At 58.8% G+C, this 57,671-nt stretch carries 49 protein-coding genes and 1 pseudogene (2 of these 50 cut by a window edge); 29 read left to right on the top strand and 21 right to left on the bottom strand.

From position 1 onward, the window contains the following. The 4 genes from pgm to QYH43_RS17200 all read right to left on the bottom strand — a co-directional run. Positions 1-1,118: the 5' portion of a phosphoglucomutase (alpha-D-glucose-1,6-bisphosphate-dependent) gene (gene pgm, locus QYH43_RS17185; protein ID WP_301157555.1), read on the bottom strand. It extends 529 nt beyond the left edge of the window; 1,118 of the gene's 1,647 nt are visible here — the first part of the coding sequence; its start codon is at positions 1,116-1,118; its stop codon lies off the left edge, out of view. Positions 1,119-1,229: 111 nt separating this feature from the next. After that, on the bottom strand, positions 1,230-2,630 hold the full coding sequence (locus tag QYH43_RS17190; RefSeq protein WP_301157557.1) for a PLP-dependent aminotransferase family protein: 1,401 nt from the start codon (positions 2,628-2,630) through the stop codon (positions 1,230-1,232). A 40-nt stretch (positions 2,631-2,670) separates the two neighbouring features. Then, positions 2,671-4,137, bottom strand: coding sequence for a hypothetical protein (locus tag QYH43_RS17195; protein ID WP_301157559.1), 1,467 nt, complete (start codon positions 4,135-4,137; stop codon positions 2,671-2,673). Between the two features lie 569 nt (positions 4,138-4,706). Next, the gene (locus QYH43_RS17200; protein ID WP_095056145.1) at positions 4,707-5,729 is read right to left on the bottom strand and encodes a zinc-dependent alcohol dehydrogenase family protein; all 1,023 of its coding nucleotides are present in this window, start codon (positions 5,727-5,729) and stop codon (positions 4,707-4,709) included. 269 nt (positions 5,730-5,998) lie between these two features. Here QYH43_RS17200 and QYH43_RS17205 point away from each other — a divergent pair, with 269 nt between their 5' ends. The 4 genes from QYH43_RS17205 (at position 5,999) to QYH43_RS17220 (ending at position 13,016) form a co-directional block, all read left to right on the top strand. Continuing rightward, complete coding sequence (locus tag QYH43_RS17205) at positions 5,999-6,916, top strand: LysR family transcriptional regulator (protein WP_095056144.1); 918 nt, start codon at positions 5,999-6,001, stop codon at positions 6,914-6,916. Positions 6,917-7,152: 236 nt separating this feature from the next. After that, positions 7,153-8,406 carry a multidrug efflux RND transporter periplasmic adaptor subunit MexE gene (mexE, locus tag QYH43_RS17210; RefSeq protein WP_095056143.1) on the top strand — a complete coding sequence of 418 codons (1,254 nt, stop codon included), beginning with the start codon at positions 7,153-7,155 and terminating at the stop codon, positions 8,404-8,406. 12 nt (positions 8,407-8,418) lie between these two features. Continuing rightward, the gene (locus tag QYH43_RS17215) at positions 8,419-11,598 is read left to right on the top strand and encodes an efflux RND transporter permease subunit (RefSeq protein ID WP_301157561.1); all 3,180 of its coding nucleotides are present in this window, start codon (positions 8,419-8,421) and stop codon (positions 11,596-11,598) included. Beyond that, on the top strand, positions 11,595-13,016 hold the full coding sequence (locus QYH43_RS17220; RefSeq protein ID WP_301157562.1) for an efflux transporter outer membrane subunit: 1,422 nt from the start codon (positions 11,595-11,597) through the stop codon (positions 13,014-13,016). Before QYH43_RS17215 ends, QYH43_RS17220 begins: the two co-directional genes overlap by 4 nt. A gap of 195 nt (positions 13,017-13,211) precedes the next feature. On the opposite strand, the gene QYH43_RS17225 is transcribed toward QYH43_RS17220, so the two are convergent. The 3 genes from QYH43_RS17225 to QYH43_RS17235 are packed head-to-tail and all read right to left on the bottom strand — an operon-like array spanning position 13,212 to position 16,504. Continuing rightward, on the bottom strand, positions 13,212-14,162 hold the full coding sequence (locus QYH43_RS17225; protein WP_301157564.1) for an HlyD family secretion protein: 951 nt from the start codon (positions 14,160-14,162) through the stop codon (positions 13,212-13,214). A gap of 4 nt (positions 14,163-14,166) precedes the next feature. After that, positions 14,167-14,367 (bottom strand): DUF1656 domain-containing protein, encoded by a 201-nt coding sequence (locus tag QYH43_RS17230; RefSeq protein WP_095056139.1) that lies wholly within the window; start codon positions 14,365-14,367, stop codon positions 14,167-14,169. Further along, positions 14,357-16,504 carry an FUSC family protein gene (locus tag QYH43_RS17235; protein ID WP_301157566.1) on the bottom strand — a complete coding sequence of 716 codons (2,148 nt, stop codon included), beginning with the start codon at positions 16,502-16,504 and terminating at the stop codon, positions 14,357-14,359. Before QYH43_RS17235 ends, QYH43_RS17230 begins: the two co-directional genes overlap by 11 nt. A 202-nt stretch (positions 16,505-16,706) precedes the next feature. On the opposite strand from QYH43_RS17235, the gene QYH43_RS17240 reads away from it, so the two are divergent. From QYH43_RS17240 to QYH43_RS17250, 3 genes are all read left to right on the top strand, one after another. Beyond that, a complete protein-coding gene (locus QYH43_RS17240) occupies positions 16,707-17,762 on the top strand; it encodes a lipopolysaccharide assembly protein LapB (protein ID WP_301157567.1) in 1,056 nt (351 codons plus the stop codon). A gap of 113 nt (positions 17,763-17,875) precedes the next feature. Then, positions 17,876-19,378 (top strand): ATPase domain-containing protein, encoded by a 1,503-nt coding sequence (locus QYH43_RS17245; RefSeq protein ID WP_301157569.1) that lies wholly within the window; start codon positions 17,876-17,878, stop codon positions 19,376-19,378. Then, positions 19,375-21,045, top strand: a complete 1,671-nt coding sequence (locus tag QYH43_RS17250) for a response regulator (protein ID WP_095056135.1) — start codon at positions 19,375-19,377, stop codon at positions 21,043-21,045. The genes QYH43_RS17245 and QYH43_RS17250 overlap by 4 nt, the downstream gene beginning before the upstream one ends. Before the next feature lie 3 nt (positions 21,046-21,048). Here QYH43_RS17250 and QYH43_RS17255 read toward each other — a convergent pair whose 3' ends face one another. The 5 genes from QYH43_RS17255 to QYH43_RS17275 form a co-directional block, all read right to left on the bottom strand. Next, complete coding sequence (locus tag QYH43_RS17255) at positions 21,049-21,426, bottom strand: response regulator (protein ID WP_007970583.1); 378 nt, start codon at positions 21,424-21,426, stop codon at positions 21,049-21,051. Positions 21,427-21,503: 77 nt separating this feature from the next. After that, positions 21,504-22,685 (bottom strand): hybrid sensor histidine kinase/response regulator, encoded by a 1,182-nt coding sequence (locus tag QYH43_RS17260; protein WP_095056133.1) that lies wholly within the window; start codon positions 22,683-22,685, stop codon positions 21,504-21,506. Continuing rightward, positions 22,679-23,272 carry a chemotaxis protein CheB gene (locus tag QYH43_RS17265; protein ID WP_301157577.1) on the bottom strand — a complete coding sequence of 198 codons (594 nt, stop codon included), beginning with the start codon at positions 23,270-23,272 and terminating at the stop codon, positions 22,679-22,681. Before QYH43_RS17265 ends, QYH43_RS17260 begins: the two co-directional genes overlap by 7 nt. Next, positions 23,269-24,084: a protein-glutamate O-methyltransferase CheR gene (locus QYH43_RS17270; protein ID WP_095056131.1), complete on the bottom strand. Its 816-nt coding sequence runs from the start codon at positions 24,082-24,084 to the stop codon at positions 23,269-23,271. Before QYH43_RS17270 ends, QYH43_RS17265 begins: the two co-directional genes overlap by 4 nt. Continuing rightward, positions 24,085-27,576, bottom strand: a complete 3,492-nt coding sequence (locus QYH43_RS17275) for a response regulator (protein ID WP_301157579.1) — start codon at positions 27,574-27,576, stop codon at positions 24,085-24,087. Between the two features lie 257 nt (positions 27,577-27,833). Here QYH43_RS17275 and QYH43_RS17280 point away from each other — a divergent pair, with 257 nt between their 5' ends. The 12 genes from QYH43_RS17280 to QYH43_RS17335 all read left to right on the top strand — a co-directional run bounded on the left by QYH43_RS17280 (position 27,834) and on the right by QYH43_RS17335 (position 40,755). Further along, positions 27,834-28,196 (top strand): response regulator, encoded by a 363-nt coding sequence (locus QYH43_RS17280; protein ID WP_095056129.1) that lies wholly within the window; start codon positions 27,834-27,836, stop codon positions 28,194-28,196. 70 nt (positions 28,197-28,266) lie between these two features. Then, positions 28,267-29,559, top strand: coding sequence for a glycosyltransferase (locus QYH43_RS17285; protein ID WP_301157582.1), 1,293 nt, complete (start codon positions 28,267-28,269; stop codon positions 29,557-29,559). 119 nt (positions 29,560-29,678) lie between these two features. Next, the gene (locus QYH43_RS17290; protein WP_301157583.1) at positions 29,679-30,545 is read left to right on the top strand and encodes a phospholipase; all 867 of its coding nucleotides are present in this window, start codon (positions 29,679-29,681) and stop codon (positions 30,543-30,545) included. 73 nt (positions 30,546-30,618) lie between these two features. Beyond that, positions 30,619-31,524, top strand: a complete 906-nt coding sequence (locus tag QYH43_RS17295) for an AraC family transcriptional regulator (protein ID WP_301157676.1) — start codon at positions 30,619-30,621, stop codon at positions 31,522-31,524. Between the two features lie 255 nt (positions 31,525-31,779). Then, positions 31,780-33,090, top strand: coding sequence for a sugar ABC transporter substrate-binding protein (locus QYH43_RS17300; RefSeq protein WP_301157584.1), 1,311 nt, complete (start codon positions 31,780-31,782; stop codon positions 33,088-33,090). 169 nt (positions 33,091-33,259) lie between these two features. After that, positions 33,260-34,159: a carbohydrate ABC transporter permease gene (locus QYH43_RS17305; RefSeq protein ID WP_256580284.1), complete on the top strand. Its 900-nt coding sequence runs from the start codon at positions 33,260-33,262 to the stop codon at positions 34,157-34,159. Positions 34,160-34,167: 8 nt separating this feature from the next. Then, on the top strand, positions 34,168-34,998 hold the full coding sequence (locus QYH43_RS17310) for a carbohydrate ABC transporter permease (protein WP_095056124.1): 831 nt from the start codon (positions 34,168-34,170) through the stop codon (positions 34,996-34,998). Between the two features lie 167 nt (positions 34,999-35,165). Continuing rightward, positions 35,166-36,269, top strand: coding sequence for an ABC transporter ATP-binding protein (locus QYH43_RS17315; RefSeq protein WP_095152239.1), 1,104 nt, complete (start codon positions 35,166-35,168; stop codon positions 36,267-36,269). Positions 36,270-36,285: 16 nt separating this feature from the next. Next, positions 36,286-37,758 carry a mannitol dehydrogenase family protein gene (locus QYH43_RS17320; RefSeq protein WP_301157586.1) on the top strand — a complete coding sequence of 491 codons (1,473 nt, stop codon included), beginning with the start codon at positions 36,286-36,288 and terminating at the stop codon, positions 37,756-37,758. Between the two features lie 75 nt (positions 37,759-37,833). Further along, a complete protein-coding gene (gene xylB, locus QYH43_RS17325; protein WP_301157587.1) occupies positions 37,834-39,330 on the top strand; it encodes a xylulokinase in 1,497 nt (498 codons plus the stop codon). A 13-nt stretch (positions 39,331-39,343) separates the two neighbouring features. Beyond that, positions 39,344-40,288: a carbohydrate kinase gene (locus QYH43_RS17330; RefSeq protein ID WP_301157589.1), complete on the top strand. Its 945-nt coding sequence runs from the start codon at positions 39,344-39,346 to the stop codon at positions 40,286-40,288. 200 nt (positions 40,289-40,488) lie between these two features. Then, on the top strand, positions 40,489-40,755 hold the full coding sequence (locus QYH43_RS17335) for a DUF2790 domain-containing protein (protein ID WP_095152243.1): 267 nt from the start codon (positions 40,489-40,491) through the stop codon (positions 40,753-40,755). A gap of 26 nt (positions 40,756-40,781) precedes the next feature. On the opposite strand, the gene QYH43_RS17340 is transcribed toward QYH43_RS17335, so the two are convergent. Continuing rightward, the gene (locus QYH43_RS17340) at positions 40,782-41,048 is read right to left on the bottom strand and encodes a DUF1652 domain-containing protein (RefSeq protein ID WP_095056118.1); all 267 of its coding nucleotides are present in this window, start codon (positions 41,046-41,048) and stop codon (positions 40,782-40,784) included. A 277-nt stretch (positions 41,049-41,325) separates the two neighbouring features. Here QYH43_RS17340 and eco point away from each other — a divergent pair, with 277 nt between their 5' ends. Then, positions 41,326-41,808 carry a serine protease inhibitor ecotin gene (eco, locus tag QYH43_RS17345; RefSeq protein ID WP_301157591.1) on the top strand — a complete coding sequence of 161 codons (483 nt, stop codon included), beginning with the start codon at positions 41,326-41,328 and terminating at the stop codon, positions 41,806-41,808. Between the two features lie 20 nt (positions 41,809-41,828). On the opposite strand, the gene ilvA is transcribed toward eco, so the two are convergent. Next, a complete protein-coding gene (gene ilvA / locus QYH43_RS17350) occupies positions 41,829-42,842 on the bottom strand; it encodes a threonine ammonia-lyase, biosynthetic (protein WP_301157593.1) in 1,014 nt (337 codons plus the stop codon). 246 nt (positions 42,843-43,088) lie between these two features. Between ilvA and QYH43_RS17355 the strand changes: the two genes are divergently transcribed. After that, positions 43,089-43,424: a DUF2834 domain-containing protein gene (locus QYH43_RS17355; RefSeq protein ID WP_095152244.1), complete on the top strand. Its 336-nt coding sequence runs from the start codon at positions 43,089-43,091 to the stop codon at positions 43,422-43,424. Between the two features lie 27 nt (positions 43,425-43,451). Here QYH43_RS17355 and QYH43_RS17360 read toward each other — a convergent pair whose 3' ends face one another. After that, positions 43,452-44,606, bottom strand: a complete 1,155-nt coding sequence (locus QYH43_RS17360; RefSeq protein ID WP_301157595.1) for a PQQ-dependent sugar dehydrogenase — start codon at positions 44,604-44,606, stop codon at positions 43,452-43,454. A 51-nt stretch (positions 44,607-44,657) separates the two neighbouring features. After that, the gene (locus QYH43_RS17365) at positions 44,658-45,005 is read right to left on the bottom strand and encodes a hypothetical protein (RefSeq protein WP_301157597.1); all 348 of its coding nucleotides are present in this window, start codon (positions 45,003-45,005) and stop codon (positions 44,658-44,660) included. A gap of 192 nt (positions 45,006-45,197) precedes the next feature. Here QYH43_RS17365 and QYH43_RS17370 point away from each other — a divergent pair, with 192 nt between their 5' ends. Further along, a complete protein-coding gene (locus QYH43_RS17370) occupies positions 45,198-46,046 on the top strand; it encodes a Ku protein (protein ID WP_095056112.1) in 849 nt (282 codons plus the stop codon). A gap of 24 nt (positions 46,047-46,070) precedes the next feature. On the opposite strand, the gene lpxO is transcribed toward QYH43_RS17370, so the two are convergent. Then, the gene (gene lpxO / locus QYH43_RS17375) at positions 46,071-46,970 is read right to left on the bottom strand and encodes a lipid A hydroxylase LpxO (protein ID WP_095056111.1); all 900 of its coding nucleotides are present in this window, start codon (positions 46,968-46,970) and stop codon (positions 46,071-46,073) included. Positions 46,971-47,462: 492 nt separating this feature from the next. Between lpxO and phaC the strand changes: the two genes are divergently transcribed. The 5 genes and pseudogenes from phaC to QYH43_RS17400 all read left to right on the top strand — a co-directional run bounded on the left by phaC (position 47,463) and on the right by QYH43_RS17400 (position 53,075). Continuing rightward, positions 47,463-49,139: a class II poly(R)-hydroxyalkanoic acid synthase gene (phaC, locus tag QYH43_RS17380; RefSeq protein ID WP_095056110.1), complete on the top strand. Its 1,677-nt coding sequence runs from the start codon at positions 47,463-47,465 to the stop codon at positions 49,137-49,139. Positions 49,140-49,451: 312 nt separating this feature from the next. After that, positions 49,452-49,691, top strand: a complete 240-nt coding sequence (locus QYH43_RS17385; protein ID WP_095056109.1) for a hypothetical protein — start codon at positions 49,452-49,454, stop codon at positions 49,689-49,691. Between the two features lie 152 nt (positions 49,692-49,843). After that, positions 49,844-50,122: pseudogene (locus tag QYH43_RS17390) on the top strand (site-specific integrase); the annotation flags it as partial. A 12-nt stretch (positions 50,123-50,134) separates the two neighbouring features. Continuing rightward, positions 50,135-51,721, top strand: coding sequence for an ABC-F family ATPase (locus QYH43_RS17395; protein ID WP_008053703.1), 1,587 nt, complete (start codon positions 50,135-50,137; stop codon positions 51,719-51,721). 166 nt (positions 51,722-51,887) lie between these two features. Then, positions 51,888-53,075, top strand: coding sequence for an MFS transporter (locus tag QYH43_RS17400; protein WP_095056108.1), 1,188 nt, complete (start codon positions 51,888-51,890; stop codon positions 53,073-53,075). 122 nt (positions 53,076-53,197) lie between these two features. Here QYH43_RS17400 and QYH43_RS17405 read toward each other — a convergent pair whose 3' ends face one another. Next, entirely contained in the window at positions 53,198-54,235 is a 1,038-nt protein-coding gene (locus QYH43_RS17405) for a dienelactone hydrolase (RefSeq protein WP_095056245.1), read from the bottom strand. A 168-nt stretch (positions 54,236-54,403) separates the two neighbouring features. Continuing rightward, a complete protein-coding gene (locus tag QYH43_RS17410) occupies positions 54,404-55,015 on the bottom strand; it encodes an FMN-dependent NADH-azoreductase (RefSeq protein ID WP_095056107.1) in 612 nt (203 codons plus the stop codon). Between the two features lie 129 nt (positions 55,016-55,144). On the opposite strand from QYH43_RS17410, the gene QYH43_RS17415 reads away from it, so the two are divergent. Both QYH43_RS17415 and QYH43_RS17420 read left to right on the top strand, forming a co-directional pair. After that, positions 55,145-56,053 carry a LysR substrate-binding domain-containing protein gene (locus tag QYH43_RS17415; RefSeq protein ID WP_301157602.1) on the top strand — a complete coding sequence of 303 codons (909 nt, stop codon included), beginning with the start codon at positions 55,145-55,147 and terminating at the stop codon, positions 56,051-56,053. After that, positions 56,050-56,409 carry an MmcQ/YjbR family DNA-binding protein gene (locus tag QYH43_RS17420; protein WP_095056105.1) on the top strand — a complete coding sequence of 120 codons (360 nt, stop codon included), beginning with the start codon at positions 56,050-56,052 and terminating at the stop codon, positions 56,407-56,409. The genes QYH43_RS17415 and QYH43_RS17420 overlap by 4 nt, the downstream gene beginning before the upstream one ends. Positions 56,410-56,420: 11 nt before the next feature. Here the strand turns inward: QYH43_RS17420 and QYH43_RS17425 are convergent, their stop codons facing one another. Continuing rightward, a complete protein-coding gene (locus QYH43_RS17425) occupies positions 56,421-56,849 on the bottom strand; it encodes a DUF1294 domain-containing protein (RefSeq protein ID WP_301157604.1) in 429 nt (142 codons plus the stop codon). Beyond that, positions 56,846-57,671 carry the 3' portion of an undecaprenyl-diphosphate phosphatase gene (locus tag QYH43_RS17430; RefSeq protein WP_095056103.1) on the bottom strand. Its footprint extends 5 nt past the window's final position, so 826 of the gene's 831 nt are visible here — the last part of the coding sequence; the start codon falls outside the window, past its right edge; it ends in the stop codon at positions 56,846-56,848. Before QYH43_RS17430 ends, QYH43_RS17425 begins: the two co-directional genes overlap by 4 nt.

Below are 57,671 nucleotides of genomic sequence, written 5' to 3' on the forward strand. Positions count from 1 at the left end.
ACCGGCACTTCGTACAGGCGACGCCCTAGGCGCTTGGCCACACGATCGATCAAGCCGCTGCTGACTACGGTTTTACCCACGGCAGCGTCAGCACGCCATTGCGGGCGATTCTGGAACAGGTAATCGATGCACACAGCGAGGTAGTTGTTCGGTGCCAGCAAGCCACCGGACGGGGTGACGATGCCGTGGCGATCGTGATCCGGATCGCAGGCAAATGCCACGTCGAAGCGTGATTTGAGGCCGATCAAACCTTGCATGGCATGGCTGGACGATGGGTCCATGCGGATCTGGCCATCCCAGTCGACGGTCATGAAGCGGAACGTCGCATCGACTTCCTTGTTCACGACATCCAGGTCCAGGCGGTAGTGTTCGGCAATCGCCGACCAGTAGCGAACCCCTGCGCCACCCAGCGGATCGACACCCAGACGCAGCTTGGCGTCACGGATGGCATCGAAGTCGATCACATTGATCAGATCGGCCACATAGGTGTTCACGTAGTCGTGGCGATGCGTCGTGCTCGCCTTCAGTGCCTGTTCGTAGCTGATGCGTTTGACACCGGCCAGCTTGTTGGCCAGCAGTTCGTTGGCCTTGGCTTCGATCCACTTGGTGATGTGGGTATCGGCCGGGCCACCGTTGGTTGGGTTGTACTTGTAGCCACCGCTTTGCGGAGGGTTGTGGGACGGCGTGATGACAACGCCGTCGGCCAGGCCAGTTGTGCGTCCACGGTTGTAGCAAAGGATCGCGTGGGAGACTGCCGGCGTCGGCGTGTACTCGTCACCTTCGGCGATCATCACGGTCACGCCGTTGGCCGCCAGGACTTCAAGGGCACTGGCCCCGGCTGGAGTGGACAGCGCATGGGTGTCGATACCGACGAACAGCGGGCCATCAATGCCTTGAGCCTCGCGGTACAGGCAAATTGCCTGGCTGATGGCCAGAACGTGCCATTCGTTGAAACTCAGGTCGAACGAGCTGCCTCGGTGCCCGGACGTGCCAAAGGCAACGCGCTGGGTCGAAATGGCGGCATCAGGTTGGCCGGTGTAATAGGCCGTTACCAGTCGCGGGATGTCGACCAACAATTCTGCCGGTGCCGGTTTGCCCGCAAAAGGACTGAGTGTCATGCAAAACCTCTGGGATCGAGTGGTTCAGGAATTGGGACGGAGTTTACTGGCAGTTTGACCGTAACGCGACGGGATCGATCCAGGACGTTAGAAGATGTCATTGCCCCCTCCTCAGTCGATGGCCTCCAGACGCAGCGCATCCGCCAGAAAACCCAGGGCCAGAGCGAGGTCGTGCTCACTGCCCAAGGTATGACTCAAGCGCAGATGCTGTGCGTGCAAGCCCTGAAGGCTGAACAATTCACCCGGGGCAATGACCACCTCGTGCGCCAACAAACGCTGGAACACGCGACGCACATTCACCTGCCGCAAGGAGCGAACCCATATAGTCGCGCCGCCCTGAGGCTCGACAACCTGCAAGGCATCACCCAGCCGTTCCTGCAACAGTTGGGTCATCTGACTCTTGCGTTCTTTGAGCAGCCGTCGCAGCACGTGCAGGTGCTGATCGATGCGGCCATTGCCGTACAACCGTGCGATGGCTTTCTGCCGAATCGGTGACAGGCGGAACGAACGCAACAGAAAATGCCGTTGCAGGTCGGCGCTGAAATGCTTCGACAGCAAATAGCCGTAGGGCGCTTCCGGACCGATGATTTTCTCGAACGTGGAAAACACCATCAGTCGTTCGGGATCCAGCAGATCGCGGAATCGCAGCCGCCCTACCTCGAAGCAAAGCTCCCCATAACAGTCGTTCTCCAGCACCCAACTGTGGTGTTGGGCCAACAGCTGCGCGATGGCCCGGCGATTGTCATCAGGCGCCAGACTGCCTCGCGGCATGTTCAAGGCCGAGGAAACCATAACCAGCCGCACCGATTCGGTTTCCAGCAACGCCTTGAGCCGATCGAAATCCAGGCAACCGTTCGCCAGCACTGGCAACTCGATCACCCGCACGCAAGCGGCCTGGAGCAAACGCAATATCGCCCAGTCGCACGGCGATTCAACCACCACTGTCGCGTCGTTCAAGCCCAGTACGATGATCAGTATTTCCAGCACACCCCGTAGATCGGCGCCGATAAAAACCTCTTCGGCATGCCAGCAGCGAACCGGCGAAGAGGTGTAGCGCGCCGCCAGGGCTGTGCGCAGTTCCAGCTCACCAAACGGTTGCGACGTTGGCAACGGCTGGCGCGGATACTGACGCAGCAACTCCCGCTCCATCAGTAACAAAGGACTGTCGAGCGGCTGCAATAACGCTGGCTCATCGGCACTCAGGACAAACATTCCCGGGCGCCGGGCATTGACGTACACGGTTTCGAGCAAGTCGTTGCCAATCTGAATCAGATCGGTCGAGGACACTGGCACCGCGAAGTAGCCAGACTTGGCCACCGAATAGACCCGCCCTTCTTTTTCCAGCAATGAGTACGCGTACTGGATAGTCGAAATCGACACATTGAGACGATCCGCGAGGTGCCTCAAGGAGGGCAGGCGCAAATGCCCATGACCAATAGACTCATTGATCAGCGTGGTGAGATATCGGTACACCGCCTGATAGGCGAAGTCCGTTTCTCGTAGACCTTTCATGGACCAAGTCCAATTGCACAGCCCCGCAAACCGCGCACGGTCAACGCCCCGTAGACCATTCATCCGCCACAGCAAGACCGGCTGCATCCGCGCTGGCGACTGCAATTTCAGGTGCCATGCATGGCGTTTCGGACACCGACACCATTTGATAAAGCCGGCCAATCAGCCTCACCGACAGTCCGCTGACATCAATCATCCACTGCATGATTTGTTCGGCCACGGGCTGCCCCTGCATGGCCCGGTGCAGATCGGGCAGCGCCACCAGCATGCCCGGATGGCATAGACGAAGAAAACGCTCAAGGCGGGCCCCGTTGTCGATAAAAGGCGCAAAGAGCAGACATACCAGCTGTGCGTCACTCAGACCGAGGGCCTTTTGTGCTTCAGACGCTGCCCGTGCCCGCAGCTCACCCTGCGTTGCCGGATCGCAAAAGGCTTCGATGACTTGTTCGCACAGCTGATCGGGCAACTGCTTGCGACGCATCATGATCAAGGTTCGTTGCAGGTGTTCGGCGACTCCCGCCTCGTAACTGCGCCCTTGCAGGCAACAGGCTTGCAGCCCCCGCAGGTGCGCCGAGATCGGCAGGCTCACGTATTCGTTGTCGCCGGTTTGCGCACCCGGTTCGTCAGGCTGGTATCCAAGAAACTCGTTCAGCAACGGCCAGCGCTCTTCCGGGGGGCTGACCAACATGTCGTGAATATCAATGCAGGTCGCGCGACGGCACGTTTCAAAGCGATCTGCCGGACGCCATTGTGCGTGGCCTTGATCACCATAGAACTCTCGATAACAGTCGCTGCCCAGTTCATCGAGCAATGCGAACAACCCGGTGTAAGCGGATTCACCGATGTTCGACGACCATAACCCCGCCTTTGCGGCAGCGCGCAACAAACCGTCGGTAAACTGTTTTTGCTGACGCGGCGATTCGCTGCTGAGCAACGCATCGACGCCACCGTCCCAACGCGCGATTTGCCCATAGAATTCGCCAGTGGCCAGGTAACCGCTGTCCCATGGACTCAGCAGCTCATTGCGGATAGGGCAATGGCCGATCAACAGCATTTGAGTCCGATTCGATTCGCGGCCGGCGCTGGACACGGGCGCCTGATGATCAAAGAGTAGAACCTCACGGTCATCCACCATCAACACCTCGACCCGCGGATCGTCATAGATGAACAAAGCACTGTTGGTGCGATGCATGTTTTCCAAAGCCACCACGCTGGCCCCATTCATTCGCAATGAGGCGATGCGCAACTGAAACGTCGCAGGTGACCGGGTTGCAATCGTCAATTGGGCAGCCCGCAGCAGCGCCAGGGTGTAGCAGTTGTCGCGGGTGCCGGTCTGAATCAACAGCACCTTGAAATCGCCGATGTGGGCCATCCCCCCCGCCGCTACCACCAGACGCTGGATCAACAACTGCAAGGCCGTACGTTCGGCCCGCGAAAAAAATCCGAGCAATCGCTGCAGCACTTGTTGATAGACATAGTTCATCGCTTGATCATGAATGCTGGTCATTTAAATTTACCTGATACTTGTAAGTTCTATATCGCACCAACAGTCAAGCGCAACGAGCGGACTGCACGGCGGTAGTGATGGAATTTACTGTCAAATACTAACACTGGAATGGAATGAGGTTGCTTTCAACAAATTAGTGGAGCGGCCACACGAAAGCACCGACCGCAACCATCTATTCCATTGATTTTTATGAATTTTACCAAACCAATTATCGATCCTAGGAAGTGTCCGACAACGTCCCACAGACGTTTAATACAAGAAATAAAGAAAGAAGTTATCGTCGCGCCTTCTATAACTACGAAACAACTTGCGCTTTTTGAAAGATGCAATGGGCATTGACAAGTATCAGCCTGACACACAGACATGACTCATTCCTTGAGATGAAAGTAATCATTCAATTATCAGGGCTGAGTGGCTGATTAGAAGCTACAGATCAAGAGTAAAAACCAGTTCAGTTGCCGAACTGGCCCAAGGCTCCGCCATCAGGGCAATGGGTATTTAGGTGGGGCTGAACGCAAAAGAGTCCGTGGGGACACGGACTCTTTGAGGATGTACGACAGAAGTGATCGTTACGCCGGTTCGACCTGAAGGGCAACCCGTTCACGACACGGACACTCGTCCATGTAGCGGTGTGCTTCGACAAACTCGGCAAACGGGAAGACCCGGGTCTTGAGCGGCAACAGCACGCGATCAGCCGTCAACTGGTTGATGTCGCGCAAGGCGCGCTGCAGTGCGACCTGGTCCTGGGTAATGCCCAGTTCCGGCTTCCCGGTGAAGTTGCCGATGCAGTGCACGAAGAACTGAATGTTTTTCTGGAACGCTGCGCATGCCGGGAATGGCGTCTGGTTGCCGCCCTGCAACCCGTAGAGCACCAGGCTGCCACGCGGTGCGAGCACGTCACCCAGCAACGACATTTGCGGACCGCCCAAACCATCGAACACCACGTCCACGCCGCGGTTGTCGGTGATTTTGTTGATGCGTATCAGCAGATCTTCTTCCTCGGTGACGATGACTTTATCGGCACCGAGCGACAGCAGGTATTCACGTTCTTCCGCCGTTTTGGTCGCGGCAATCACTCGCACACCCAGGGCTTTGCCCAGTTGTACGAAGGAAGGGCCGGCGCAGTGGCTGGCGTCGGTCACCAGGACAAACTGCCCCGGCTTGACCCGTGCCAGGTCGGCATACGCGAAATAGGCGATCAACAGCGGCGTGTAATGCACGCTCGCTTCAATCGGGCTGAGTACGTCCGGGTAACGGGTCAAGGCTGTGCGCGGCAGAACAATTTGCTCGCCGTAGACCGGGTAGTCGTTCGGGCTTTCGGCCGGAAAACTGGCGACTTTGTCGCCGATAGCCAGGTCTTCAACGCCCTCACCCAGGGCCGTGACGATACCGGCCATTTCCTGGCCAATGCCAGAAGGCAGGCGAGCATGGGAAGGTGCCAGGTTCTGGCGCCAGAGTGTGTCATACCAGCTGATGCCAATCGCCTCGACGCGCACCTGCACTTCGCCTGGTGCAGGCTGAGCGGCCGCATGCTCTTCGCATTTGAGCACCTCGGCTGGACCAAACTTGTGAAAACGGATCGTGCGGGACATCGCAAACCTCGCCAAATGAACCTCTAATGCCTTGAACTCTAGCCGGGCTTTTAACCCAAGACTATCTGTGGCTATTAATAGTCGACATGCCTGTCATTGATTCCGTCGTCTCGGAAACATCACTAGATACAGTATGAATCCGACGCAGCCTTTGTAGGAAATCTGAATTTCTCGGTGCAGAGTACCAGCCTTTCCCCGTAAGATTCCTGCGGGCCATTGTTCTCATATGGCCGCCCACGTCAAGTTTGCTGACTCTGCCAGGACTCCAGATGAATCGTAATGACCTGCGTCGTGTCGACCTGAACCTGTTGATCGTTTTCGAAACATTGATGCACGAACGCAGCGTGACCCGCGCGGCGGAAAAACTTTTCCTCGGCCAGCCTGCCATCAGTGCGGCGCTTTCGCGCCTGCGCGGGCTGTTCGATGATCCATTGTTCGTGCGCACCGGCCGCAGCATGGAGCCGTCTGCACGGGCGATCGAAATCTTCGCCCTGCTCTCCCCGGCGCTGGATTCGATTTCCACAGCGGTCAGCCGTGCGGCCGAGTTCGATCCTGCCACAAGTACCGCCGTGTTCCGCATCGGCCTTTCGGACGACGTCGAGTTCGCCTTGTTACCGATGCTGCTCAAGCGCCTGCGCGCCGAGTCGCCGGGGATCGTGCTGGTCGTGCGTCGCGTGAACTACATCCTCATGCCGGGGTTGCTGGCTTCCGGGGAGATCTCCATCGGTGTCAGCTACACCACCGACCTGCCGGCCAATGCCAAGCGCAAGGTGCTGCGCCGCAGCAAGCCGAAGCTATTGCGCGCCGACACCGTACCGGGACCGTTGAGCCTGGATGATTACTGCGCCCGCCCCCATGCTCTTGTGTCGTTCGCCGGTGACCTCAGTGGCTTTATAGATGAAGAACTGGAAAAGCTTGGGCGCAAACGCCATGTCGTGCTCGCCGTGCCGCAGTTCAACGGGCTGAGCACCTTGCTCGCCGGAACCGACATTGTCGCCACGGTGCCGGACTACACCGCCGATGCGCTGACCGCCGCAGGCGGCGTGCGGGCGGAAGATCCGCCGTTGCCGGTGCCCAGTTTCGAACTGCACATGGCCTGGCGCGGGTCGCAGGATAACGATCCGGCTGAGCGCTGGTTGCGCTCGCGGATTCAGATGTTCTTCGGGGATCCGGACAGCCTGGCCTGATCCGGATTGTTCTCCGAACTAATGGCCGCAACACGGCCCCAAGCAACTATTGCATCCAATGCAACACACAATTGTCATCAATCCCGTTGATGACAATCGAATGCAAACCGCAGGCTAGAGGGCTTGGTCGAGTCTTATATCATTCCGAATGATAGTTACCTTCGCCCCATTCGATTCGTGACATACCACCCCGCCGCGCATCATTCGCCAATCTCAACACATTGGCGGATGCATCCATGGAACAGTCACTCAAACATTTGCGCTTCCCGTTGGCCTTGTTGGCCGTACTGGTGATGAGCGCCTGCGGCAAGGCGCCGGAAAGTGCCGCCACGATGCCGGCCGCCAAGGTCAGCGTGGCCAAGGTGCTGGAACAACCGGTCAACGAGTGGGATGAATTCACCGGACGCCTCGAAGCCCCGGAAACCGTCGAGATCCGTCCACGGGTTTCCGGCCAGATCGATGAAGTGGCGTTCACTGAAGGCGCCCTGGTCAAGAAAGGTGACCTGCTGTTCCAGATCGACCCCCGCCCATTCCAGGCTGAGGTCCGCCGCCTCGAAGCACTGGTCGCACAGTCTCGTGCCAATGCCACTCGCAGCGAAAACGAAGCCCAGCGCGGCGAGCGCCTGCGCACCAGCAACGCGATTTCTGCCGAACTCGCCGATTCGCGGACCAGTGCCGCACAAGAAGCCCGCGCCGCCGTCGGCGCGCTTCAAGCGCAACTGGACCTGGCCAAGCTGAACCTGAGTTTCACCCGTGTGACCGCCCCCATCAGCGGCCGCGTCAGCCGTGCGGAAATCACCGCCGGCAACCTGGTGACCGCCGACACCACGCCGCTGACCAGCGTCGTTTCCACCGACAAGGTCTATGCCTACTTCGACGCCGACGAGCGCGTGTTCCTCAAGTACACGCAGCTCGCTCGCCAGGGCAAACGCGGCGCCACCACCCCGGTTTACATGGGCCTGTCCAACGAAGACGGCAACCCGCACCAGGGTGTCATGAATTTCATCGACAACCAGGTCAACCCGAAAACCGGGACCATCCGCGGTCGCGCCGTGTTCGACAACAGCGACGGCAGTTACACCCCAGGCCTGTACGCACGCTTGAAGCTGGTCGGCAGCGGCACCTACAGCGCCACATTGATCAACGACGAAGCGGTCGGCACTGACCTGGGCAAAAAGTTCGTGCTGGTGATGGATGCCGACAACAAGACCGCCTACCGCGCGGTAGAGCTGGGTCCGAAGATCGAAGGCTTGCGCATCGTGCGCAGCGGCCTGAACAAGGACGACACGATCATCGTCAAGGGTCTGCAACGGGTGCGTCCGGGATCGCCGGTCACACCTGAAGTGATTCCGATGGCCAACGAACAAACGTTGGCGGCTCTCGCACAACAACGCCAGGCGCTGGAAGCCAGCAACCTGCCCCAAGTCGCACCTGCCAAGGTAGCGCCGGGGACGGCTGTGAAGCTGGCTGCCACGACTCCACGCGACTAAGGGCTCTCTACGATGAATTTTTCCCAGTTCTTCATTTCGCGGCCGATCTTCGCGGCAGTGCTGTCGCTGCTGATCCTGATCGCCGGGGCGATCTCGCTGTTCCAGTTGCCGATCAGCGAATACCCGGAAGTCGTGCCACCCACCGTTGTGGTCCGCGCCAACTTCCCGGGCGCCAACCCGAAAGTCATCGGCGAAACCGTGGCCGCGCCGCTGGAGCAAGCCATCACCGGCGTCGAGAACATGCTGTACATGTCCTCGCAGTCCACCGCTGACGGCAAGATCACCCTGACCATAACTTTCGCGCTGGGCACTGACCTGGACAACGCCCAAGTGCAGGTGCAGAACCGCGTGACCCGGACCGAGCCAAAACTGCCCGAGGAAGTGACGCGCATCGGTATCACCGTGGACAAGGCGTCGCCCGATCTGACCATGGTTGTGCACTTGACCTCGCCGGACAAACGCTACGACATGCTGTACCTGTCCAACTACGCCCTGCTCAACATCAAGGATGAGCTGGCGCGCCTGGGCGGTGTCGGTGATGTGCAGCTGTTCGGCATGGGCGATTACTCGCTGCGGGTATGGCTCGATCCGAACAAGACCGCTTCGCGCAATCTGACCGCGACCGATGTGGTGACCGCCATTCGTGAGCAGAACCGTCAAGTGGCGGCCGGTGCGTTGGGTGCACCGCCAGCGCCGAATGCCACGGCGTTCCAGCTGTCGGTCAACACTCAGGGCCGGCTGGTGTCCGAGGAAGAGTTCGAGAACATCATCATTCGCTCTGGCGACAACGGTGAAATCACTCGCCTCAAGGACATCGCCCGCGTTGAACTGGGTTCCAGTCAGTACGCCTTGCGCTCCCTGCTGAACAACCAGCCGGCGGTGGCGATCCCGATCTTCCAGCGTCCGGGTTCCAACGCCATCGAGATCTCCAACGAGGTTCGGGCAAAAATGGCCGAGCTGAAGAAGAACTTCCCCGAAGGCATGGACTTCAGCATCGTCTATGACCCGACGATCTTCGTGCGCGGCTCCATCGAGGCGGTGGTTCACACCCTCTTCGAAGCGCTGATCCTCGTGGTGCTGGTGGTGATCCTGTTCCTGCAAACCTGGCGCGCCTCGATCATTCCATTAGTCGCTGTGCCGGTGTCGCTGATCGGTACGTTTGCGGTGATGCACCTGTTTGGCTTCTCGCTCAACGCCTTGTCGCTGTTCGGCCTGGTATTGGCGATTGGTATCGTGGTGGACGATGCGATCGTGGTGGTGGAAAACGTCGAACGGAACATCGAACTCGGACTCACTCCCGTCGAAGCCACCAAGCGCGCCATGCGTGAAGTGACCGGCCCGATCATTGCCACGGCGCTGGTGCTGTGTGCGGTGTTTATTCCGGCGGCGTTCATCTCCGGGTTGACCGGGCAGTTCTACAAGCAGTTCGCCCTGACCATTGCGATTTCGACGGTGATCTCGGCCTTCAACTCGCTGACCCTGTCGCCGGCACTGGCTGCGGTATTGCTCAAGGGCCATGACGCACCGAAAGACCGTTTCTCCAAGGTGCTGGACAAGATTTTCGGTGGCTGGTTGTTCCGTCCGTTCAACCGCTTCTTTGAAAAAGCCAGCCATGGTTACGTCGGCACCGTTGCCCGCGTGATCCGCTCCAGCGGTATCGCCCTGCTGCTGTACGCCGGCTTGATGGTGCTGACGTTCTTCGGTTTCTCCAGCACCCCGACCGGTTTCGTACCCGGTCAGGACAAGCAATACCTGGTGGCCTTCGCGCAACTGCCGGATGCCTCGAGCCTGGACCGCACTGAAGACGTGATCAAGCGCATGTCCGAGATGGCGCTGAAGCAACCCGGCGTGGAAAGTGCCGTGGCCTTCCCGGGCCTGTCGATCAACGGTTTCACCAACAGCCCGAACGCCGGCATCGTGTTCGTGACCCTCAAACCATTCGACGAACGTAAAGACCCGAGCATGTCCGCCGGTGCGATTGCCGGTGCCTTGAACGGCCAATTCGCGGACATCCAGGAAGCGTACATGGCGATCTTCCCGCCGCCGCCGGTACAAGGCCTGGGCACCATCGGTGGTTTCCGCCTGCAAATCGAAGACCGGGGCAACCTGGGCTACGAAGAGCTGTACAAAGAAACCATGAACATCATCAACAAAAGCCACAACGTGCCCGAACTGGCTGGGCTGTTCACCAGTTACACCGTGAACGTGCCGCAGGTCGATGCCGCCATCGACCGAGAAAAAGCCAAGACCCACGGCGTGGCCGTCAGCGACATCTTCGACACCCTGCAGATCTACCTGGGTTCGCTGTATGCCAACGACTTCAACCGCTTCGGTCGCACCTATCAGGTCAACGTTCAGGCCGAGCAACAGTTCCGACTCGAATCCGACCAGATCGGCCAGCTGAAAGTGCGTAACAACAAGGGCGAGATGATCCCGCTGGCGACCTTCATCAAGGTCACCGACACCTCGGGGCCGGACCGCGTGATGCACTACAACGGCTTCATCACCGCTGAAATCAACGGCGCGGCCGCACCCGGCTACAGCTCCGGCCAGGCCGAAAAAGCCATCGAGAAACTGCTCAAGGAAGAACTGCCGAACGGCATGACCTACGAATGGACCGACCTGACCTACCAGCAGATTCTGTCCGGCAACACCGCACTGTTCGTGTTCCCGCTCTGCGTACTGCTGGCGTTCCTGGTACTGGCGGCTCAATACGAAAGCTGGAGCCTGCCACTGGCGGTGATCCTGATCGTACCGATGACCCTGCTGTCGGCCATCACCGGGGTGATCGCTTCCGGTGGCGACAACAACATCTTCACCCAGATCGGCCTGATCGTTCTGGTGGGGCTTGCCTGTAAGAACGCGATCCTGATCGTCGAGTTTGCCAAGGACAAACAAGAGGAAGGCATGAGCCCGCTGGCGGCGGTACTCGAAGCGTGCCGTCTGCGTCTGCGGCCGATCCTGATGACCTCCTTCGCGTTCATCATGGGTGTGGTGCCTCTGGTGTTCTCCAGTGGTGCCGGTGCGGAAATGCGTCATGCCATGGGTGTGGCGGTGTTCTCCGGGATGCTCGGGGTGACCTTCTTCGGTCTGTTGCTGACGCCGGTGTTCTACGTATTGATCCGTAACTTTGTCGAGCGCGGTCAAGCGCGCAAGGCCGCCCGGGCGCTGAAACTGGAGTCGCAACAATGAGTCTGAAAGCCTTCCTGCCGAGCCTGCTGGTACTGGCGCTGAGCGCCTGTGCCGTCGGCCCGGACTACAAGACACCAGCCACGGAACCGGCCAATATCACCACCGCCACCGATGGCGCCGCCGGCCAGAAAAACTTCGACCGCTCGCGTTTCGAAGGCATCTGGTGGCAGCAGTTCGAGGACCCGACCCTTGACCAGTTGGTGCTCGAGTCGCTCAAGGGCAACCGTGATTTGCGCGTCGCTTTCGCTCGCTGGAAAGCGGCCCGGGCGATCCGTGATGACGTCAGCAACGACGCCATGCCGACCATCACCAGCCGGGCCAGCAGCGATCTGGGCAAAGGCCAGATTCCGGGACAGACCACCAACCGGGTCAATAGCGAACGCTACGACCTCGGGTTGGACATGGCCTGGGAGATTGACCTGTTTGGCCGCATCCAGCGCAATCTGGAATCGGCCAACGCCGAACAGCAGGCCATCGAGGCTGACCTGTATCAGCTGCAAGTCACCATGATTGCTGAGCTGGTGGACGCTTACGGTCAACTGCGCGGTGCACAACTGCGGGAAAAGATCGCATTGGCCAACCTGCAGAACCAGCAGGAGTCACGCAAGATCACCATCAGTCTGCGTGATGCCGGGGTGGGTGATCAGCTCGACGTCGAACGCGCCGATGCGCGTCTGGCCTCGGTTGAAGCCAGCGTGCCGCAATTGCAGGCCGAACAGGTTCGGCAGAAAAACCGTATCGCTACCCTGCTGGGTGAGCGTCCGGACAAGCTCACCGTGGACCTGAGCCCGAAAGACCTGCCGGCGATTGCCAAGGCCCTGCCGATTGGTGATCCGGGCGAACTGCTGCAACGCCGTCCGGACATCCTCAGCGCTGAACGCAAACTGGCCTCGGCCACGGCGCGCATCGGTGTGGCCAAGGCTGATTTATTCCCTCGGGTCAGCCTCAGCGGTTTCCTTGGGTTCACCGCCGGGCGCGGTTCGCAGATTGGTTCCTCGGCGGCCAACGCCTGGGCGCTTGGCCCGAGCATCACCTGGGCAGCGTTCGACCTTGGCAGTGTGCGCGCCCGTTTGCGCGGTGCCGATGCCGATGCCGAAGGCGCCCTGGCGACCTACGAGCAACAAGTATTGCTGGCCCTCGAAGAATCGGAAAACGCATTCAGCGACTACGGCAAACGCCAACAACGGCTGATTTCGTTGATTCGTCAGAGCGAGTCCAGTCGTTCGGCCGCCGATCTGGCGGAGATCCGCTATCGCGAAGGCACCGCCGATTTCCTGGTGTTACTCGACGCCCAGCGCGAACGCCTGGCCGCCGAAGACACCCAAGCCCAGGCCGAAGTTGACCTGTATCGCGGCATCGTGGCGATCTACAAGGCACTCGGCGGCGGCTGGCAACCGGAGACGGTCGCCAGCAAGTAACTCGGTTTTAAAGCGCTCCTTTGGTTGGCCGCAACCAACCAATTTCTTAGCCCTGCGTCTCATTCGGTCGCGGGGCTTTTTTTGTCTTCTCAAAAACACCACCTGCCCTCTTGCGGGAGATTCTATGTTGCCCGGCAAACCTGATTCACCTCGTCGTCATCGAATTTTTCGCGAGCAGGCTCGCTCCTACAGGGGTTAGCGGTGATTTTCTTCGACCGTCACCGTAGCCGTTGTCCCGGCCCTCAGTTTGTCTTTACCGGCATAGTCAGCATCAATCTCAATCCGCACCGGCACCCGCTGTGCCAGTTTCACCCACGTATAGCTGGGATTGATATTCGCCAGCAGGCGCCCGCCCGGCAGGTTTTCCCGGTCGGCGATGGCGTAGGCAATGCTTTGCACGGAGCCATAGAAGGTCTCGCCGCTCATCAACTCGATTTTCACCCGGTCGCCCTGCCCGATCCGGGGCAGCTTGGTTTCTTCAAAATAGCCGCTGACATAAAACGAACTGCTGTCCACCAGCGCCAGCAAAGGCCCGCCGGTGGAAGCGTAATCACCCTCTCGGGTCAACAGGTTGGTGACAAAGCCCGTGACCGGCGAAATCACCCGCGTGCGCTGCAAATTGAGCTCGGACTGGGTCAATGCGGCGATGGCCAATTGCACATTGGCCATCGCCAACACCAGATTGGCCTGATTTCGCAGCAAGTCCGCCTGGGCGACGGCGGCGTCCGTATTGGCTTTCTCCCATTCTTCGCCGGAAATCGCCGAACGATCCTTGAGTGTGCGTCGACGTAGTTCCTCGCTCTGACGTTGTTTGAGCAGTGCTTCACTGGCCGTAATCGATGCCTGGGCCTGCCCGAGGGAAGCTTTCGCCACTTCCACTCCGCGCTTGGCATGTTCCACCGCCAGGTTGTACCGCGCCGGGTCGATTTCCAGCAGCAGCTGGCCCTTGTCCACGTGCTGGTTGTCCTGCACGGCCAAGCTGACAATCCGCCCCGACACATCGGCGGACAGGGTCACCACATCCGCACGCACTCGTGCGTCCCGGGTCCAGGGCGCGCGGGTGTAATGCTCCCAGGCAAACCAGCCCAGGACCAATGCCAGCACCACCACTGCGACGGTCGTGAGTCGAGAAAAAAGGGTCTTCAATGGCTCAAACTCCCATCAACAAAATCAAGGTTGCACAGACACAGACATACAACGCGCCTTCGAACAGCGCCTCATGCCAGACGAACTGCAACACGCCAAGGCGCCGCAAGACCCAGTCCAGCAGCAGGAAAACCGGGAGCCCCAGAATCAACGCCTGGGCTATCGGGGGTAGATAAACACCTCCTATTTCCAGATCAATGGGCAAGTGCGGGTTCTCCTTGGTCAGGTGCGGGTTCAAAATAGTGGCGATAGCGTTCAACGAACGACACCACGATCAACAGCGCGACGCGCATCCGGAAGACCGACCACAGATGTTCGTGAACGCTTGAGTGCAAGCCATCCAGCTCATCACCCAAGGTACGCAGGTCTGCAAGGACCGCTTCCGGCTCAACTCCGGGGCGCCCCGCAACCAGGCGCCCGGTTTGCCGGACCGCTGCGAACAGGCGACCTTGAATGTCCGGGCTCAGCAAGTCGTTGTTTTGTCCCTGCTGCCTGAGCTGATTCAAGGCAATGCCCAGTGCCATGCTGCCCAGGCTGACCTGAAACAGTTCCCGCGACTGCGGGTCCTGTGTCGCCGGCAGCAGTCCCAGCATCATGGTCAAGCGGTCGACCATCCGGCTTTCGAAGGCAAATTGCTGCTCATCGGTGGCTGACGTCTTGAGCAAGGCGTACACCTGCTCGCCGTTCTCCTGATGCAGGCGACGCAGACGCAGGTCAGGCCGGAACGGGAAGATCAACGAATAAACACTCAGCGCCAGTACCGTGGCGCAGGTATAGGCCCCGGCAAATTCGAACCACTGGATAGCGGTGTTTTGACCGAGCCCGATGTTTTGCGGGCCGAACATCAGAAACGTCGTGAGACCCAGCCCAATGCCGGTCCCGGTGGTGGGCGGACTGGAAAGCCCCACCGCGACGGCGTAAAGCAAGGGCACCAGCAACAATGCCAGCAACTCGAAGTTGCTGATCATGGGCACAAGCATGAACTGAAGCAGCGCTGAAACCACCAGCGCCAGTCCGAATCCTCGCGCGTAGCTCTGAACAGCCAGCAAGGGCCTTGGAAATGTGGCCATCAGCGAGCAGAGAATCCCCACCAGCACCATCCCGCCCCGCGCTCCGTCCCAGCCGGTTTCGATCCAGATCAGGCCGGCCACCAGTAACGCGGAGAATGCACGAACAGCGTTCATGGTCGCCAAGGTGAAATCCAGGTGCAGCGGGTTTTCCTGACCTCGATACATGCTGCTGGCTGCACGTCCGCTCTGGATCGCATCGCTCAATTCGAGAATCTGTTCAAGCTGCTGCAACATGCGCGCCTGTTCCCAGCGCAGTGACCAGGCGAGGGAGCGCAAGGTCGCCGGCATGGTCTCGGTGAGTTGTTCGGCGCGGTAGGCCAGTTCATCGAAACGCTGTTGCAGCGTCGTGAAGTGGTGGCGTTTCTCGGCTGACAGCGAACGCCCCTGCTGCGCCAGTTCATCGAGAAAGGCCAGCTCTTCGGCACGCAAGCGCTGAATCTCTTCCGGCAACTCGCCCTCCCAGCGCTCGGTCAGCAGCAGGCGCTGGTGGCGCAATGCGGTGAGTCGCGCCGTCAACAACACCAACTGATTGCCCAGCAATTGCACCAGGCCATTGGCGCTGCGCAAGCGTGGCGCGTCGAAATACAGATGCCGGCGCACACCTTCCAGCGCGCTGATTTCGCCCAAGAGCTGCATTTGCCGACGATGAAAATCCTCTTCGGTTTCTTCGGTACGGATGACGGCGCTTGCATGGGTGGCCAGTAACTTGGTGATTTGATCGATTTTCGCAAAGTAGTCCCGGGCGACGGACTCCGGTCTGGCCGTCAGCAGGCTGACCACACACACGCACGCGACGGCCAGCAGCGTCTCGGTCACACGGGTCACGGCCAGTAAAAAAATGCCGTCCTGATCCGGTACAGCCAGTAATGCCACCACTACAGCGGTGTAGCCACTGAGCACGAACGCCTGGGAACTGGTGTAACGCAACAGCGTGCCGCCGGCGGTGCACAGCGCCAGCCACAAGGCCAGCGTGGTAATGAACGGTAAAGGCGCCTGGGGAAAAATGCCCATGATCACCACCGCGACGACCGCCCCCAGCGTTGTGCCGATCACCTGGCCAAAACTGCGGGCCAGCACCATCCCGCCCAGCGGCTGACTGATGATGACCACGGCCATGATCGACCATTTGGGTTGCTCCAGGTCGAACAGAAAGGCCAGGTACAGTGTCAGCAGCCCCGCGGCGATGGTTCGCAGGGCGAACAGCAACACCCCGCGCTCGGGATTGATCATCATTTTGAAATACTGCAACAACGCTTGCATGGGAGTGCTCATCGAGTCATCTCCAGCAAGCGTAGTCACTGCTTCGCTGCCTCGACAGGTTTGACTGTCGACAGCGCATGCAGGGCTATTCATCGGCCGCTGAAGGCCCGTTCGTACCGATGAAGTGCGATTCACCCACCCAAGGGTTTGACTCACAGCCCGGCCTGACCGAAGCTGGCGCCTTTGCAAAAGCTTGCCAGCTCCCGGATTCTGCATGCCCACGTCCCGCCGCTATCTGCTCATCAGCCTCTGCGCCCTGTTTGTCATCGGCCTTGCGTGGGTTTCCCTGCGCAGCACCGCCCCGGTCATTCCCGAGGCGATCAAGAACGGTTACAGCGAAGCGTTGGCCAAAGCCAAAGCAGGCCAACCTGGCGCCGCGCGAGTGCTTTACCAGCAACTGGCGCGCCCGGACCTCAAGCCCAAGCGTCGGGTCTGGCTGCATGCCGAACTGCCCAACTACCCAAGCTCGGTCGCCCTGAAACTGGCGGATGCCGACTTGCAGCACGAGTCGCCCGAGGTTCGCATCGCGGCGATCAAGAGCATCAGTGGCCTGGTGCCCAATGGCCAGCGCAGCCTGTTGATCGGGCCATTGCTCGACGACAGCGAGCAAAGCGTGCGCCTGGCGGCGATCAACGCGTTGCTGGGTTTGTCGCCCGATGACCTGGGTTTGTATTTCGGGCCCTTGCAGCAGGCCATCGATGCGTGGGAGCAAGTACTCAAAAACGCACCGCAAAGTGCCGAAAACCAGTATCAGCTGGCCCGATTGCACCTGCACAACGCCGAATTGAAAGAAGCGCAGCAGGCTCTGGACAATACGTTGCGACTGGATCCCGCCAATCTGCCCGCACTGGTGATGCAGATTGACGTACTGGATAAGCAAGGCCAGAACGACGCCGCCGGGCAATTATTGGCCAAGCAACTCCAGGCCCAACCCAACTCAGCCTATTTGCAACATGCTCTGGGGCTTTGGTTGCTGCATCACGGGCAAAGCGAGTTCGCCCTGCTCGGCCTGTCCAAAGCCGTCGAGCTTGAGCCGAACAACAAGGACTACCGCTACGACCTGGCCACCACGTTGTATGCTGAACACGAGCTGGAAGCCGCGCAAAAGCAACTGCAGGAAATCGTTCAGCGCTACCCCAATGATCGCAAGGCACGGGTCTTGCTGATCAATTACTGGAAGGAAAGCGGTCAACTGCAAAACGTGCAGATTCTCCTGGCGCAACTCGAACAGCTCAATCCCGACGATCCGGCCCTTCAGCAAGGGCTTTGACCCCGTGAAAATTTCGTTGAACCGTCGTCTCGGCCAACGGTCAAGTGAACAGGCAGCCCATTACGGCACTTCGCACGGCAGCCTCGTTTCCCCTGATCATGAGAGGGCATTTTTTGTCTACATCCAACGAGTTCACGCGTGAAAAAGCGGCCACTGGTATCGAAGGCCTGGACGATATCCTTGATGGCGGGCTGTCCCGCAGTCATCTGTTTTTACTGGAAGGCGAGCCGGGCACCGGCAAGACCACTGTCGCGCTGCACTTCCTGTTAGCGGGTGCGCAAGCCGGCGAGCGGTCGTTGTACATCACCTTGTCCGAGACCGAGCGCGAGTTACGCCAGGGCGCCCGGTCCCATGGCTGGGAGCTGGACGAAAACGTCCACATTTTCGAACTGACGCCTCCGGAAAGCCTGCTCAACGCCGAGCAGCAGCAAACCTTGCTGTACTCCTCCGACCTGGAACTGGGTGAAGCCACACGTCAGATCTTCGAAGTGGTCGAACGGGTCAAGCCGACGCGCGTCGTCCTCGACAGCCTTTCCGAAATCCGCCTGCTGGCCCAGAGCTCATTGCGCTATCGCCGGCAGATTCTGGCGATCAAACACTATTTTGTGCGCTATGACGCCACGGTGCTGCTGCTGGATGACCTGACCGCCGAATCGTTGGACAAGACCGTACACAGCGTCGCCCACGGGGTCATTCGCCTGGAAGAACTGACGCCGAATTACGGCGCTGAGCGGCGCCGTATTCGTGTGGTGAAGTACCGGGGCCAGAAATACCGCGGCGGCTATCATGACTTCACCATCATGAGCGACGGCGTACACGTGTTCCCGCGCCTGGTCGCGGCCGAGCACCGCGGGACTTACACGCGTCAACAGTTGACCAGCGGCATCCGCGAGATGGATGCCCTGCTCGGCGGCGGCATCGAAACCGGCTCCAGCACGCTGATCCTCGGCCCTGCCGGCACCGGTAAATCATTGATCTCGATGGTCTTCGCGGCGGCGGCCGTGGCCCGTGGCGAAAAAGCCGCGCTGTTTATCTTCGATGAAGAGCTGGGGTTGCTGTTCGAGCGCATGAAAAACATCGGCATCGACCTCAAGGCACTGCAAGACACCGGCAACCTGCTGATTGAGCAAGTGGATGCTGCGGAGCTGTCACCCGGCGAGTTTTCCCATCGGGTCCGGCGCTGCGTGGATGAAGGCAATATCAAGACCGTGGTGATCGACAGCATCAACGGCTATCAGGCTGCGATGCCGGAAGAAAATGCCCTGGTGCTGCACATGCACGAGTTGTTGCTGTACCTCAATCGTCAAGGCGCGGCGACGTTCATGACCGTTGCCCAGCACGGATTGGTCGGCGACATGCAGGCGCCAGTGGATATCACGTACCTGGCCGACACGGTGATTCTGCTGCGTTATTTTGAGGCTCTGGGCAAGGTGCGACGGGCGATTTCGATCATCAAGAAACGCACCGGCAGCCATGAATCTACCATTCGCGAATACCGCATCAGCGCGCAAGGCATGACCATCGGCGAACCGTTGGAAGCGTTCCAGGGCGTCTTGCGTGGCGTGCCCACGTACCTGGGCGCCAGCAATCCATTGCTAGCGGATGAAATCCGGTGACGAATGTGCAAGCAACGTCCGAGCGCGCCATCATCCTCGCGCCGCTCGGGCGTGACAGCCAGATCGCCTTGATGATGCTCAATGAGGCCGGTGTCGACGGGGTCATCTGTCGCGACCTGTTCGGGTTGTGCGCCGAATTGAAGCACGGTGCAGGCCTGTTGCTTGTTTCGTCTGAAGCCTTGCTGGGCAGTGATCTTGAACCGCTGCTGCGCCTGATCGAACAACAACCGGCCTGGTCGGACCTGCCGATTGTCCTGATGACCCACCATGGAGGTCCGGAAAACAACCCCGCGTCACGCCTTGGCTCGCAATTGGGCAACGTCACCTTTCTGGAGCGCCCTTTTCATCCCGCTACCCTGATCAGCCTGATCACCACGGCGCTGCGCGGACGCCGAAGACAGTACGAAGCCAGGGATCGGCTGATCGACTTGAGCCAAAGTGAACTGCGCCTGCAAAACACGCTTGAAACCCTTGAGCAACAGGTGGAAGAGCGTACGGCACAGTTGCGGCACAACGAAGAGGCGCTGCGCCAGTCGCAGAAGATGGAAGCGGTCGGACAGCTCACCGGCGGGATCGCCCACGACTTCAACAACATGCTGACCGGCATCATCGGCAGCCTGGAGCTGCTGCGTCGGCGTCTGGCCCGTGGTCGTACCGAAGATCTGGACAGCCTCATCGATCTGGGCGTGACGTCGGCCAACCGCGCCGCCGGCCTGACCCATCGCCTGTTAGCGTTTTCCCGACGCCAATCGCTTGATTCCAAACCGGTGGAAATGAATACGCTGGTGATTTCCATGGACGAACTGCTGCAACGCAGCATCAACGAAAGCATTCGCCTGGACATGCAGCTCCACGAGCAACTGTGGGTCGCCGAAGCCGACCCCAATCAACTGGAAAGCGCCCTGCTCAACCTCGTGATCAATGCCCGGGATGCCATGCCCGATGGCGGGAGCTTGCTGGTCAAAACCTGGAATGAGCATCTGGACATGGGTTTCACCGAAGCCCATAACAATCTCGAGCCCGGTGACTATGTGGTGCTCAGCGTCACGGACACCGGCTGCGGCATGCCGCAAAGCATTATCAACCGGGCTTTCGATCCGTTCTTCACCACCAAGCCGATTGGCCAGGGCACCGGCCTTGGGTTATCGATGATTTATGGCTTCAGCAAACAATCGGGCGGTCACGTCGCCATTCAAAGCGAAGTCGGTAAAGGCACCACGGTGAACCTGTATTTGCCGCGCTTCGGTGGCGAGTTGCCACAGGACAGTCCGATCAATATCCAGCATGCGCCTTACGCGCAAAAAGGCGAGACCGTGTTGATTGTCGAAGACGATCCGGCAGTACGGGTACTGGTCAGTACCGTGTTGAGTGATCTGGGGTATGCCTTCGTCGAGGCCCGTGATGCCGACAGCGCGGTGCCGATTCTGGATTCGCTCCAGCGCATCGACCTGCTGATCAGCGACGTCGGCCTGCCCGGCATGAATGGCCGGCAACTGGCGGAAATCGGCCGACAGCTGCGGCCTGACCTGCGGGTCTTGTTCATCACCGGTTACGCCGAACATGCGGCGGTGCGCGGGGGCTTCCTCGATCCGGGCATGCAGATGATCACCAAGCCGTTCACCTTCGATCTGTTGACGGCGAAGGTGCGGGAGATGATCAGGGTTTGATGCCTACGAAAGCATGTCCTGCATCAGCTCTTGCAGCTTGTCCAGATCAAACGGCTTGTCGAGAATCGGCGCCTTGCGCGTGATCGGGCTGTCCGTCTCGCGGATTTCCTGGGCGTAGCCGCTGATGAAAATCACCTTGAGTTCCGGTCGCAGCTTCACGGCAGGCTCGGCGATCTGCACGCCGGAAATGCCACCCGGCAGACGGAAGTCGGTGATCATCATGTCCAGGTGCGGTTTGCTGGCGAGAATCTCAAACGCCTGCTCACCGTTTTCGGCCTGCAAGACGCGGTAGCCCTCGCCCGATAGATAGGCCGACAACACCATCAGAATCGACGGATCATCCTCGACGACGAGTACTACATCTTGCGCATCTTCACTCATGGGAAGCCTTTGTTCAGTCAATTGCTGCTGATACGACCTTGGAGTCGCTCAGAGGTTGCGTTTTTTGGGCTGTTTTCCTACAGCGGCAGACAAACGCGAAACAAGGCGCCTTCGCCAATCCTGCTCTGGACGGTAATAGTACCGCCATGGGCGGCCACAATCTGTTCTGAAATAAACAATCCCAGGCCCAGCCCGGCGACGGCTTCTTTGACCGACACCCGTTCGAACTGCTGGAAAATTCGCTTCTGGTTGTCTTCGCTGATGCCGATGCCCTGATCCTGCACCTCCACCAGCGCCTGATCGCCGTCACTGTACACCTTCACCGTGATCGGGCTCTTGGCGCCGTACCGAAGGGCGTTGGTCAACAGATTGGAAATCACCTGCTCAATCCGGAATTCATCCCAGCTGCCGTTCACCGGCTGCTCGGCATCAAGGCTGACGCTGGCCTCGGCGGCTTCGAACTGCTGGGCAAAATTTTGCAACAAACCACGAACCAGCGCTGCCAGATCAAAGTGTGTGGGCCGAATCGACAACTTGCCGGTGCGAATGCGCGACACGTCGAGCATGTCCTCGATCAGGCGGATCAGGCTGTTGATCTGCCGCTCGTCGCGGTCGACCATGGCGTGCATTTTATCCGGGGTGAACGCGGCGGCATTGTTCCGGGCCAGGTGCATCTTGCGCAGCTGGGTTTCGAGGATCAGGCCATTGAGCGGCGTGCGCACTTCGTGGGCGACGATGGACATGAAGTCATCGCGCATACGCACCGCCTGCTCCAGTTCCAACTGAGTGCTTTGCAACTGTTGCAACAGCGCTTCCTGCTCGCGGCGGCTCTGCTCCAGGGCCAGGACCTGTTCTTTCATCGCCTTGCTCTGTCGGTACAGCTCGACGAACACGTTGACCTTGCTCTTGACCGCCTGGATATCCAGCGGCTTGTGCAGAAAGTCCACGGCGCCGCTTTCATAACCCTTGAAGGCGTAGTTCAACTCACGGCCGGCCGCACTGACGAACACAATCGGGATGTTTCTGGTCTTTTCAGTGCCGCGCATCAATTCGGCGAGCTCGAAGCCGTTCATGCCCGGCATCTGCACGTCGAGAATGGCCATGGCAAATTCGTGCTGCAACAGCAGCGACAAGGCTTCATCGGCAGAGAGCGCCTTGAACACCAAACGGTCTTCACGCTTGATCAGCGCTTCGAGCGCCAGAAGATTCTCCGGCAGATCGTCGACGATCAGCAGTTTGGCCTGGACAGTACTTAACATGCGATTCGTTCCAGCTCGACAAGCAGACGGCCAATGCCGCGTATAGGGAGGATGTGGTCTGGCTCGTGCATTGCCAGTGCCGCCTGCGGCATGGTGGCGACTTGTGCTTCTTGCGGGTCTTGCACGATGGTCAGGCCACCCTGCTGTTTGACATGAGTCAGTCCGCGCGCGCCGTCGCGATTGGCTCCGGTCAGCAGTACGGCGGCCAGGTGGGCTCCGTAGGCATCGGAGGCCGATTCGAACAAGTAATCGATGGCCGGGCGCGAGTGGTGCAACCGGGGCTCCAGGCTCAGGGAAAAACTTCGATCCTGCTCCACCGACAAGTGATAACCCGGCGCCGCGAAATACAAGGTGCCAGCGTCGACCGGTGTTTTGTCGCACGCCTCAATCACCGGCAAGGCTACCCGCCTGGCAAACACTTCGGCCAAATGACTGCAGCGCTGGTCGGGCAAGTGCAGCACCACGATAATCGGTAATGTGAAGCCTTCGCGCAGCGTGCCGAGAATGCTCAACAGCGCCTCGACGCCCCCGGCGGAGGCACCGATCACGATTGCTTCGATAGCAGGTAAATCCGTTGCGCTGCTCATGATTTACGGTAGATCCGCTCCTGTTTGACCAACGGCTCGAACTGATCGCCGAACGCCGAAAAATCCGGGGTTTCCTTGCTCCCCAACACCAGAAATCCACGATGGCAAAGGGATTCGTGAAACAATCCAAATGCTCGATCCTGAAGTCTTTTATTAAAGTAAATCAGTACGTTACGGCACGATATCAATTGCGTTTCCGAGAAAACACTGTCCGTTGCCAGGCTGTGATCGGCGAAGGTTACGTTCTCACACAATGACTTGTCGAAAATGGCGTAGCCATACGCTGCCGTGTAGTAGTCGGCAAACGAATGCTGGCCACCGGCCTGCTGATAGTTAGCAGTGTAGGCGCGTACGTTCTCCATCGAGAAAATCCCTTGCTTGGCTTTTTCCAGCGAGCGCGGGTTGATGTCGGTGGCATAGATGATGGTACGGTCCAGCAAGCCCTCCTCGCGCAGCAAAATGGCCATCGAATAGACCTCTTCACCGGTACTGCAACCGGCGATCCAGATCTTGATCGAAGGATAGGTCCGCAGCAGCGGCACCACTTCCTTGCGAATCGCCAGGAAGTGCGAAGGGTCGCGGAACATTTCGCTGACCGGGATCGTCAACAATTGCAGCAGCTGCATGAACGCCTTCGGATCGTGCAGGATCTTTTCCTGCAAGGCCGAGATGGTATTGCACTCGAACTGGCTCAACGCATGAGTCACCCGGCGCTTGATCGAAGCGCCGGCGTAATCGCGAAAGTCGTAGCTGTACTTGAGGTAGATCGCTTCGATCAACAACCGCAATTCAATCTCGGTATTACGCTCCACTTAGATACGTTCCATTTTCGGTAACCACACACGAATCAGTGAAAACAGGCGATCCAGGTCAATGGGCTTGGCCAGGTAATCGTTGGCACCGGCCTGCAGGCATCGTTCCTGATCGTCCTTCATGGCCTTGGCCGTCACCGCAATAATCGGCAGCTTGCGCCAGCGCGGGTCCTTACGGATCTCGATAGTGGCCTCAAAGCCATCCATCTCCGGCATCATCACGTCCATCAACACCAGATCGATGTCGTCGACTTCATTCAATCGTTCGATCGCTTCCCGGCCGTTGCGCCCGATGAGCACCACCGCACCCTTTTGCTCCAGCGCACTGGTCAGGGCAAAAATATTGCGGACATCGTCGTCAACCAACAGCACCTTGCGTCCCTCGAACACTTTATCGCGACTGCGGGCGACCTTGAGCATTTGCTGCCGCTCATGGGACAGCCGCGATTCGACTTTGTGCAGAAACAGCGTCACCTCGTCGAGCAGGCGTTCGGGCGAGCGTGCGCCCTTGATGATGATCGACCGCGAATACTTGCGCAGTTCGGCCTCTTCATCCCGGGTCAGGTTGCGACCGGTGTAGACGATGACCGGCGGAAACGAGCAGATGTCTTCCGTGGACATGCGCTTGAGCAAGTCGTTGCCCAGCATGTCCGGCAACTTGAGGTCGATGATCATGCAATCGAAAACCGATGTACGCAGCAAGTCCAGCGCCTCTTGCGCCAGGCCAACGGCGGTGATTTCGATGTCATCGTCGCCGATCAGGCGGGCAATGCTGTCGCGCTGCAAATCATCGTCTTCGACCAGCAACACCCGTTTGACCTTCTGGGTCAGCTTGGCCTCAAGGCGGGTAAACACGTCCTTGAGCTCTTCGCGAGTGGTCGGTTTAACGGCATAACCTACCGCGCCCATGTGCATCGCGGCTTCAACACGATCTTCGACCGAAATCACATGCACCGGGATATGCCGGGTTTGCGCGTGTGCCTTCAGTCGTTGCAGCACGGTCAAGCCGGAATAGTCGGGCAAGCGCATGTCCAGCAGGATGGCGTCCGGGATGAAGGTCTTGGCCAAGTCGTAGCCCTCGTCGGCACCATGGGCCACCAGGCAGTGATAGCCCAACTCATGAGCCAGGTCATAGAGGATGTGCGCGAAGTTCGGTTCATCTTCCACCACCAGGATGCAGCGACTGGAAAACGGCCCTTTGTGGCGGTCATCGTCGAAGCGCGGAATGTCGACCTCGGCAATCAACGACGACAGCGCCTCGGGTTCTACGCGGGCGGGCGCCATGGCAGGCGCCATCCTCATCGGCTCGACCGGATTTTCGCCCGGTTCCACATAATGTAGCGGCAACACCAGCGTAAACACGCTGCCCTGCCCCGGCGCACTGCTGACGCTGATGGAGCCGCCCAGCAACGTTGCCAGATCACGGGAGATCGACAGGCCCAGCCCGGTGCCGCCGTAACGGCGGTTGGTGGTGCCATCGGCCTGACGGAACGCTTCGAAAATGCTTTCCTGCTGGTTCCCGGCGATGCCGATACCGGAATCTTGAATGATGAATGCAATACCATCGTTTGGCGCCGTATCGACCCGCAGGCTGACGCTGCCGCTCTCGGTAAATTTCACCGCGTTGGATAACAGATTCTTGAGGACTTGTTCCAGGCGTTGACGGTCAGTGAACACCATCCCGGGCGCGCCGTCCTGCAGCGTTATCTGGAACTCCAGCTGCTTGTCCGCAGCCAACGGCTGGAACATCCCGCGCAAGCCATCCACCAGGCGTGCCACGCTGGTGTTCTCGGGACGGATCTCCAGCTTGCCGGCCTCGACCTTGGAAATGTCGAGAATGTCGTTGATCAGGTTGAGCAGGTCATTACCGGCGGAGTAGATCGACTCGGCGAACTTGACCTGTTCGGCGCTGAGATTTTCCTGAGCGTTTTCTGCCAGCAGCTTGGCCAGGATCAACGAGCTGTTAAGCGGCGTGCGCAGCTCGTGGGACATGTTGGCGAGGAATTCGGACTTGTACTGGCTCGAACGCTGCAACTCGTCAGCACGCTCTTCGAGCTGGAGCTGGGCCAGATTGAGTTCGGTGTTCTTCAGGTCCATGGCGTCGCGTTGCTCGGCCAGCACCTCGGCTTGCTCGGCAAGTTGTTCGTTGGTTTGCTCGAGCTCCACTTGCTGAGTTTCAAGATGCGCCTGGGATTCCTTGAGGATGCGCGACTGCTCCTCGAGCTCTTCGTTGGCGGTCTTGAGTTCTTCCTGTTGCACTTGCAACTCTTCGTTGAGTCGCTGGGTCTGGGCCAGTACTTCCTGCAAGCGATGACGATAACGCGCAGCCTCGATGGACGTTCCGATGTTGCTGGCGATCAACTCCAGCAACTCGATGTCACGGTCGTTCAACGGGCGCAGAAAACCCAGTTCGATGACACCGTTGACCCGGTCGTCGTCGCTGGTCGGCACCACCAGCACACTGCGCGGCAAACCTTCGCCAAGCCCGGAACTGACCTTGAAGTAATCGGCCGGAACCTCGTCGAGGCGGACCAGCCGTGCCCGTTGCACCACTTGGCCGATTATGCCTTCGTCACTGTCAATCTGTTGGTCGAGGGCCTCCTGTTCACGGGAAAAACCGTAGGACGCCATGCGTTTGAGGCCGCCGTGCTCTTCGCGAACATAAATCGCCCCCACAGCCATGCCAAGGTACTGCGCGCAAAATAGCAGGATGTTGCGACCCAGCATGTTCAGGCTCAGTTGCCCCAGCACTTGCTCGGCCAGCTCGGTCTGCCCGTTGCGCAGCCAGGCCTGTTGCTCCAGACGCGAAGCGCTGGCTTTTTGCGCAGCCAGCGTAGCGCTGTAACTTTGCGAAAGCTTGAGCAAATCCCGGCGACCGATGTAGGACAACAAGCCACTGACCCCGGCGATAAACAGCAGATAAAAGCTGATGCTCATGATGGTCGTGCGACGGACTTCTTCGTTGCGAGAGATCCGCAACTGCTGCTCGGTGTCGATAACGGCTTCAAACTGTTTGCGGATTTCATCGGTCAGCCGCTTGCCGCGCCCCGAGCGGACCGCACCACGGTAATCCCCACTGACACGCTGCAAATCGATCAGTGATTGCGCGTAGTTGGTCCATTCCAGCTGCAATGCCTGCAATCGGCGCAAACGGTCGGTCTGCACCGGGTTGTCAGCCGTCAGTTCGAACAAGGTGTTGAGGGCGACGTTTATACGCGGCTTGCCGGTCTCGTAAGGATCGAGGAAGTGTTCGTCGCCACTGAGCAGAAAGCCGCGCATGCCGGTTTCCAGGTCAACCGTCAGCTTGACCGCTTCATTGGCGTTATTGATCACCCGGTCGGAGTGCTCCACCCATTGGATCGTCGATAACAGATAGGTAATCAGCGAAACGAAGAACACCGCACTGATAACGCCCAGCCCCAACGGCAGGCTGATGTTGCGGCTCAGGAGTTTACGAAATCGTTGCTCATCAACCAAAGAACCGGGGGTCATGGGGCAGGCCTTGTCGAACCGTCAGAATGCAACGAGTTTGCCCCAAAAACGGCGAAGGGATCCAATTTTCTGACATGTTTTCGCGCAAAGTCCTACGTTCCAGTGCTACCACACGAGGGCACGGGTTATCCTAGCCCGCGCTGTACCGCTATTCTTTTTTACGGCACGGGGAACTTGTCGGGATCCGCCACTTACTGATGCAAGAGGCCGGTGATTTCGACCGAACCGAGTCATCCATTTTTTCAGGAATGCCCACTATGTCCCACGCCGATGTGCATACCATCCTTGTTGTCGAAGACGATGCCATCGTGCGCATGTTGATTGTCGATGTGCTGGAGGAATTGGAGTTCAAGGTGCTTGAGGCCGATGGCAGCGAACAGGCGCTGGAAACGCTCAAGGATACGAGCCAACACATCGACTTGATGATGACGGATGTCGGGTTGCCCGTTATGGACGGTCGCGAACTGGCCACAGAAGCACGCACATTGCGTCCTGCCCTGCCCGTTCTGTTTGCCAGCGGTTATGCCGACAGCATTGAGGTGCCCGCTGACATGCACGTCATTGGCAAGCCGTTTTCGATTGATCAGTTGCGGGACAAGGTCAAAAGCATCCTTGGCTGATCCTCCTGCACGTTGTGGTTAAATGACGCCCTTTTCAGCCTGCCCCGTGCCCGCGTCAAGGAACCCTTTCATGAGTCAACCCCGCGCCACCCAAGTTTTGGTCATTGGTTACGTCTGGCCTGAACCCCGCTCCTCGGCCGCCGGCGGGCACATGATGCAAATCCTGCAAACCTTCCTGCAGCAAGGCTGGGACATTACGTTCAGCAGCCCCGCCAGCGACGGTGAGCACCCGGCCGACCTGACCGCGCTGGGCATTCGCCAAGTGCCGATCGAGCTCAATAACAGCAGCTTCGATGCCTTTGTCAGCGAACTTGCACCGGACATCGTGCTGTTCGACCGTTTCATGATGGAGGAGCAATTCGGCTGGCGCGTTGAAAAACACTGCCCGAATGCGCTGCGGGTGCTTGAGACGTCCGACCTGCAAAGCTTGCGCGATGCGCGGCAGCAACGACTCAAGGATCGATTGAAGGCCAGCGACGACACCAACGACTTCAACGACCTTTTTGCACCGGCGTTACGCGAAGAGTTTCAGCTCATGGCCGATACCGATGTGGCCAAACGGGAAATCGCGGCGATTTATCGTTGCGACTTGAACCTGATGGTCTCCGAAGTGGAAATCGAACTGCTCGTCGAACAGTTTCAGGTGCCCCGCAGCCTGCTGCATTGGTGCCCGTTGATGGTGGATCCACCAACCGAGCCACCGAGAACCTTTGAGGAACGGGCGCACTTTCTGCACATAGGCAACTTCCGCCATGCGCCTAACTGGGATGCCGTGCTGTGGTTGAAAACGGCGATTTGGCCATTGATCCGCGAGCAGATCCCCGGAGCGCAGTTGCATATCTACGGCGCCTATACGCCGCCCAAAGCCACGGCGCTGCACAATGCATCCCAAGGGTTCCACGTGAAGAACTGGGCCGAGGATGCATTGGAGGTCATGTCGGCGGCACGGATCTGCATGGCCCCGCTGCGTTTTGGTGCTGGCATCAAAGGTAAAATCGTCGACGCCATGCTGTGCGGCACCCCGGTTGTCACGACACCGATGGGGGCCGAAGCCATGCATGACCAGGAGCCATGGCCCGGCGCTGTGGCGCTGACCGCCCAGGAGTTTGCCGACTGTGCCGTTCGGCTGCATGACGATAAAACAAGCTGGAACGCGGCCCAGGATAACGGGCGTGCGTTGTTGGTCGAACGTTATCAGCAGTCCGTTCACGGTAATGCATTGATCAAAAAGATAATCGAGAGCCAACAGCAATTAGCGCAACTTAGAAGAGACAACTTCACCGGTAGCATGTTGCGCCACCACCAGCACAAGAGCACCCAATACATGTCGCAATGGATAGAGGTTAAAAACAAAGTCCAATAACAACATCCTGAAACCACCACGCCCTTGCGCAGCCTATAAATTACAACCAAAAATAAAGAACTCGATAACCGTTACTACGTCGAGAGTTCTTTCATTTTCATTCAGCAAAGGATTGCGCAATGACAAATAACCACCCCCATAAAAACTGGATGGCGGCGTCACCCGCTATTGATAACTTGACCCTGATGGAATTGGTCTGGCCTGGGGCCCATAACGCGGGTATGGATTATGACTTCCCTTATCTTCCGCACCTTCAACCGTTCCAAGGCTGGTTTGTCTGCCAGGAGGGTCCCTTTATCCAGCAACTCAATGAGGGCGTGCGGGCACTTGATTTACGATTCCTTTCAGACGAGCACTGGTTGGGCATAAGAAAATTTCATACCTTTCACGGCTATGAAATGCTCACTGGCCGATCGTTGGCTGAATTATTCAAAAGCCTGAGCTTTTTCCTCAATGAAAACCCCGATGAATTCGTCATTCTGGACATACATGAACTCCAGGGCCGTGATGAGCGACAATTCGACTACCAAGGATTTCACGATGCCATCATTAGCGAACTGGGTACCCGGCTTATTCCGAAGAAAAACCGTTATTTGACGTTGGGCGAACTTAAGAAAACGAGTAGTTTGCAAAGAGTTGTATTGGCCTGCGATTGGCATCCAGATTTGGATTCCCCCCTCTATTGGCCAAAAATAAATCATCGCTGGAGTCGTAGCGACGTCACATCACCCGAAGCGCTAAGACACTTCATTCAACACACGCTCACCAGCCCTCCTGACGAAGACTTGCTTTGGTCGTTATCCGCCACCAGTTATACCAAGTCGATAGGTGTCATGCGATTGACCCAAGAGCTGAACGATTGGTTTGGTCCGAACTCCGGGTGGGCACCAAAATGCAGCATCATCAATGCCGACTATATTGGAGACACACAATTGGTCGCCTATTGCAGGGAAATCAACTTTTCCAGGGGACTGCAAAAGACATAAGGGAAGCGAACTGGAACTGTCTTGGGCGGGGGTGCATGATTGGCGCCTGGAAAACAAGAAGACCACACCGGACATGACACGCACCGCCAGAGTCACCGACCCTTCCTACGAATTGATGGACGACCACAACGGCCTGTCCATCATCTACCGTCAGCATGGTTTTCCCTGCCCTTTGGTGCGCTGGCATTTTCACAAGGAATACGAGTTGCACCTGATCGTCGCCAGTTCCGGGAAGGTGTTCATCGGCGACTACATCGGCAACTTCTATCCCCAAACCCTGTTCCTGACCGGCCCCAACCTGCCACATAACTGGATCAGCCAGGTGGCCGAAGATGAAGTGGTGCCCAAGCGCGACATGCTGGTGAATTTCACCGACGAGTTGTTCGACAGCGGCACCCAGGTATTCGCCGAATTGAAGACCCTGGTGCCGCTGCTGGAGCGTGCGAAGTACGGTATCGAGTTTCGTTCCCAAGACACCATTCGACAGGCGATGAGCTTGATGCAACGCATTGCCGACACCACGGGCATGACGCGGCTCGGGCATTTTTTCATCCTGCTGGAATTGCTCGCCGCCACAGACGACTACCAATTGCTGTCCGGTGCAACGACGCCGCAGCTGACCGACGAGCACAACATCGATCGCACCAACCGCGCGGTGGACTACATCTTCACTCACTATGCGCGCGAGCTTCCGCTGGAAGAAGTCGCCGACCATTTGGGCATGAAGCCCACGTACTTCAGCCGGGTGTTCAAGCAGGCTACCGGGCGTTGCTTCATCGAGTTCGTCAATCGCCTGCGTATCAGCAAGTCCTGCGAATTGTTGGCAGACGGCAACAAATCGGTGACCGATGTTTGCTTCGAGTCGGGGTTCAATAATATTTCCAATTTCAATCGGCGTTTTCAGCAGCTCAGAGGCATGACCCCGTCGCATTATCGACGCCTGGCCGTGCAGCGACTGACCGAGCAAAACTTGGGTTAAAAGATCAAAAGATCGCGTTCCAACGGTAGGAGCTGCCGGAGGCTGCGATCTTTTTTGCGTTCCATCGATGTAACCCCTCCCCGTGCGTCTACCGCTCCAGATGCCAGTGCAAAATAGTATCGATGAAAGTGCGACGGACGATTTGTCTCGCCCTCGATAGAACGTTGTAATCAGCGCACTTCTTCCTGCCCTCGGAAGACACAAAAACAATAACTGTCCTTCTGCAACCTACCGGGTGCAGAACAGGAGTGCACGATGCGACCTTCCGTAAAAGCTGTGCTTGCCCTCACCTGCCTGACCGTCAGCAGCGTCAGCCTCGGCGCCCAGACACTGACCATCGCCACCGTCAATAACAGCGACATGATCCGCATGCAAAAGCTCTCGAAAACCTTCGAAGCCGAGCACCCGGACATCAAGCTCAATTGGGTGGTGCTGGAGGAAAACGTCCTGCGCCAACGCCTGACCACCGACATCGCCACCCGGGGCGGGCAGTTCGACGTGCTCACCATCGGCATGTACGAAGCCGCACTCTGGGGAGCCAAGGGTTGGCTGGAACCGATGACCGACCTGCCGGCCAGTTATGCGCTCGATGACGTGTTTCCATCAGTTCGTGAAGGCCTGTCGGTAAAGGGTTCGCTGTATGCCCTGCCGTTCTACGCGGAGAGTTCCATCACCTATTACCGCACCGACCTGTTCAAGGACGTCGGCCTGACCATGCCCGAACACCCGACCTGGGAACAGATCGGCGAGTTCGCCAGCAAACTCACTCACAAAGACAAAGAGCAGTACGGAATCTGCCTGCGAGGCAAGGCCGGTTGGGGCGAGAACATGGCGTTGATCAGTACCGTCGCCAATGCCTATGGCGCACGTTGGTTTGATGAACAGTGGAAACCGGAATTCAGCGGACCAGAGTGGAAAAACGCGCTGAACTTCTACGTCGACACCATGAAGGCATCCGGCCCGCCGGGGGCGTCGAGCAATGGTTTCAACGAAAATCTGGCGCTGTTCAACAGCGGCAAATGCGCGATCTGGGTCGATGCCAGCGTCGCCGGCTCGTTCGTTACCGACAAGACCCAGAGCAAGGTCGCCGATCACGTCGGTTTCACCTATGCGCCGCATCAGGTCACCGACAAGGGCTCGGCCTGGTTGTACTCCTGGGCACTGGCCATTCCCACCAGTTCCAAAGCCAAGGACGCGGCAAAAATTTTCAGCGCTTGGGCCACATCCAAGGAATACGGGGCCCTGGTCGCGGAAAAAGACGGCATCGTCAACGTACCACCGGGCACGCGGGCCTCGACCTACAGCGAGGCGTACATGAGCGCCGCGCCGTTCGCCCAGGTCACCCTGGAGTCGCTCAAAGCCGCCGACCCGAGCAAGCCGGGCGCCAGGCCGGTGCCTTACATCGGGATTCAGTTGGTGACCATTCCCGAGTTCCAGGGCATTGGCACCCAGGTCGGCAAATCCTTCTCGGCGGCACTGATCGGCCAGACCACAGTCGACCAGGCCCTGGCGGCGGCCCAGCAAACCACTGAACGCGAAATGAAGCGCGCAGGTTATCCCAAGTAACCCCGCCTCCTGTAGGAGCCGGCTTGCCGGCGATGAACGATAACGCGGTACGTCTATAGATCGGCGTCGCATCCATCGCTGGCAAGCCAGCTCCTACAGGTCTTGCGCCAAGCATCCTCTCGTTCCCAATCGGTTTAACACCATGAATACTTTAACTGCCAAAGCTCATATGGATATTGCCCAGCCCCAGCGCAAAAGCCGCGTGGCCAACCCCGGCTGGTTCCTGGTCAGCCCTTCGGTAGCGCTGCTGCTGTTGTGGATGATCGTGCCTCTGGGCATGACCCTCTACTTCTCGATGATCCGCTACAACCTGCTTGATCCGGGTGAAAACGAATTTGTCGGGCTGGAGAACTTCTCTTATTTCCTGACGGACTCGGGCTTCCTGCCCGGCGCCACCAATACGTTGTTGCTGGTGGGCAGCGTGCTGCTGATCAGCGTGGTGTTCGGCGTGTTGATCAGTGCGTTGCTGGAGGCCAGTGAGTTTCTCGGTCGCGGCATCGTGCGGGTGCTGCTGATCTCGCCGTTCTTCATCATGCCCACGGTGGGTGCACTGATCTGGAAGAACCTGATTTTCCATCCGGTGTCGGGGATTCTCGCCTACGTCTGGAAACTGTTCGGCGCGCAACCGGTGGACTGGCTGGCGCACTACCCGCTGCTGTCGATCATCATCATTGTCTCGTGGCAATGGCTGCCGTTCGCCATCCTGATTTTGATGACCGCCATGCAGTCCCTCGACCAGGAACAGAAAGAAGCCGCACGCCTGGACGGTGCCGGCCCCATCGCGATCTTCTGGCACTTGACCCTGCCGCACCTGGCACGGCCGATTGCGGTGGTGGTGATGATCGAAACCATCTTCCTGCTCTCGGTGTTCGCCGAAATCTTCACCACCACCAACGGCGGCCCCGGCTATGCCTCGACCAACCTCGCCTACCTCATCTACAACCAGGCGCTGGTGCAGTTCGACGTCGGCATGGCGTCCGCTGGCGGCTTGATTGCGGTGGTCATCGCCAATGTCGCGGCCATCGTGCTGGTGCGGATGATCGGTAAAAACCTGACAGACAAAGCCTGAGGCCTGCCATGACCCTTCAACAATCCCGTCGTTTGCAAAGCCTGTTGCTCGGCACGCTGGCCTGGGCTATCGCGATCCTGGTTTTTTTCCCGATTTTCTGGATGGTGCTGACCAGTTTCAAAACCGAGATCGACGCCTTCGCCACACCGCCGCAGTTCTTCTTCATGCCGACCCTGGAGAATTACCTGCACATCAACGAGCGCAGCGATTACTTCAGTTTCGCCTGGAACTCGGTGGTGATTTCCTTCAGCGCCACGGCCCTGAGCCTGCTGATCGCGGTGCCGGCGGCCTACTCGATGGCGTTCTACGAAACCCAACGCACCAAAGGCACCCTGTTGTGGATGCTCTCGACCAAGATGCTGCCGCCGGTGGGCGTGCTGATGCCGATCTACCTGCTGGCCAAGAGCTTCGGCCTGCTCGACACGCGCATTGCGCTGATCGTGATCTACACGCTGATCAACCTGCCGATTGTGGTCTGGATGATTTACACCTACTTCAAGGACATCCCCAAAGACATCCTCGAAGCCGCTCGTCTCGATGGCGCCACGTTGTGGCAGGAAATGGTCCGGGTGCTGCTGCCGATCGCCAAGGGCGGACTGGCCTCCACAGTGTTGTTGTCGCTGATCCTGTGTTGGAACGAGGCGTTCTGGTCCTTGAACCTGACCTCGTCGAAAGCCGCGCCACTGACCGCGCTGATCGCATCGTACTCAAGCCCCGAAGGGTTGTTCTGGGCCAAGTTATCGGCGGTCTCGACGCTGGCCTGCGCACCGATCCTGATCTTCGGCTGGATCAGCCAGAAACAACTGGTACGCGGGTTGTCGTTCGGCGCCGTGAAATGAATCGACCCGGATTGCTGCCCCAACGCAATCCCTTGCAGGAGCCGGCTTGCTGGCGATGCGGCCCTCGAAATTTGCATCGCGCTTGCGGTCGTCATCGCCAGCAAGCCGGCTCCTACAAAAAGCCTGATCGGCTCAATCTGAATAAAAACAAACGGAGGCTCATCGTCATGGCCAACCTGAAAATCAAGAATCTGCAAAAAGGCTTCGAAGGCTTTTCCATCATCAAGGGCATTGACCTTGAAGTGAACGACAAAGAGTTCGTGGTCTTCGTCGGTCCCTCGGGTTGCGGTAAATCCACCCTGCTGCGCCTGATCGCTGGCCTGGAAGAAGTCAGCGGCGGCGCCATCGAGCTCGATGGCCGCGACATCACCGAAGTCAGCCCGGCCAAGCGTGACCTGGCGATGGTGTTCCAGACCTACGCCTTGTACCCACACATGAGCGTGCGCAAGAACATGTCGTTCGCCCTCGATCTGGCCGGAGTCCCCAAGGCCGAAGTGGAAAAGAAAGTCGGCGAAGCAGCGCGCATTCTCGAACTGGGGCCGATGCTGGAACGCAAGCCCAAGCAACTGTCTGGCGGCCAGCGTCAACGGGTGGCGATCGGCCGGGCGATTGTGCGCAACCCGAAAATCTTCCTGTTCGACGAACCGCTGTCCAACCTTGATGCGGCCCTGCGGGTGCAAATGCGTCTGGAACTGCTGCGCCTGCACAAAGAGCTGCAAGCGACGATGATCTACGTGACGCACGACCAGGTCGAAGCCATGACCATGGCCGACAAAGTCGTCGTGCTCAATGGCGGCAGGATCGAGCAGGTCGGTTCGCCGCTGGACCTGTACCACCAACCGGCCAACCTGTTTGTCGCAGGTTTTCTCGGCACACCGAAAATGGGTTTCCTCAAGGGCAAGCTCACCCGCGTCGACAGTCAGTGTTGTGAAGTGCAACTGGACGCCGGCACCCGCATCAGCCTGCCCTTGAGCGGCGCAACGCTTAGCGTCGGCGGCGCGGTGACACTGGGCATTCGCCCGGAACATCTGGCGTTGGCCGAATCGGACGACTGCACGTTGCAAGTCACCGCCGATGTCAGCGAACGTCTGGGCAGCGACACCTTCTGCCATGTGCGCACCGCCTCCGGCGAAGCCTTGACCATGCGCGTGCGCGGCGACCTCGCGAGTCGTTACGGCGAGACCTTGAGCCTGCACCTGGACGCCCGGCACTGCCATTTATTCGATGCAGACGGCGTGGCGCTGACCCGTCCCTTGCGCGTTGCCGCCTGATCTCAGAGAGCCTGCGATGAAACTCAACCAACAGAATCTCTACCGCCTTGCTCCTGAGGTCGCCCTGCCCGCCTATACCTTGAGCGACACGCGCCAAGGCATCGCCCACATCGGCGTCGGCGGCTTCCATCGAGCGCATCAGGCGTATTACACCGATGCCTTGATGAACACCGGCGAAGGCCTCGACTGGGCGATTTGCGGCATCGGGCTGCGCCGTGAAGACCGGCGTGCCCGCGACGATCTTCAAGAACAGGATTATCTGTTCACCCTGTTTGAATTGGGTGATAGCGGCGAAACCGAAGTCCGGGTCGTCGGCGCCATTCGCGACATGTTGCTGGCCGAGGACAGTGCTCAAGCGCTGATCGACAAGCTCGCCAGCCCTGAGATCCGCATCGTCTCGCTGACCATCACCGAAGGTGGTTACTGCATCGACGACAGCAACGGCGAATTCATGGCGCACCTGCCGCAAATCCAGCACGATCTGGCGAACCCGGCTACTCCGCTCACCGTGTTCGGGTTTCTCTGCGCCGCGCTGGCCAAACGCCGCGCGGCAGGCACGCCGGCATTTACCTTGATGTCCTGCGATAACCTGCCGCACAACGGCGCAGTGACCCGCAAGGCCCTGTTGGCCTTCGCCGCGTTGCGCGGTGACGATTTGCCGGAGTGGATCGAACATCATGTGAGCTTCCCCAATGCCATGGTCGACCGCATCACCCCGATGACCAGCATCGAACATCGCCTGCAATTGGCCGACAAGCATGGCGTCGACGATGCGTGGCCGGTGGTCTGCGAACCGTTTGCGCAGTGGGTGCTGGAAGACAAGTTTGTTAGCGGTCGTCCCGCCTGGGAAAAAGTTGGCGTGCAGTTCACCGACGACGTCACGCCCTACGAGGACATGAAGATCAAACTGCTCAACGGCAGTCATCTGGCCCTGACTTACCTCGGTTTCCTCAAGGGTTACCGTTTCGTCAACGAAACCATGAACGACCCACTGTTGGTGCGTTACATGCGCGCCTACATGGACCTGGACGTCACCCCGCAACTGTCGCCGGTGCCGGGCATTGAATTGACCGCGTACAAAAACACGCTGGTCACGCGTTTCTCCAATCAGGCGATTGCCGATCAACTGGAACGCGTGTGTTCGGACGGTTCGTCGAAATTTCCCAAGTTCATTGTGCCAACGATCAATCGCTTGATTGCTGACGGGCGAGACACAAAACGCGCAGCGCTGGTGGTGGCGGCTTGGGCGTTGTATTTGAAGGGGGTGGATGAAAATGGCGACACCTACGCCATTGCGGATCCGCGAGCGGCGTTCTGCCAGGCCTTGGTGCTCGACGATGCGTTGATGGCCCAGCGGCTGTTGGGTGTCGAAGAGATTTTCGGGACAGTGATTCCCCGTTCGCCCGAGTTTGTCGAGGCGTTCGAATGGTGCTGCGACAGTTTGCGGGAGGTCGGGGTTTCGCGGACGTTGGAATGGGTTTTGGTGTGAGTTTTGGGGTGTAACAACTGGCGCCTGCTCGCGAATGGCATCACAAAAAACGACCTGACACACCAAGGACCTGCCATGCCAACCCAACCATTGTTCCTCGGCATCGACTGCGGCACCCAAGGCACTAAAGCCATCATTCTCGATGCCGTCAGCGGCGAGGTGCTGGGGTTGGGCGCCGCCGCTCACACGCTGATCAGCGGCGTCAATGGCCGTCGCGAGCAGGACACGGGCCAGTGGCTGGAAGCCTTCGCCCTCGCCACCCGTCGCGCCTTGCTGGCGGCCGATGTCGATGGCCAGGACATCCTTGGCATCGGCGTCTCGGGCCAGCAACACGGCCTGGTGTTGCTCGATGAACAAGGCCAGGTCCTGCGCCCGGCCAAGCTCTGGTGCGACACCGAAACCACGGCGGAAAATGACCGTCTGCTCGAACATCTGGGCGGCGAAAAAGGCTCGCTGGAGCGCCTCGGCGTGGTCATCGCGCCGGGCTACACCGTTTCAAAACTACTCTGGACTCGGGAGCAGTATCCCGAGGTGTTTTCGCGCATCGCCCACATCCTGCTGCCCCATGATTACCTGAATTTCTGGCTCACCGGCCGCTGTTGCAGCGAGTACGGTGACGCATCAGGCACCGGTTACTTCAACGTGCGCAACCGTCAGTGGGATGTGCCACTGCTGCGCGATATCGACCCAAGCGGGCGCCTGGAACATGCATTGCCGGAACTGATCGACGCTCACGAGGCGGTGGGCACGATTTTGCCGGATATCGCCCAACACTTGGGCATCAACCCGCAGGCGCTGGTATCCAGCGGTGGCGGTGACAACATGATGGGCGCGATCGGCACCGGCAACATCCAGCCCGGCGCGATTACCATGAGCCTCGGGTCCTCCGGCACGGTCTATGCCTGTACCGATCAACCGCAGGTCTTCCCGGAGGCGGCAGTCGCGACATTCTGTTCATCCAGCGGCGGTTGGTTGCCGTTGACCTGCACCATGAACCTGACCAACGCCACCGGGCTGATTCGCGAACTGCTGGACCTCGACATCGAGCAGTTCAATAAAATGGTAGGGCACGCGCCGATCGGTGCCGAGGGCGTGCGCATGCTGCCGTTTCTCAATGGAGAACGCGTCCCCGCCCTACCCCACGCCAGCGGCAGCCTTTTGGGGCTGACCATGACCAACCTGACCAAAGCCAATCTGTGCCGTGCGGTGGTCGAAGGCACGACCTTCGGGCTGCGATACGGACTGGACCTGCTACGGCACAATGGCATACAAAGCCTGCGCATTTGCCTGATCGGCGGTGGCTCGAAAAGCCCGGTGTGGCGCCAGATCGTCGCCGACACCATGAATACACCGGTGATTTGTACCGAACAAAGCGAAGCCGCTGCCCTAGGGGCGGCGATTCAAGCGGCGTGGTGTACGTCCCTGGCGAATGGGCACGAGGTCAGCCTGGCAGAACTGTGCGCACGTTGCGTGAAACTCGATCCAACCAGCGAAACGCTACCGATCGCCGAAAACGTGGCGGCCTCTCAGCAGGCCTATGAACGCTATCAACAGCATGTCGCAACCCTTTAAAGAGTGAACAACTATGTATCTGGTGTGTGGCGAAGCGCTGTTCGACTTCTTCAGTCAGAACGACGCCAGCGGTCTGGCTTCAACAGTGAATTTCAAGGCCATTGCCGGCGGGTCGCCCTTCAACGTGGCCGTGGGCTTACGTCGTTTGGGGGTAGATGCCGGACTGCTGTCTGGCCTGTCTACCGACTATCTCGGCCGCCGCTTGCTGCAAGTGCTGCAGGACGAAGGCGTATGCACCGATTATCTGCTGGACTTCGATGCGCCGAGCACGCTGGCGATGGTCGCTGTCGGGGCCAATGGTTCGCCGCAGTACAGCTTTCGGGGCGAAGGCTGCGCCGACCGACAACTGAAACCGGAACACCTGCCGACACTCGGGCCAGAGGTGCATGGTTTGCACATCGGATCATTTTCGCTGGTGGTGCAGCCGATTGCCGACACACTGCTGGCATTGGTGCGCCGGGAAAGCGGCAAGCGCCTGATCAGCCTCGACCCGAACGTTCGACTCAACCCGGAGCCGAACATCGAGCTGTGGCGTGAACGCATTGCGACGCTGGTGGAAATGGCCGACCTGATCAAAGTCAGCGACGAGGATCTGCATTTGTTGTATCCCGGACAGGACCCGGCGCGGGTGATCGACGGCTGGTTGCAGCACCGCTGTCAGCTGGTATTCCTGACCCGGGGCGGTGAAGGCGCGAGCGTGTTCAGCCGCGTCCACGGTTCGTGGTCGATCCCGGCCCTTGCGGTGAAGATCGCCGACACGGTGGGTGCCGGCGATACCTTTCAGGCGGCGTTGATTGGCTGGCTGACCGAGCACCAGCTGGACTCGGTGGAAGAGTTGGCACGGCTCCGTCGCGATCAGATCGATGCCATGGTTCGGTTTGCTGTGCAAGCAGCTGCGCTGACATGCAGCAAGACCGGGCCGGATCTGCCTTATCGGCATCAGATAGGCATGGACTGAATCTGAGGGCTTCATCGCGAGCAAGCTCGCTCCTACAGAGATCGTGTGAGCCGACAAGCGGCGTTCAGTCGGGTTAACGATCGCTTAACCGTGCGGTCTAATCATTCACTGGACCGCACGCCCTCAGTTCTCTCTGACGCCCAGTGCGGCAGGTTCGACGACACGTCGAACTGTCTTTCCGACCGCACCGGAGATCGTTCATGAATACGCGCACATTGCTGCTGACCGCCGCACTCGCCTGCACCGCGTTTGCCGGCCTGGCCCAGGCCAACGACACCTCGACCTCACAAGCCGTGCCTTATCACTACGGCATGCCCTTGCACGTCAGTAAAGTCATCTCGCTGACCGAGCCCTCCACCCTGGAGTGCAAAGTGGTGAGCGCCGATATGAAGTACCTCGATGAAAACGGCCAGCCCGCAGAAATTTCCTACCGCAAACTGTCCGATGCCTGCGAGAACCAAGGCTGACCGACTACACCGATACCAAAACCGGCCTAAAGTGCCTTATCCAGCGTCGAACGCGGTTCGACCTCGATGGGGTGCTTACTGGTGCGCAAACGAGCAATCAGCTCGTTGATTTCCCGACAGCCATTCAACTGCGAGGCATCGATATCGGTGACCGAAAAATCAAGTTGATCGGTTCGCCCATCGGCAAAGACCTTAATAGTCATCATGAGCTCGGGAGACAGGGTGCATTGACAGCGCTTGGGCAGAAAACTGCTTTCAATGATGTTGCGAAGTTCCAAGGCAGATAAAAACATGGCGACCCTCTCCTTTATGACACTGCCGGTAAAAACCAGACGCCCGCTCAAATAAAATTCCGGCGGACTTAAGAACAGATACAGCATAAAACATGCCTTGATTTTCGTAGCTCGGTTCGTCGGTAAAACAAAAGGTTAGCCGAAGCGCTCGAACAGAATGTCGTGCAACTTGCAAGAACGCCCTAGCCGCGTACTGCACTTTGCACGTTCACGCCGGATTTGCATTCACCGCTGACGACAGAGAGAATGCGGCCATTCATCACAGCAAGGAGGCAACATGGGTTCTTTGACCGTAAACACGACTGTCGGGTTGATCGCTGTGGGGCTGTCCAGCCTGGTGCAGGCCGCGAAACTGGAAACGGTCGCGCCCTTCCCCAAAGCCGAGAGTGGTTTCACCCGCCAGGTCATTCATTTGGCCCCGCAATCACGGGAAGAGGACTTCCAGGTCGAAATCCTCGCCGGCAAGACCCTGCCCGTGGACTGCAATCGCCCACGTCTGGGCGGCATCCTCGAAGAAAAAAATCTCGAAGGCTGGGGCTACCCGTTCTACCGCCTGGAAAATGTCATCGGCCCGATGAGCACCCTCATGGCCTGCCCGGACGGCAAGAGCCAACCGGGCTTTGTCCCGGTGGTTGGCGACGGCTTTCTGCTGCGCTACAACAGCAAACTGCCGATTGTGCTGTATGTGCCCCAAGACATCGAAGTGCGCTATCGAATCTGGTCGGCATCGAGCAAGGTTGAGAAAGCCGTTCAGGAATAACCGGCCGCCGCTGCCCGCCCTCAAGCGAGTGCGCCGCTCAACGCGGCGCGTTCGGCCACATACCCCAGGCTATCGAAATTGATGTTGGCTCCCGAATCGATCGCCACCAGCGTCTGCCCCAAAGCACCGGTGCGAGCCACGTAGTTTTTGATCCCGGCCACCGCCAAAGCACCGGAAGGCTCGGTGATCGAGCGGGTATCGTCGTAGATATTCTTGATTGCCGCGCAAAGTTCGTCATTGCTGACGGTCACCACTTCATCGACGCAGAAGCGGCAGACCTCAAAACCGTAAGCGCCGATTTGTGCAACGGCCACACCATCGGCAAAAGTGCCGACACTGGGCAGGACAACGCGTTCACCCGCCTGCAACGCAGCGTGCAGGCACGCAGAGTGCTCCGACTCGACACCAATGATCCGCACCTCGGGTCTCAAATATTTGACATAGGCTGCGATGCCCGCGATCAAACCGCCGCCACCGACCGGAACGAAAATCGCATCCAGCGGGCCTTGATGCTGACGCAGGATTTCCATCGCGACAGTGCCCTGCCCGGCAATGACGTCCGGATCGTCAAAAGGCGAAACAAAGGTACGACCGGTTTTGCGCGCAAGGTCCAGCGCGTAGGCCAGCGCAAACGGGAAGCTCCCGCCATGCAACACCGCGTCGGCGCCCCGACTGCGAACGCCGAGCACCTTCAATTGCGGTGTCGTACATGGCATGACGATGCACGCATCGATTCCCAACTCCCGTGCGGCCAGCGCCACGCCCTGAGCATGGTTGCCGGCAGAGGCGGTCACCACACCGCTCGCCTTTTGCGTATCGCTCAGTTGCACGAGCTTGTTGTAGGCACCCCGAATCTTGAACGAAAAGGTGGGCTGCAAATCTTCGCGCTTGAGCAGGACCTGGTTACCCAACATCTCCGACAATGCGTGCGCAGGTTGCAACGGCGTGCGCACGGCCAACTCGTACACCGGCGCCGCAAGGATCTTTTTGACGTAGTGTTCCAGCAAGGTCTGTTGTTCGGTTGTGCAATTCATATCGTCTCCTGACATTGATTGGGACCCGGAGACAGAAAATGAAAACCCGCCTCTAGGGCGGGTTGGGTGCTGCAGATGTGAGCTAGCCCGCCAAATGAGGAATGGCGGTAATAATGCTTGGCTGGCAGCGCAATACGTGGGAAGTCATGGCTCGAAATTAGCCGGGCGTTGATAGCAAGTCAATGGCAAGTTTGTGGCGACCACCGTAGTCTGGTCATTCCGTTCATCATCCCAAGGAAGGAAAGCATGAAGACCATTGCCCTGCCGCTGATTGCCCTCATCGCCTTTGCCGGCTACACCGTTTCGGTGATGCTCGCAGCCGAACAGTCGCTGATCGACTTCGGCATCAGCCTGATGTCGCGCCCGGACACGGCGCAAGTGGTGATTGATCTGTATTTACTGGCGACGCTGGCGGGCATCTGGATGTACCAGGATGCGCGCAAACGTGGGCAGTCGGTGTTATCGGTGCTGCCCTATCTGTTGATCACCGCCATTTTTGTATCCATCGGGCCGTTGTTGTATCTGGTGGTTCGTGGGATTCAAAACCGCAAGCAACCCGTGAGTGCGCCTCAGCAACGCTGATCCGCCAGCTCACCGGTGCCGAACCACTCACTGCTTGAGGCCGACCTTGTAGAGCCCACCGTTTTCCTCATCGGTGAGTACATACAAATACCCGTCCGGCCCTTGACGCACATCGCGAATGCGCTTGTTCCAATCTCCGAGCAAGCGCTCCTCGTGCACCACTTTATCGCCGTCGAACTCCAGACGGATCAGTTCCTGACTCACCAACGCGCCGATAAACACGTTGTGCTGCCACACCTTGAAACGATCGGCGTCGTAGAACGCCATGCCGCTCAGCCCCGGGGATTTTTCCCAGACATGGTGCGGGGCAGCGGTGCCTTCGGCGGTTTCTCCTTCGGCTTCGGGAATAGGCTGCCCGGAATAGTTGATGCCGTGGGTCGCCAATGGCCAGCCGTAGTTTTTCCCACGCTCAATGATGTTGATCTCGTCACCTCCACGCGGACCGTGTTCGTTTTCCCACAACGTACCGGTCCATGGGTTCAATGCTGCGCCTTGCGGGTTGCGCTGGCCGTAGGTCCAGATTTCCGGGCGAACGTTGGCCTGACCGACGAAAGGGTTGTCTTTGGGCACCTTGCCGTCCGGGAAGATGCGCACCACCTTGCCTTGCAGCTTGTCCAGATCCTGGGCAGTCGAGCGGTCGTTGTTTTCCCCCAGGGTCACGAACAGATAACCATCGCGGGCGAACACCAGCCGTGAACCGAAATGGTTGCCCACCGACAGCTTGGGTTCCTGGCGCAGGATCACCTGAAAATCTTTCAGGCCCGAATAGTCTTCGGTCAACCGACCGCGCCCCACCGCTGTACCTGCCTTGCCGTCCGGACCACCGCCTTCGGCGTAGGACAGGTACACCATTCGGTCTTGCTTGAAGTCGGGTGACAACACCACGTCGAGCAAACCGCCCTGCCCCTTGGCCCAGACCGTGGGCACGCCGTTGAGTGGTGCCGACAGTTTGCCATCGGCCGTCACCCGCCGCAGATTGCCGGGCCGTTCCGTCACCAGCATCCCTTGGCGGTCAGGCAGAAACGCCACCGCCCAAGGGTGCTCCAAGCCCGTCACAACCGGGGTGACCTCAAGGGTGCCCTGCTCACTTTTGATGTCTTGGGAGGCCTGCGCCAATGACACGGTTGCGGTGGTGATCAATGCGCTGGCACACACGATGCCCAGTAAAATTTTACGCAACATGCACAATTCCTTTTCTCGTCAGAGTGGCCAGCAAGGCATCAGCCCTGCCGTTCAACGGTTGCTGCTACCGGTATCTCGGGGAGGCGGATTGGGGATGAATTTCGGCGGGCCGGCGGGGGCTGGCTGGGCGGGATAGCGATTGCCGATTCCGCCGTTATCGAGTGTCGGCGGACGCGGCACCGGCACGGTGTTGGGACTGCGGATCGCCGGAGCGGTGGGTTGCGTGCCCTGCATGCTGTTGGGGTTGGCCCGGCGAATCGGGCTGTTGTAAGGATTGTTGTTGGCACCGCCCGGCAGGTTCTGAGCCACCATCAACATGGTCGCGGCATCCGCGCGGGCCACGGGACTCAATACGCCACTCAAGGCCAGCACAAGGGTAGCGGGCAGGAAACGATTCATGAGGGCCTCGTTGTATCAGGTCGATAGGGTCTTCGATGCCACGCTACGCCCGGGGTTCGGATTTGTTAACAAAAACCTCCCCCGCAAGATGTAACACGACGTTGATCCGACCTCGGCATCTGACCGAAAACAGCGGAAACTTTTGCCCGGCGCTACGGGTCACCTGAACACATCACTTGCGAGTAGACCACCATGGCACGGGCAATCTGGAAAGGTGCGATCAGCTTCGGATTGGTACACATTCCCGTAGCGCTGGTCTCGGCGACATCGTCCCACGGGGTGGATTTTGACTGGCTCGACAGTCGCAGCATGGACCCCGTGGGTTACAAGCGAATCAACAAGGTCACCGGCAAGGAAGTCACCAAGGAGCACATCGTCAAAGGAGTGCAGTATGAAAAGGGTCGGTACGTGGTGCTCAGCGAAGAAGAAATTCGTTCGGCGCATCCGCTGTCGACGCAGACCATCGATATTTTCGCGTTTGTCGACAGCACTCAAATTCCGCTGCAGAACATCGACACGCCCTATTACCTGGCTCCGGACAAACGCGGAGGCAAAGTCTATGCGCTGCTGCGCGAAACCCTCGACAAAACCGGCAAGGTCGCTCTGGCCCGCGTGGTGCTGCATACCCGCCAATACCTGGCGGCGTTGATGCCCATGGAATCGGCCATGGTGTTGGTGAAATTGCGCTGGCCGGCGGAAGTCCGCAGCCTGGACGAATTGGCGCTGGGCCCTGACGTCACCAAGGCCGAACTGACCAAAGGCGAGTTGGACATGGCCAAGCGCCTGGTGGCCGACATGAGTGTCGAATGGTCACCGGACGATTATCGGGATGAATTTGAAGACAAGATCATGGCCCTGGTGGACAAGAAGGCCCATGAAGGCAAGATCGAAGACGTGGAAACGGCCACCGGTGAGGAAGAGCGCAAAACGGCGGATGTGATTGACCTGACAGAACTGCTCAAGCGCAGTTTGGGTGGCAAGACTACGGCCAAACCCAAAGCGGAAAGCAAGCCAACTGCGCGAAAAAAAGCCAGCAAATGACGCTCAGTGTCTGAGCTGCCGACCTCAAATCAAAACGAATACCGCCAGCAACCCGGCAAAAATCGACCATTTCTGAGCGTAGTAAAGTTTGCGATTACGCTTCTTCAGCGCTTTGCCGTGCAGGCGAATCTTGTAGATCTTGCCGAACAGGCGATTGATCCCGCCCGTCTTGTCGCCGACATCATTCGGCGCACCCGCCGCCGACATCACGTTGCGACTGAACCAGCCATTGAAGGCTGCCGCCCAGCGATACTTCATCGGACGCTCGACGTCGCAGAACAAAATGATGCGGTTCTGATGCGTGGTGTTTTCGGCGTAATGAATGAAGGTCTCGTCGAACATCACTGCCTCGCCGTCACGCCAGTGATAATTCTCGCCATCGACATTGATGTAACAACCGGCGTCATTGGGCGTTTCAAGGCCCAGGTGATACCGGTAGGAACCGGCATACGGATCACGGTGGCGCACCAGTTTGGAACCCGGTGGCAACTCGGCGAACATCGCCGCCTTGATCGAACCGATGCTTTGCACCAGCTCCGTGGTGCGCGGGCAAAGTTTCATGGCTGACGGGTGACTGTCGCCGTACCACTTGAGATAGAAGCGTTTCCAGCCGGTCTTGAAGAACGAGTTGAACCCGACATCGTCATACTGGTTTGAACGCTTGATTTCCCCGGTCCGAAGCAAATTCTGACCTTCGGCACGAATTTCTTCCCAATGGACCTGCAATGGACTCAGGTCAGGGAAGTCGGCCGGATCGAGGTAGGGTTTGTTGGGGATCTTCGAAAACAGGTAAAGGAAGCAATTGATCGGCGCCAGAAACGTCGAATGATCGCTGAGTTGACGCCCGAGTTTATGCCGCACTCGTCCCCGCAGATGAACATACGCAATCGATACAACGTAGATAACGGCAATGATGATTTTCACGGAATCGTCACACGTCAGAGGTGAACAAACTGCGCCCCTTTTTGGCCGGTATGCCGTCGGGTCTTGTGCAGTGACTGAATTCGAACAGCGTCCCGCAGTACGCCGTTGAGCCTCGCCGTCATCCGGCACCGGGCTGATAGATGGCATTTTAGCCACAATTTGTAACCAATAGTTAACCTGAAACGCTGAAAATCTATCCTCTTGTACAGCCATTGCGTCGCGCAGACCTCGACGCCCTATCGGCTAAGAGCCAGATGGGTTCCTGGCACCAACGCCTTGCACACTCCCGGATCAAAGGTCATGGATTGTCATGAATAGAAAAAGCGTTGTCGCCAAATGAAATGTCGGCCGCCGCCCCATCTATATGCTCCTGAAGTTCTGTGTGGCGAGCCCTGCCTTTCTGCGGCCCGCCCGACCGGCATGTTGCTCGGTCGCTTGCCAGTAGCCATATAACTTCCGGGCCCCGCCTTGGGTGCCTTACCGGGTGTCAAAATGAACAAGAAAAATAAAGACCTTTCCCAGCAAGCTGCGTTGCACACGTTGAGCCTGAACCCAGCGTTCGGTCCTCGCGGGCGTGATCTGCTCGGCACCGCCCGCATGGTCCTGCGACAAGTGTTGAAGCAACCGGTGCATAGTGCCAAGCATATGGCGGCATTCGGCGTTGAGCTGAAAAATGTCCTGCTCAACCGCTCGCAACTCACACCTGCGGCGGGAGACAAACGTTTCGACGAGCAGACCTGGCAGCGCAACCCGCTTTACCGGCGCTACATGCAGACTTATCTGGCCTGGTGCCAGGAAATGAACGACTGGATCAGCACGAGCAACCTCAGCGAACAGGACGCTCAACGTGGTCAGTTCGTCATTGGCCTGCTGACCCAGGCGATGGCGCCGACCAACACCCTGGCCAACCCGGCAGCGCTCAAGCGTTTCTTTGAAACCGGCGGCAAGAGCATTCTGGATGGTTTCTCACAGCTGACCCGTGACCTCATCGAAAACGGCGGCATGCCCAGCCAGGTCGACAAGACGGCGTTCGAAGTGGGCCACAATCTGGGCATCACCGACGGCGCGGTGGTGTTTCGCAATGAGGTGCTGGAGTTGATCCAGTACAAACCTCGTACCGAGCAAGTGCAGGCGCGTCCATTACTGGTGGTGCCGCCACAGATCAACAAGTTTTACCTGTTCGATCTGACGCCGGAGAAGAGCCTGATCCGTTTTCTCCTCGACAGCGGTATCCAGACGTTCGCTATCAGTTGGCGCAATCCGGGCAAGGCACAACGCGAGTGGGGGTTCTCCAGCTATGTAGAAGCCCTGAAGGAAGCGATCGACGCAGTGCTTGCGATTACCGGCAGCGCCGACCTGAACACCTTCGGCGCCTGTTCCGGAGGCTGCACCATGTCCTCGCTGTTGGGTCACTATGCCGCCCTGGACGAAAAAAAGATCAATGCCTTTACCCTGGCCGTCAGCATGTTGGACATTCGCCCCGACACCCAGGTCGGGCTGTTCGCCGACGAGAAAACCCTGGAAGCCGCCAAGCGCCGTTCCTATCAGGCGGGCGTGCTGGAGGGCCGCGAACTGGCCAAGGTCTTCGCCTGGATGCGCCCTAACGACTTGATCTGGAATTACTGGATCAACAACTACTTGCTCGGCAACGAGCCACCGGCATTCGATGTCCTCTATTGGAACAACGACACCACCAACCTGCCTGCCAATCTGCACGGCGAATTCATTGATATGTACCAGACCAATCCGTTCGCCCGTGCCGGCGCCCTGGAGGTCTGCGGCACACCGATAGACCTGAGTCAGGTCACCAGTGACTACTACTGCATAGCAGGCCTGACCGACCACATCACCCCGTGGGACGCCTGCTACCGTTCCATGCATCTGTTTGGTGGTCAGGGCGAGTTCGTGGTGTCTAACAGCGGGCATATCCAGAGCATCCTCAACCCGCCGGGCAACCCAAAGGCGCGCTTCATGACGGGCAGCGACCTGCCCGCAGACGCTCAGGACTGGATGGAAGCTGCCAGTAAACAGGCAGGCTCGTGGTGGCCTCACTGGTTGGCCTGGCTGCAGGCTCGCTCAGGCGATCGCAAAAAAGCTCCCGCTAAACTGGGCAACAGGAAATATGCCCCTGCGGAGGCTGCGCCGGGCACCTACGTGCACCTGCGCTGAACCTGCAATCAACGTAATGGCCGTTTTCTGCCGCTCACCACGGGCAAAAAACGGCCAGGAGCGGTCGCTCACTTAAGGCAGTTTTCGATCCAAACGGCGCCTAACGCCAGGTTGAGGGGCGTTGCGGCGCAATCACAAGGAGAGTTCATGCAGTTGCACGAAGCGTATGAACTGAAAGAAATGTATAGCGTGGACACTGCCAATCGCGCGCTTCGGTGCCGCACCCGGAACCAATAAAAAAAAGCTCCACGGCGCGGGCCACTGGACTAGGCTAAGTGAAATACTCAAGCTGACTTGACGAAAGCCCCCGCCATGAGCCAGAACGAACAAATCTACCAGCAGTTGCAGGCGTATATTGCCGAACTGGAGGCGCAGTATCGAACGCTCCAGGACAACTACGATGATGAGATCCTGCTGTGCGTTAGTGTACTGCGCACCTTGGTTGATGATGACTATGAGTACTCTAAATCACTGGTGAAGCGCGCTGGCTGTTCTACTGAGCGCAGGGCTGACGCGCTGCAGTTTATCGAAGACGTGCGCAACGGCCATTAATCAGCGATTCACAGCAACCTACGACAAAGGACCGACACCTCGCCGGTGCCCCCGTATTGCTCCGCTTCCAAGATCCTTGGCTCGCACAATCAAAACAGACCTCCCAGCGTCTAAAAATGAAAACCCTCGAACACTCGCCGAATGTCTGAATAGAGACGTCAAACCGGCACAAGCAATGGGGCTGCGTGTTAAAGAAGCTGATGATCCGTTATCGGCCGCCGTACAACTGCCGTCATACTTATGCGACAATATGCACAATGTCTGGCATGAATCCCGCCTTTATTGCCCAACAGCTCGGACACAGCGTCCAGATGCTGCTCTCGACTTATGCGCGCTGGTTGAACGCTAGCGGCGACTGGGGCGAGATGGAACAGCTACAAAATGCCCCAGGAATGGCCAAAACGCCAAATGCGCGGCTCGCAACCCATTGATAGGTAAAGTAATTGATCTCCACAGCTAACATCACGATGCAGTTCGGCGCCAAGCCGCTCTTCGAAAACGTTTCGGTCAAATTCAACGGTGGCAACCGTTATGGCTTGATCGGTGCCAACGGTTGCGGCAAGTCGACCTTCATGAAGATTCTGGGTGATGACCTCGAGCCTTCCGGTGGTCAGGTCATGCTCGAGCCGAACGTGCGCCTGGGTAAATTGCGCCAGGACCAGTTCGCCTACGAAGAATTCACCGTGATCGACACCGTGATCATGGGTCACGAAGAGTTGTGGAAGGTCAAGGCCGAGCGCGACCGCATCTACTCGTTGCCGGAAATGAGCGAAGAAGACGGCATGGCCGTGGCCGAACTGGAAACCGAATTCGCCGAGATGGACGGCTACACCGCCGAATCCCGCGCCGGCGAACTGCTGCTGGGCCTGGGTATCCCCCTGGAACAGCATTTCGGCCCGATGTCCGAAGTCGCTCCAGGCTGGAAGTTGCGTGTGTTGCTGGCTCAGGCACTGTTCTCCGATCCGGAAGTGCTGTTGCTCGACGAACCGACCAACCACCTGGACATCAACACCATTCGCTGGCTGGAAACGATTCTCAAGGCGCGTAACAGCACCATGATCATCATTTCCCACGACCGTCACTTCCTGAACAGCGTGTGCACCCACATGGCTGACCTGGACTACGGTGAGTTGCGCCTGTTCCCGGGCAACTATGACGAGTACATGACCGCGGCCACCCAGTCCCGCGAGCAGTTGCTGTCGGACAACGCCAAGAAGAAAGCCCAGATCTCCGAACTGCAGACGTTCGTCAGCCGCTTCTCGGCCAACGCCTCGAAAGCCAAGCAGGCCACCTCCCGCGCCAAGCAGATCGACAAGATCCAGCTGGCCGAGGTCAAGCCATCGAGCCGCGTGAGCCCGTTCATCCGTTTCGAACAGACCAAGAAGCTGCACCGCCAGGCCGTGACCATCGAGCAGATGTCCAAGGGCTTCGACGGCAAGACCCTGTTCAAGAACTTCAGCTTCACCGTCGAAGCCGGCGAGCGCCTGGCGATCATCGGTCCGAACGGTATCGGCAAGACCACCCTGCTGCGCACCCTGATGGGCGAGCTGACCCCGGACGCCGGTTCCGTGAAGTGGACCGAAAGCGCGGAACTGGGCTACTACGCCCAGGACCACGCCCATGACTTCGAAGACGATGTCAGCCTGTTCGACTGGATGGGCCAGTGGACCCAGGGCGAGCAGATCATCCGTGGCACTTTGGGCCGCATGCTGTTCTCCAACGACGAGATCCTCAAGTCGGTCAAAGTCATCTCCGGTGGTGAGCAAGGTCGCATGCTGTTCGGCAAGCTGATCCTGCAAAAGCCGAACGTACTGGTGATGGACGAACCGACCAACCACTTGGACATGGAATCCATCGAAGCGCTGAACCTGGCGCTGGAAAACTACCCGGGCACGCTGATCTTCGTCAGCCACGACCGTGAGTTCGTATCGTCCCTGGCCACCCGCATCATCGAGCTGAGCCCGAATGGCGTGACCGACTTCAGCGGCACCTACGATGACTACCTGCGTAGCCAGGGTGTGGTGTTCTAAAGCAGCTACAAGCGTTTAGCTGCAAGCTTCAAGTGAAAAGCCCTGTCTTGGTGACGGGGCTTTTTGCATTAAGAGGCTGCGATCTTTTGATCGTTAGCCTGCTTTCTTTTAATTCAGCGCCAAGCCATGATGCAACTCTCCCACCGCCGCCCGCGAAAGAGTTCACATGTCTGTGCAGCAAGCGCCTCCGCAAAGCTCCCTGGCGATCACCCTGCAGATCGTCTCTATCGTCTTCTATACCTTTATTGCCTTCCTTTGCATCGGACTACCGATTGCGGTGTTGCCGGGTTATGTCCATGACCAGCTCGGGTTCAGCGCCATCGTCGCAGGGTTGACCATCGGCTCCCAATACCTCGCCACCCTGCTGAGCCGCCCCATGGCCGGGCGTATGTCGGACAACGTCGGCACCAAGCGCGCCATCATTTATGGTTTGTCCGGGATTGTGTTGAGTGGCGCGCTGACGTTGCTCTCGACCTTGCTGCAGGGCTTTCCCCTGCTCAGCCTGTTGATCCTCATCGCCGGGCGCCTGCTGCTCGGGATCGCCCAAGGTTTGATCGGCGTCGGCACCATCAGTTGGTGCATGGGCCAGGTCGGCGCGGAACACACGGCGCGGTCGATTTCCTGGAACGGCATTGCCTCCTATGGCGCGATTGCCATCGGTGCGCCGTTGGGTGTGGTGATGGTCGGGCAACTCGGGTTTTCCAGCCTAGGGATCGCACTGTCGCTGCTGGCGCTGGCCGCACTGCTGCTGATCCGCAACAAACCATCAGTGCCGGTGATTCGCGGTGAGCGCCTGCCGTTCTGGGCCGTGTTCGGGCGCATTGCACCGTTTGGCGCGAGCCTGAGCCTGGCGTCCATCGGCTACGGCACCCTGACGACCTTTATCACTTTGTATTACGTCAGTCGTGGCTGGAGCGGTGCGGCTTACTGCCTGACGGTATTCGGGGTGTGTTTCATCCTGGCGCGGCTGCTGTTCATTTCCAGCATCAGCCGCTTTGGCGGATTCTCATCGGCTATTGCCTGCATGTGTATCGAGACTGTTGGCCTGGCGCTGCTATGGCTAGCCCCTTCGACCGGGTACGCATTGCTGGGTGCCGGCCTGACCGGTTTCGGCCTGTCGCTGGTGTACCCGGCGCTGGGCGTAGAAGCCATCAAGCAGGTACCGAATTCCAGTCGCGGCGCGGGGTTGAGTGCTTATGCGGTGTTTTTTGATCTGGCATTGGCGATTGCCGGCCCGCTGATGGGCGCGGTGGCGCTGAACTTCGGGTATTCGTGGATTTTCTTCAGCGCGGCGTTGTTGTCGGTGACGGGATTAGGCCTGACGCTGCTACTCAAACGGCGTTCGATGACGTAAGACCCGGTGCTGCCCTCTGTAGGAGCGAGCTTGCTCGCGATGGCGGAGTATCTGTCGACACCAATGTTGGATGTGATGGCCCCATCGCGAGCAAGCTCGCTCCTACAAGGGGCATGTGTGAATTACTGGTCCGCAGTCTGCATCCCGGCCCGAGTCGCTTTACCCAGCGTGCGCGAGAAAAAGCGTCCGGCCTCGGAGATCAGGTTGCGGTGAATGTCTTCGCGGTCGACGCCATCGGCATCGGTGCACAGCGCAGGCATGATCACGATTTGCTCATCATTGCACGGCGCCATGAACACGAAGTGCCCTGCCCCGGCCAATAATTTGAAGTCTGGCGCTACAGGCAGTTTGCGCGCTAGCGCGGCGGCATTCTTGTCCACCGCCACCAATTTGTCGCCATCGCCACTGTAAAGCAGCACCGGCACGTGCACGTCGGCCAGGGTGTGGCGGCCAAACTTCAGGCTCAAGGGTGCCATCAACATCAGGGCGTGGACCCGTGGATCTGCGACGGGTTGCAAGTCATCGCGATCGACAATCAACTCGCCTTGGGTATTGCAGGCATCGCGATCATCCGGGCGTTCTTTGCAATAACGCCGCAGGCGATCCAGATCCGGGGTCGCACCGGAAAGAATCAACGCCGTCTCGCCACCCGCCGAATAACCAATGACGCCCACCTGATCGGCATGGACGAAAGGCGCGAGCATGCGGTCGCCCAAGGTCGCGGTGATGGCTTCGGAAATCTGGATCGGCCGGCCGTAAAGGTTACTCAAGGTACCGAGTCGGCTGTGGTCTTTGGAGTTGTCACCGGGATGGATCACCGCCACCACCACAAACCCTTTGCGCGCCAGTGATGTCGCGAGATCGTGCAAGGCCAGCGGCGTACCGGTGTTGCCGTGGGAAAGCATCAGCATCGGAAAGCGGCCGATGGCGACTTTAGTGTCCTCCCCGGCTTCGACCGTGTAACCCTCGAGTTGGCTGGTGTGCTCCCGGTCGCTGGAAGGGTAGAACGCGATGGCGCGCATCGGCTGCAGGTCCAGCGGATCGAGAAAGCTCATTTCATGGTAGCCGACGCTCCAGTGCAGATGCGGCGCAGGCGCGGCGTGCACCGTTATCAGGCTGCCGAACAAGCAGATCAGCAATGTTGCACAAAGACGCACCATGGGATGCCCCACCTTGTTACCCGAACGGAGACGCTGACCCTTGAGTGCATAACTCAGGCCAAAATCCGCAACGCCCAGAAACAAAAAACTCCGCATCTGGTGCTTGCGCATCCAGAATACAGAGTTTTTTGGGCTTTGCCTGAACGGCTCTGCTTCTTTACTGAAGCCTTACGCCGCTGCGAACAATTGCTCGCTGATGTGCGTATGGGCAGCGCTCATCGCCTTGCTGCGAACGTCGTCACCGTAAGACAGGCCTTCGGCGCGAACGATTTCGATGTCGGTGATGCCGATGAAGCCGAACAGCACTTTCAAATAGTCTTCGTGGGCAACACCGGTCGCCTGACCGGCGTGAATACCACCGGAGGTCGAAACAATCACGACTTTCTTGCCACCGCACAGGCCTTCAGGGCCGGCTTCGGTGTAACGGAACGTCTGGCCGGCAACGGCAATGCGGTCGATCCAGGCCTTCAATTGCGTCGGGATGGTGAAGTTGTACATCGGCGCTGCAATCACCACGGCGTCGGCGGCGAGGAATTCGGCCAGGGTCTGGGCGCTCAGGTCGGCTTCGTGCTGTTGAGCGGCGTTGCGCAGTTCAGCGGTGGTGCCGGCAGCGACCAGGGTCGTGGCAGAGAAGTGGCTGATGGCGTCAGCGGCGAGGTCACGGTAAGTCACCACGGCGCTTGGCTCGGCACCCTGCCAGGCTTTGACGACTTCGCTGCTCAACTGACGGGAAGCCGAATTGTCACCAAGGATGCTCGAATCGATATGCAGCAATTTCATGTGGGATCTCCAAGTGAGGATCGCTACAAGGCGATCTGATGGAGACAATCCTACAGAACAAACCAATAGCTGATTAGATGGCAACAATGCGATAGTTCGTCCCATGTATAGAACAATCAGGTAACCCTCATGCAAGACCTAAACGACCTCTATTACTTCGCCAAGGTCGTGGAAGCCGGTGGCTTCGCGGCGGCCGGACGTTTGCTGGGGATCCCCAAGTCGCGACTGTCGCGCCGTATTGCCGAACTTGAAGAACGCCTGGGCGCACGCTTGCTGCAACGTACCACCCGCCAGTTGAAGCTGACGGCCGTAGGCGAGCGCTACCTCCGGCACTGTCAGGCCATGCTGCTGGAAGCGGAAATGGCCGACGAGGCCGTGGCCAGTATGTCCAGCGAACCCCGTGGACGATTGCGGGTGTCCTGCCCCGTCGGACTGGCCCATGAAATATTGCCGGGGGTGATCAGCGACTTCCTGGAACGGTTTCCGCAAGTCCAACTGGAGGTTATGTTGCTCAACCGACGGGTCGATCTGGTGAACGAAGGCATCGACGTCGCCTTGCGCGTGCGGGAACTGGGCGACGAAGACCCGTTGCTGGTCACCCGCCGTCTGCGTCAGGCGCAGACGCTGATGGTCGCCAGTCCCGAGTTCCTGCAAGGCCGCGAGATCAACCACCCCGAAGACCTGAAAAGCATCCCGGTACTCGGTGCGCTTGAAGCCGATCGCATGGTGCACATTCGCTTATTGGACCAAACAGGCAAAAGCTTCGAACTCGCAATGGAAGCACGCCTGGGTATCGATGACTTTATCGTGCGCAAGGCCAGCACCCTCTCCGGCCTCGGCTTTACGATGTTGCCGATGATGTATTGCGAACAGGAGCTGGCCAGCGGTTCACTGGTGCAATTGTTGCCCGAATGGTCGTTGCCTGGCGGGTGGTTGCAAGCGGTCTACCCTCATCGACGCGGCGTGATGCCCGCCGTACGCGCCTGGATCGATCATTTAGTCGAATCCTTCAATGCCTGTGGAGAGCGATTGTTATGAAGGCTGGACGCATGAGCGAAGCGGATGTCGCGGCATTCTGCCTGGCCCTGCCCGGGGCGCGGGAGGATTACAAATGGGGTGGCGTGCGGGTGTTTTCGATTGCCGGCAACAAGATGTTCGCCTTGCAGGGCCTAAGGGGATCGTCCCTGGCGTTCAAGGTCGACAAGGACCTGTTTCTCGGCCATTGCGACCGCCCGGGAATCCATCCGGCGCCTTATCTGGCGCGCGCCCAATGGATCATCATGGAACCGCCCTACCCGCTGGGCCGCGAAGAGCTTCAAGGCTTGCTGCAACGTTCCCACCAATTGGTGGTGAGCAAACTGCCCAAGCGTACGCAAGTCGGGCTATTGCTGTAGCGCCTTGCCGATCAGGGCAAGGCAAACAGGTGTGCGCCAAGGAACAACAGGTCGATCCAGAACACCTGGTGCAGCACCACAATGATCCAGAACACCAGTTGAAACGAGACCTTGCGCGTTTTGTGACGAAACACCTGCTGGGCCAGCAAGGCGCCGGGCCAGCCCCCGGCGAACTCCAGCGCATGCAGAACGTTCTCCGGTGTGCGCCATTGATTCGCGAGGGCTTTGCGCTTGTCACGCCAGTACAGCGCGAACGCCAGGACGCTGAAAAGGCCATAGGCTGCGAGCGGAATCAGAGAAACCCCACGCAGCCATAACGACACCGAACCCCACAGCGGCAACGCGCACACGATCGCGAACACCAGCCATTTCAATCGCGGGTTGCGAATCTGCCCACCAGGCTGACGCCCGGGATTGTTGCGCGTGCGGGAGTCATTCATGGCTTGGCGGCGGTCCAGTCGACCCAGCCGAACTGCCAGGTGGCCAGGATCAACAGGCCGAACGCGATGCGATACCAGGCGAACGCCGCATAGCTGTGACTGGCAATGAACTTGAGCAAGCCACGCACGGCGATCATCGCGAAGATGAACGCGGTGACGAAGCCAATCGCAAACACTGGAAAGTCAGACGGAACGAACAGGCCGCGGTACTTGTAACCCGAGTACACCGCGGCACCGACCATGGTCGGCATCGCCAGGAAGAACGAAAACTCGGTGGCGGTCTTGCGCGACAAACCGAACAACAGGCCGCCAATGATGGTCGAGCCCGAACGCGAAGTCCCCGGAATCATCGCCAGGCACTGGGCGAAGCCGACTTTCAGGGCGTCCTTCCAGGTAATGTCGTCGACCGTTTCGGCGTGTACTTCATGCTGACGGCGCTCGGCCCACAACATGATGATCCCGCCCACGACCAATGCACTGGCCACGGTGATCGGGTTGAACAGGTACTCGTGGATCAGGTCGGCGAATATCACCCCCAGGACCACGGCCGGCAGAAAGGCAATCAGCAGGTTCGCGGTGAAACGCCGAGCGCTTGGCTGGGTCGGCAAGCCGATGACCACGTCGAAGATCTTGCGCCGAAACTCCCAGACCACCGCCAGGATCGCACCCAGCTGGATGATGATGTTGAAGGCCATCGCACGCTCGCCACCGAAATCGAGCAAGTCGGCCACGATGATCTGGTGGCCCGTACTGGAAATGGGCAAAAACTCGGTCAGCCCTTCTACAACCCCAAGTATCAACGCCGAAAAGGCAGTCCAAAGA

It is taken from the genome of Pseudomonas sp. C32 (assembly GCF_030417915.1).
Classification (GTDB): domain Bacteria; phylum Pseudomonadota; class Gammaproteobacteria; order Pseudomonadales; family Pseudomonadaceae; genus Aquipseudomonas.

Coding starts and splice junctions, on each gene's coding strand:
- QYH43_RS17190 (WP_301157557.1), bottom strand. CDS start 2,630: ATGAAAGGTCTACGAGAAACGGACTTCGCCTATCAGGCGGTGTACCGA.
- QYH43_RS17195 (WP_301157559.1), bottom strand. CDS start 4,137: ATGACCAGCATTCATGATCAAGCGATGAACTATGTCTATCAACAAGTG.
- QYH43_RS17200 (WP_095056145.1), bottom strand. CDS start 5,729: ATGTCCCGCACGATCCGTTTTCACAAGTTTGGTCCAGCCGAGGTGCTC.
- QYH43_RS17205 (WP_095056144.1), top strand. CDS start 5,999: ATGAATCGTAATGACCTGCGTCGTGTCGACCTGAACCTGTTGATCGTT.
- mexE (WP_095056143.1), top strand. CDS start 7,153: ATGGAACAGTCACTCAAACATTTGCGCTTCCCGTTGGCCTTGTTGGCC.
- QYH43_RS17215 (WP_301157561.1), top strand. CDS start 8,419: ATGAATTTTTCCCAGTTCTTCATTTCGCGGCCGATCTTCGCGGCAGTG.
- QYH43_RS17220 (WP_301157562.1), top strand. CDS start 11,595: ATGAGTCTGAAAGCCTTCCTGCCGAGCCTGCTGGTACTGGCGCTGAGC.
- QYH43_RS17235 (WP_301157566.1), bottom strand. CDS start 16,504: ATGAGCACTCCCATGCAAGCGTTGTTGCAGTATTTCAAAATGATGATC.
- QYH43_RS17240 (WP_301157567.1), top strand. CDS start 16,707: ATGCCCACGTCCCGCCGCTATCTGCTCATCAGCCTCTGCGCCCTGTTT.
- QYH43_RS17255 (WP_007970583.1), bottom strand. CDS start 21,426: ATGAGTGAAGATGCGCAAGATGTAGTACTCGTCGTCGAGGATGATCCG.
- QYH43_RS17260 (WP_095056133.1), bottom strand. CDS start 22,685: ATGTTAAGTACTGTCCAGGCCAAACTGCTGATCGTCGACGATCTGCCG.
- QYH43_RS17265 (WP_301157577.1), bottom strand. CDS start 23,272: ATGAGCAGCGCAACGGATTTACCTGCTATCGAAGCAATCGTGATCGGT.
- QYH43_RS17275 (WP_301157579.1), bottom strand. CDS start 27,576: ATGACCCCCGGTTCTTTGGTTGATGAGCAACGATTTCGTAAACTCCTG.
- QYH43_RS17280 (WP_095056129.1), top strand. CDS start 27,834: ATGTCCCACGCCGATGTGCATACCATCCTTGTTGTCGAAGACGATGCC.
- QYH43_RS17285 (WP_301157582.1), top strand. CDS start 28,267: ATGAGTCAACCCCGCGCCACCCAAGTTTTGGTCATTGGTTACGTCTGG.
- QYH43_RS17290 (WP_301157583.1), top strand. CDS start 29,679: ATGACAAATAACCACCCCCATAAAAACTGGATGGCGGCGTCACCCGCT.
- QYH43_RS17295 (WP_301157676.1), top strand. CDS start 30,619: ATGACACGCACCGCCAGAGTCACCGACCCTTCCTACGAATTGATGGAC.
- QYH43_RS17300 (WP_301157584.1), top strand. CDS start 31,780: ATGCGACCTTCCGTAAAAGCTGTGCTTGCCCTCACCTGCCTGACCGTC.
- QYH43_RS17305 (WP_256580284.1), top strand. CDS start 33,260: ATGGATATTGCCCAGCCCCAGCGCAAAAGCCGCGTGGCCAACCCCGGC.
- QYH43_RS17310 (WP_095056124.1), top strand. CDS start 34,168: ATGACCCTTCAACAATCCCGTCGTTTGCAAAGCCTGTTGCTCGGCACG.
- QYH43_RS17315 (WP_095152239.1), top strand. CDS start 35,166: ATGGCCAACCTGAAAATCAAGAATCTGCAAAAAGGCTTCGAAGGCTTT.
- QYH43_RS17320 (WP_301157586.1), top strand. CDS start 36,286: ATGAAACTCAACCAACAGAATCTCTACCGCCTTGCTCCTGAGGTCGCC.
- xylB (WP_301157587.1), top strand. CDS start 37,834: ATGCCAACCCAACCATTGTTCCTCGGCATCGACTGCGGCACCCAAGGC.
- QYH43_RS17330 (WP_301157589.1), top strand. CDS start 39,344: ATGTATCTGGTGTGTGGCGAAGCGCTGTTCGACTTCTTCAGTCAGAAC.
- QYH43_RS17335 (WP_095152243.1), top strand. CDS start 40,489: ATGAATACGCGCACATTGCTGCTGACCGCCGCACTCGCCTGCACCGCG.
- QYH43_RS17340 (WP_095056118.1), bottom strand. CDS start 41,048: ATGTTTTTATCTGCCTTGGAACTTCGCAACATCATTGAAAGCAGTTTT.
- eco (WP_301157591.1), top strand. CDS start 41,326: ATGGGTTCTTTGACCGTAAACACGACTGTCGGGTTGATCGCTGTGGGG.
- ilvA (WP_301157593.1), bottom strand. CDS start 42,842: ATGAATTGCACAACCGAACAACAGACCTTGCTGGAACACTACGTCAAA.
- QYH43_RS17355 (WP_095152244.1), top strand. CDS start 43,089: ATGAAGACCATTGCCCTGCCGCTGATTGCCCTCATCGCCTTTGCCGGC.
- QYH43_RS17360 (WP_301157595.1), bottom strand. CDS start 44,606: ATGTTGCGTAAAATTTTACTGGGCATCGTGTGTGCCAGCGCATTGATC.
- QYH43_RS17365 (WP_301157597.1), bottom strand. CDS start 45,005: ATGAATCGTTTCCTGCCCGCTACCCTTGTGCTGGCCTTGAGTGGCGTA.
- QYH43_RS17370 (WP_095056112.1), top strand. CDS start 45,198: ATGGCACGGGCAATCTGGAAAGGTGCGATCAGCTTCGGATTGGTACAC.
- phaC (WP_095056110.1), top strand. CDS start 47,463: ATGAACAAGAAAAATAAAGACCTTTCCCAGCAAGCTGCGTTGCACACG.
- QYH43_RS17385 (WP_095056109.1), top strand. CDS start 49,452: ATGAGCCAGAACGAACAAATCTACCAGCAGTTGCAGGCGTATATTGCC.
- QYH43_RS17400 (WP_095056108.1), top strand. CDS start 51,888: ATGTCTGTGCAGCAAGCGCCTCCGCAAAGCTCCCTGGCGATCACCCTG.
- QYH43_RS17405 (WP_095056245.1), bottom strand. CDS start 54,235: ATGGTGCGTCTTTGTGCAACATTGCTGATCTGCTTGTTCGGCAGCCTG.
- QYH43_RS17410 (WP_095056107.1), bottom strand. CDS start 55,015: ATGAAATTGCTGCATATCGATTCGAGCATCCTTGGTGACAATTCGGCT.
- QYH43_RS17415 (WP_301157602.1), top strand. CDS start 55,145: ATGCAAGACCTAAACGACCTCTATTACTTCGCCAAGGTCGTGGAAGCC.
- QYH43_RS17420 (WP_095056105.1), top strand. CDS start 56,050: ATGAAGGCTGGACGCATGAGCGAAGCGGATGTCGCGGCATTCTGCCTG.
- QYH43_RS17425 (WP_301157604.1), bottom strand. CDS start 56,849: ATGAATGACTCCCGCACGCGCAACAATCCCGGGCGTCAGCCTGGTGGG.